The following is a 57,671-nucleotide window of genomic DNA, read 5'->3' on the forward strand; positions in this document are numbered from 1 at the left end:
GCACACTTTATATGCAATTTAGAGACCGTACAGAAATAGTAAAAGAGGGCGAAATAATTGTGGTGCCAAAAGGCGTAGAACATTGCCCTAGAACAGAAAACGATGAAGTTGTAGAGGTATTGTTGTTTGAAAAACTATCTACCTCACATACAGGCAATGTTATTGACAAAAAAACACAAACTGAATATCCAAAAATATAATAATGAAAGTATTGCATTTAGATAAAAATCATCCTTTAATAATAGAACAATTTAAAGGTTTTGGTTTTACAAACGATGTAGATTATACCGCAACTAAAGAAGAAGTAGAAGCTATAATTCATAACTATGAGGGCTTAATTATACGCAGTAGATTTCCGTTAGACAAAACATTTTTAGACAAGGCAACCAATTTAAAATTTATAGGAAGATTAGGTGCTGGTCTAGAAAATATTGATACAGATTACGCTACCCAAAAAGGCATTTTTTTAGCCTCTGCACCAGAAGGCAACCGTAATGCTGTTGGCGAACATACATTGGGGATGATTTTATCTTTGTTTAACAAACTAAACAAAGCAGACAAAGAAGTCCGTAATGGAAAATGGGACAGAGAAGGCAACCGAGGAATTGAATTAGATGGCAAAACTGTGGGTATAATAGGCTATGGTAATATGGGCAATGCATTTGCAAAAAAATTACGTGGTTTTGATGTAGATGTTATTTGCTATGACATTAAAGATGGTGTTGGAAACGAAAATGCAACACAAGTAGACTTAGAAGAATTGCAACAAAAAGCAGATATTTTAAGTTTGCATGTACCACAAACACAGCTTACAAAAAATATGATAACAGCGAATTTTATAAATGGTTTTAAAAAACCGTTTTGGTTATTTAATACTGCACGTGGCAAGTGTGTTGTAACGGCAGATTTAGTAACTGCATTAAAAGAGGGTAAAATAGTAGGCGCAGGACTAGATGTTTTAGAGTATGAGAAAGCTTCTTTTGAACATATGTTTACAGATAACGAGCTACCAGAAGATTTTGAATATTTAATAAAATCTGATAACGTATTACTTAGTCCGCACGTAGCTGGCTGGACGGTAGAAAGCAAAATTAAACTTGCGCAAACAATTGTAGACAAGGTTAAAGCTAAATTTTTGTAAATTTAAAAGTGAACCAAAAGAACAGCAGATTATGCAATCTAAAGCAACAACACCAGACCAATATATAAATGAGTTACCAGAAGAGCGCAAAGAAGCTGTATCTAAAATTAGAGAAACAATTTTAAACAATATTCCTACTGGTTTTACAGAAACTATGAGTTATGGTATGTTAGGCTATGTTGTACCACATACTTTGTATGCAGATGGCTACCATTGTGATCCTAAATTGCCGCTCCCCTTTATGAATGTGGCATCGCAAAAAAACTTTATAGCATTGTACCATTCTGGTATTTATGCAGACCCAGACTTGTTAAATTGGTTTACTACAGAATATCCTAAGCATTGCAAACGCAAGTTAGATATGGGCAAGAGTTGTATCAGGTTTAAAAAGTTAGATGATATCCCATACGAGTTAATTGGCGAACTGGCTACAAAAATGAAAGTACAACAATGGATAGATTTATACGAGAAAAACACTAAAAAATAAAACCAATATGAAGAATAGAGTTACAGGTTTAGGAGGTTTCTTTTTTAAAACAGAAGACCCAGATAAAATAAAGCAATGGTACAAAGAAAGGTTAGGTCTGGATACAGACCGCTATGGTTGCACTTTTTGGTGGAAAGATAAAGAAGGAAAAGACTGTAGTACACAATGGAGCCCTATGAAAAATGACACTACGTATTTTGAACCAAGCAAATCTTCTTTTATGATGAATTTTAGGGTAGAAAACTTAGTAGAGTTATTAGAAGTACTAAAAGCAGAAGGCGTTACAATTGTTGGTGAAATTGAAGAATATAGCTACGGTAAATTTGGATGGATACTGGACCCTGACGGAAATAAGTTAGAATTATGGGAGCCAATAGACGAAGCTTTTAAGTAATAATTAAAAAAAATTACTACATTTAACCCACAATTAAATTAAACCAACACACAAAAAATTATGTCAGAAGAAAACAAAGATTTTAACACCGAAGCAAAAGAAACTGCTAATGAATTCTCAGAAGGTCTAAACAATATGGCTAATAACGAAAATAAGAAAATGCTTGCAGGTATTTTAGCTATTGTAATTGGTTCATTAGGAATTCACAAATTTATATTGGGCTATCAAAAAGAAGGTATTATTCAAATAATAGCAACTATAGTAACTTGTGGTTTGGCTGGGATTATTGGCCTTATTGAAGGTATCATATACCTAACAAAATCTGATGAAGAATTCTACAATACATACCAAGTAGGTAGAAAGCCTTGGTTCTAAAGAGTTAAAAACACTACAATACACTAAGGCTATCTATTTTTTAGATGGCCTTTTTTATTTTACAGACTCATAGTCTAAGGGCAATGTATTTGCTATTCTAAGCAAGCCCATATCACCACCAAACAACACCACATCTACAGGAGAGTGGTTGCCGTAAGCATCTATATAAAAAGGGTTTTGAGTTACAACAACAAAAGAATTACTCCACCTATTATACAGTATATTTAATCGTTCTAAAGACTGAACTACTTTAGCGCTGCCATCTTCTATTTTTTCTACTTTGTAATAGTCATAAGGGTTTACCTCTAAGCTTTCTTTAAAAATTCTAAAATTTTCTTCTGTAAGTCTCTTTGCAGACAAAGCCCTCATAAAATGCAATGTAGATCCCAAATAAGTAATTTCTCTATTTTTTACGTACTTACGTTTTACCTTTTTGTTTATCTCTGTAAATAATGCTGTACCTGCGTAAAATACAGACCCTGTAAGTCTAAAGCCATTAACATTAGTTTTATATCGAACCTCAAAATCTTGCAAATAATACGATAACTTATACCCTAAAAACTTATTTACTACTATAATAGGTTTATTTGCATAAGCGTAAAGAACATCTTCTTTTTTACTGTAATACAAGCGTATGTCATCTTCATTTAAAATTTTACATTTTTGCGCAGGTAAAGTAGTTCCTAAAAATTGATTTCTAAAGATGCGTAACTTCTTTTCCCTACTCCAAGTATCGGGTTCTAAAACAACTTCATTTAATTGCTCTACTTCTTCTTGTAAATAAATAGTGCCAAGATCTTTTTTACCTACTGCACTTATAATTTTATTTTTAAACCCAAAGTAACTTATAACAAGTGGCGCTGTGCTATTTTTTTCTGTGGAAATACTAAAATATCCTTTTGTATTGGTAACTACACCAATTGTGGTACCATCATAAAATACAGAGGCACCAATTAGGGGTTCTTTAGTATTTGCATCTAAAACATAACCCGTAACTGTTTGCTGTGCGGTGACTTTTAAAAAAACAAATGCAAATAAAAAAAAGAGTGTTGTTTTCATTTGCATTTAATATTATTCTGCCTGTTCGTTATTGTGTAGTTTCTGCTCTAATTCTGCCTGAAATTCTTCCATAACAGGCTTTACTGTACTCTCTGGTATATCTGCAATTTTTATATACATTAAACCATCTACAGAGTTGTTAAAAAGCGGATCTACATTAAATGCTACCACTTTTGCATTTTGCTTAATATATTTTTTAATTAAAACTGGTAATCTTAAATTTCCTGGTTCTACCTCATCAATAAGTCTATCAAACTTATTTAAATCGGCTTCAGTTTCATCAAAAATAAATTCTTTATCTGCATCTTTTAATTTTACTTTAAACTCCTTTTTAGGTCTAATGTATTGCGCCACGTAAGGATCCCAGTAGTTAGACTTCATAAACTCTATCATTAAAGATTTAGAGAAATTAGAAAACTGATTACTTATACTTACACCACCAATTAAGTATTTGTACTCTGGGTGCCTAAGTGTTGTATGCACAATTCCTTTCCATAATAAAAATAAAGGCATAGGTTTTTGCTGGTATTCTTTAACAATGTATGCCCTACCCATTTCTATGGTTTGTTTCATCATACCATACAGTTCTGGTTCTAGTCTAAAAAGATCTTGCACATAAAAGCCATCTATACCGTATTTTTTAAATATTTCTCCACCAAGTCCCATACGGTAAGCACCAACTATAGCTTTACCATTGTCATCCCAAAGAAATAAATGATGGTAGTAATTGTCAAACTCATCTAAATCTATAGCCTTGTTTGTCCCCTCTCCTATTGCTCTAAAAGTAACTTCTCTTTGCCTACCAATTTCCTGTAAAATAAATGGCATATCATCTGCTGTAGCCAAAAACACTTCATACGATTTGCTTTGCAATAGCCTACAGTCTTTTTTACGAAGCTCTTCTATCTCTTGTTCTATAAGTTCTCTACTAATAGGTGTGGCTATTTTTTTAGGTGCCTTAGGTATTTTAAGTGTTGTAGGTACTTTATCTATTAACCTTTCTTTTTCAAAGGCATTAGATAACATATATGTTTTTCTACGTAATAGATCTGCAAAATCTACCAAGCTCTTTTGCTCATTTTGAGTTTTTACAGATATAGGCTGACCAATTCTAACCTTAATAACCCTGTTTTTTTGTGTAGTTACTTCAGAAGGTAATTTAGCGGTTCTAAAAACATCACTAATTTTAGACAACCTGTAAAACAACCTGCTATTTTTTGCGTGAAAATAGATAGGTACAACAGGCACCTCTGCTTTTCTAATTAATTTTAAAGCTGTTTCCTCCCAAGGTTTATCTACAATTAATTTTCCGTCTCTGTAGGTAGAAACCTCACCTGCCGGAAAAATACCTAATGGATGTCCGCCTCTAATATGAAGCATCGCATTTTTAAATCCGGCTAAACTACTTTTTACTTCCTTTCTACTCTCAAAAGGATTTACAGGTAATATGTAAGGCGACATTGGCTCTATTCTGTTTAACAGAAAATTAGCCATTATTTTAAAGTCTTCCCTGTGTTGTAATAGTAGTTTTAACAACAAAACACCATCTATACCACCCAGCGGGTGGTTAGATATAGTGATATATGCTCCGTCTTTTGGAAGTCTTCTAAAATCTTCCTCAGGAATCTCAAATTTAATTTGATAATGCTCTAAAATAGCATCTAAAAAAGCGGTCTCTGTTAGGTGTTTATGATTGTCATAAAAGGTATTGATACTAGAAATTTTAGTCACCTTCATTAACAACCAACCTATAAAAGTGCCAATAAAGCCAAACTTATCTACTTTAATGGCTTGCGCAACTTCTTTTGCTGTAACTAATCCCATACATTATATTGTGATAAACAAATATAACTTATTAGTTTTAATGTAAAACAATGTAGGTTATTATAATGCTAATAATATCTTATTTTACTACCAACTGCACCGTTTCTTTAGCTCTTTGTTCTAGCAATATTTCTTTACCGTTTTGTATACTATCTATTGCTTTTGCATTAAAATGACGAATAGTATATAACGATACTCCCTCTTGATGGTTTACCTTAAACTTTCCTTTTAGCTTGTTTAATAAGTCTGGTAACTGATCAAATTTATTATCTACACAAACAGAAAAACTAATGGCAGAATTTTGTATTAAATCTACCTTCATTTTATGGTCATGCAACAATTTAAATAACTCACTAATACTATCTTCCACAATAAAAGAAAAATCTAAAGAAGAAAGTTTCATTAAAACCAAATCTCTTTTAATAATAAAACAAGGCACTTTTGGCTCTATTCCTTCACCTTTACCAACAGTAGTTCCTGCATCTAATGGATTTAAAAAAGATTTTACACGTAGCGGAATTTCTTTACGCTGTAAAGGCTGTAATGTTTTTGGGTGAATTACAGACGCTCCGTAAAAAGCAAGTTCTATTGCTTCTCTGTATGATATTTTGTTTAACAGCTGTGTTTCTTCAAAATACCTTGGATCTGCATTTAAAACACCTGGCACATCTTTCCAAATAGTAACCTCTGTAGCATTTAAGCAATACGCTAAAATAGCAGCAGAATAATCAGACCCTTCTCTACCTAAAGTAGTGGTAAAGTTATTATCATCACTACCTAAAAAACCTTGTGTAATGTTAAGTTTGCTTTTATCTATACCTGCAGTAATTTTTTCTTGTGTTTTATCCCAATCTACAATAGCATCTCTGTAATTGTCGCTAGTTTTTATAAACTCTCTAACATCTAACCAATTGCTTTGTATGTTAACTTGGTTTAAATAAGCACTTAATATGGTAGTAGAAAGCAACTCTCCGTACCCTACAACTTGGTCATAAACAAAGCTACGTTTTGGTGATTTGTTCCATGCTAAAAAGCCTTGTACCTCATCAAACAATACTTTTACTTTACCATAAACTTCATGTTGTGTATTATCAAAAAGATCATTTAAAATATCCGTATGAAAATCTATAACCTCTTGTATTGCTGCTGGCAAAGCCGCTTTATCTTTAAAATATGCATTTACAATATCTTCCATTGCATTTGTAGTCTTGCCCATTGCAGAAACCACAACTAAAGTATTTGTATGCCCTACTTGTTGCAATACGTTTACAACATTTTTTACTCCCGTAGCATCTTTTACAGAAGCGCCACCAAACTTAAAAATCTTCATTCTATTATGTTATATTTTGTATTAGCTAACCTATTACCTACAGGTTTGCTATATAATTTTCAATTCCTTTTTCATCTAAATGCACAACGTCCCAATCTCTTTTTACGTCTGCACCTTTGCTTTGGTAAAACTTAATGGCAGGCTCGTTCCAATCTAAAACTTCCCAACATATACGTTTAACACCCTGACTATGGCCATACTTAATAACCTCATTTAACAACAAAGTTCCTAAACCAGAACCTCGCATTTTTTGGGTAACAATTAAATCCTCTAAATGCAAAACAGGACCTTTCCAGGTAGAGTATCTGTTGTAAACCAAAGCCAAACCAACAACTGTATTATTTGCTTCCGCAACAAAGCAGTGAAACAATTTATGATCACCAAAACCATCTAAAATTAAATCATCTACAGTAACCTCTACCGCTTCTGGTTCTTTTTCAAAAAGCGCCAATTCCTTAATTAAATTAAGCACTTGCGGCATATCTTCCTTAGTTGCATCTCTTGTAATAAACTCCATAATTATTCTCTAATAAACTGCAAAGTAACACGTTTAAGCGACTTTAAATAACGAAAACGTTGTAGTATCACAAAATTATCGATATTTGTACTTAAATAAAACACAGCTATTAATGGACAAAAAAAACAAGACTTTAGGAGAATTCATTATTGAAAACCAATCCTCATTTCAATATTCTTCTGGAGAACTTTCTAAACTGATTAACGCCATACGTTTAGCCGCAAAAGTGGTAAACCACGAGGTAAACAAAGCAGGATTAATAGACATTTTAGGAGCCGCTGGCGACACCAACATACAAGGTGAAGACCAACAAAAACTAGATGTTTTAGCAAATGAAAAGTTTATACAGACGTTAAAAAACAGAGAAATTGTTTGTGGTATAGCATCTGAAGAAGAAGATGATTTTATTAGCATTAATAGTCAAGATGAGCAACACCAAAACAAATATATTGTACTAATAGACCCATTAGATGGCTCATCTAACATAGACGTAAACGTATCTGTAGGTACTATTTTTTCTATATACCGCAGGGTAACACCAGTTGGTACACCGGTTACAATTGAAGATTTTTTACAACCAGGAGACAACCAAGTAGCAGCAGGTTACATTGTTTATGGTACATCTACAATGTTAGTATATACAACAGGTGACGGCGTAAATGGTTTTACATTAAACCCAGCAATTGGTACATTTTACTTGTCGCACCCAAATATGCAATTTCCAGAAACAGGTAAAATATACTCTGTAAACGAGGGGAATTACATACACTTTCCGCAAGGTGTAAAAGATTATATAAAATACTGCCAGCAAGAAGAAGGAGACAGACCATACACGTCTAGGTATATTGGCTCATTAGTATCAGATTTTCATAGAAATATGATAAAAGGTGGCATTTATATGTATCCAAAAAGCAGCAAGGCTCATGAAGGCAAACTACGCTTGTTGTATGAGTGTAACCCAATGGCATTTTTAGCAGAACAAGCTAATGGTAAAGCAAGTGATGGTAAAGGCCGTATTATGGCTTTAAAACCAACAGAATTACACCAACGTGTACCTTTCTTTTGTGGAAGTACTAAAATGGTAGAAAAAGCAGAAGAATTTATTGCAAAAGCAAACAAATAAAACCATATTAAAAATAAAAAACGAGGCAAAAGCCTCGTTTTTTATTATACTTTAAAAACACTATTTGCTTATTTTCTAACAAGCATAGCATAATCTTCAAAATCTAATTTACCACCAAAAATAACAATAGATCTAGTAATAACTTTATCTGCAGACTCATTAGAATATCCTAAACCAATAGCATATTTTTTAATAAGTACTCTTTCATCATCATCAATATCATGATCTGCAAAAATAATTTTAAACAAATCGTACATACGCTCTAAACGTCTGTCTAAACTTGTTGGCGGATCTATTGGGTAAGCCCCTGGGTTTTTCATTACCTCTTTGTACTCAGTTTCAGTAATATCTAATTTACGTGCAAAACGGTCTAAAACAACTTTTTCTGCATCGTTAACCTCACCATCTACACTTGCTAAAGAAGCAATAGATGCAAAGTGTGCAACATTTTTTCTATGTTGACTATTACCGTATAAATCTTTAAAAGACATAATTTATTATTTAATTTAGATTGCAAATATAATTTTTTGCAATAATAGAACTTCAAAATTTTAAAATTATTTTGGGCGTTCGTTAAAACAGCTGTTTTTAACGCCGTGATATACGTTACTAATCCTCGCAAAAAAGCTGCGGGTTATTCACTACTATCACTAACGCGGTAAAAAGCAACAACCTTGCTTTAAAATAAGATTTTACTTACATTTATAACAAAACAAATCCGTAAGTAATGAAGCATTTTATAATACTCATCTTTTTTAGTTTAAGCATTATTAGCGCTCAAACGCAAAAAGGAAAAGCCACCTATAAACTAAAGCACCCGCAAATAGATGTAGTAGACACAACAAAAAAACCTTCTACAATGGGCAACCAAATAACAGAGTCTATAAAAACAGCCCAAGAGCTTATAGCGTTTAATTTGGCATTTAATAATAAAGAGTCTGTTTTTTACAGAGAAGAAAAACTATACGCAAACCTAGACAAATTTACTAAGGGTATGATAGACATTTTAAGTAAGGGCACCTATTACAGTAATATAGCTACCAACGAAAAATTAAAATCTACCTCTTTTGATAACAAAAATTATATAGTAAATATTTACCAGCCACAACCTTGGAAAATTACAGACACAACCAAAACCATACTTGGTTATACTTGCCATAAAGCCACACTTACCAAAACAAATAAAAAAACAACAAAAGACTATACTGTAGAAGCTTGGTTTAGTAAAGAAATACCCTATTATTTTGGACCTTTAGAATTCAATGGCTTACCAGGGCTTATTTTAGAACTAAAACTTAATCCTAAACAAACAATATACTGTGCAAGTGTACAACTGCAGACTAAAAAAAATAAACTACTTACAAAACCTACCGAAGGAACTTATATAAATTCTAATGAAGAGTTTGAAGACATTGTAAAAACATTAGCCTCTAAAGCAAAGCAAAAACATTAATTAAGGTACACGTAAACCTTCTTTTTTATTTATTACAAAACTTTAAAAATGATATTGATTAAAGAAAGTAAGTTTCATTACCAAAAAAGATTTCTAATTATTACTATCCTCTTTTGTATATCAATTACAAATGCTCAAATACAAAAAGGTATGGCTACTTATAAGAGTAAACATCCAGAAATAGATGTAGTAGACCCAACAAAAAAACCTTCACATACTAGAGATCAGATTAAACAATCTATAAAAACAGCGGATGAACTAATTGATTTTAACTTGGTATTTAATAACAAAAAATCTCTGTTTTATAAACAAGATAAGATATACACTAATTTAGACCGTATTACCAGAACTATGATTAATGCCAGTTATAGTGGTACTTATTATTCAGATATTGAAAAAAATGAAAAATTAAGAGTTGTTACTTTTTCTGGAGAAACCTTTATAGCAAATATTAACAAAAATCTTCTATGGAAAATTACTGATACAACAAAAGTTATACTTGGCTACACCTGCTACAAAGCAACATTATTAAAAAAGAATACGAGAACTAAGGAGTACAATACCATAGAAGCTTGGTTTAGTAAAGAAATACCCTATTATTTTGGACCTTTAGAATTCAATGGCTTACCAGGACTTATTTTAGAACTAAAACTTAATCCTAAACAAACAATATACTGTACAAGTGTACAACTGCAGAGTAAAAAAAATAAACTACTTACAAAACCTACCGTTGGTAAACATATAGAATCTCTTGCAGAACTAAATAAAATAGCCCAAGAGGTAATGCATCAAAAAAGAAAAAAGCAAACAAAAAAATAAAGAAAAAGAATACAAAATATTTTTAAACTAAAAATATAGTTTTATATTAGCAAGGTCATCATCAATAAACAACAGACTATTTATGAAACATTTACTCTATATAATTTTACTACTACCTCTTATTTCTTTAGCTCAAATACATAGCGGTACCATAACCTATGGCATTACGGTAAATAAGCAAGACGATAGTAGTTACAAAGGCAAGGAAGGAGTAAAAGAAACAATGATGTTGGTAAGTAAAGCTGCTGAAAACGTAAACTACAAACTTCAGTTTAACGCAGCATATGCAAAGTTTAATGTTGACAACAGATTAGCCATAAAAGATGGTGATTTAGAAGAGTTAGCAATTATTATTTCTGGAAACAATGGAACTTATTACACATCCTTACCACAAAAAAAACAAATAATAAAAACAGATGCAGGTATACATATTGACGCTCCAATAGAAAATGAAAATTGGAAACTAACTAAAGAGACTAAAAAAATAGGAGATTTTTTATGCTATAAAGCAACGTTAGCGAAAACTGGCTCCAAGAGAAGTTTAATAGCTTGGTACACACCCGAAATACCGTTTGCTTATGGCCCTAACAATTTTATAGGAAAAATACCTGGCCTTATATTGGAGGTAAAAACTTCTATGACAACTTACAAAGCCAAGGAGATAAAACTAAACCCTAAAAAAGAAATTGTTATAAAGTGGCCTAAAGAAAAAAACAACATGACTGTTAGCGAGTATAAAAAAGCTGGTGATAAACTCTATCAAGATCTTAAAGATGAGCGTAAAAGGTAAAAATAGTATGGTTGTAAACCTTATGTTTCTAGTGTTGTGCTTAACAAGTGTAGTAGCGCAAAAAACAACATCTGGCAGCATTACGTATACAATTAATTTAGCTCCAGAATTAATTAAAAGCATTTCTAAAACAAATAACCCTAATACAAGAGCAATATTAAAAAACTCAAAAGAGGTTAGTTACGCTTTAAATTTTAATAGCAAATCATCTACCTATCAAAAAAATGAAAGCTTGTATAATGAAAGCAAACAAAAACTAAACTTAGTTGCTACTGGTGCAGGCGGAACAGGTATATTCTACTACAACACAGAAGATAACGCTTTACTTAAACAACTAACAATAGGGGGAGATATTTTTTTAATTACACAAAACGCTAAAAAATGGAAGCTTTTAAATACTTCAAAAAAAATAGGGAAGTACAATTGCTACAAGGCAACTCTTTTAGATAAAAACAATAAAGAAACCAAAGTAACGGCGTGGTATACTTTAGATATTCCTTTAGCATACGGCCCAAAAGATTATAATGGTCTACCAGGCATAATATTGGAGTTGTATGAAGGTAAATTCTTTTTTAAAGCATCTAAAATAGAGCTGTCAAATAAAAATAAAATAATAGAAAAGCCAGTAGACGGACTTAATCTAACACAAGAGGAATTTAATAACAGGTTTAAAGGTTTTTTTGATGAAAAATAGTGTTGTAAAAATTGCTCTTATAATTAGTGCTAGTTTAGGTTTTATTTCAAATAATAGCTATGCGCAAAACGCTAAATTTCTGGAGGTTATTTACAAAAAAGAGGTTAGTTTAAAAGTTGATACTGCAAAAAACAATCCTTATCAAGTAAACTTATCTGCATTTAACACCCCATTAGCAGATGCTGTAAAGGATATAAGATACAGCTTAAAAATATCAAACAATAATTCTGTTTTTAAAGTGGTAGAGAGTTTAGATAATGATTCTAAAAATAACACATTAAAAAAAGCGGCAATAAGTATTGGGGGAACAAATGGAGGCTTTTACATAAACAAACAAGACTCAATAACCATACTCAACAAAACTTTGCTAGACGCTAATTTTAGAGTTCTACTAAAACCTAAAAAATGGAAAATACATAACAAAAGCAAATACATAGGGAAATACTTATGTTATAAAGCAACAACAATTGACACTGTAAATAATAGTAAAGGGATTCATAAATTTAGGGTAAACGCTTGGTTTACAAATCAACTACCTCCCTATTTTGGGCCAGCAGCATATTATGGCTTACCTGGTTTAATTTTAGAAGTTGAAAATGGTAAAATGAGATTAACTGCCACTAAGGTATCTTTTGTAAAACCATTTAAAATTAAAAAAAACAAATCTGGCAAATTAATTACCGAAGATGAGGATAGCTTAAATCAAATTGAAGCCGAAAAAAATATAAAAGAACATTTTAATGATGTATTCAGATAAAATGGGAAGAATTAGCAGAGGCTAGTAAGCAAAACAACTAATAGAAAACTTAGACATTATATAACTATGCAAAAAATAGTATTACTACTTATATTTTTTATTTCTGTTGCCGTTTATTCTCAAAATAGCACCATTAAATACACGGTTTCTACCAATAAAGCACTTGGGGACAACAGTAAAGACAATACATTAAACGATGTTAATAACGCACTATTAAACACGACATTAGATTTTCAACTAACTTTTAGCACTAAAGAGTTTTTCTACGAGTTAGATGAGTTATTGGATGATGGTATAAACAGTAAAATAGCCAGTATATTTTTTGGAGCCTCAAAAAAATATTACACAAATGTAAATACCAAAGAATGTCTTCTTCAAGCTTTAGCATACGGAGACTTATATCTAGTTTCATTAGAAAAGCCAAATTGGGTATTGAAAAAAGAAAATAAAAAAATAGGGAAATACACCTGCTACAAGGCTGTAACAGAATACACAGTAATAAACAGCAAAGTAAATTTTATAAAAAAGGTAACCGCGTGGTATACTCCTCAAATTAAAGGAAGTTTTGGCCCTAGAGGTTATTTTGGCTTACCAGGAACAATACTAGAGCTACAGGATGATAAAATATTAATTTCTACTACAGAAATAAATTTATTATCTAAGAAAAAAAATGAAATTAAAAAGCCCATAAAAGGAAAAAAGATATCGAAAAAAGAATATGATAATTTAAATCCACCTCTTAGGAATTAAAAACTATGAAAAAAATAGCCATTTTAATTTTAACGTTGTCTCTATATAATTCATTTTCTCAATCAAAATGTGGGATAATAGAATATGATTTTTCTATAGATTCTATGGTTAATATAATGGAAAAAAAAGGAATCAGTAAACCTTTATTATTTATGAAAAATGTAAATAATGCCGCTGAAGAAATAAAGTTGCAACTTATGTTTAAGAATCAGACAGCTGTTTTTAAGAATATAAATAATATGCGCCCAGATAACATAAATAAAACTTATTTTAATTTAGCCAAAATGTTAGCCTGTAGTAACCCTCTCTATTATAAAAAAGATAGTGTTCAAAAAAAAGTGTCTCAAAATGGTAAAGCTTATGTTGTAAATGGTAAAATAGCTCCATCAAATTGGATAATAACAAAAGAAAGTAAAAAAATAATAGGCTATAATTGCATAAAAGCTACTTCTAAAAGAACCATCAAAGGTAAAAATTTAATTACAACAGCTTGGTTTGCCCCTTCTATCAAAATTCCATACGGTCCAAACGGCTATGGTGGCTTACCTGGGGTTATTTTAGAATTAAATCTAAACGCTACCTTATACAAAGCAACTAAAATAAAATTTTTAAAGCAAGTTTCTATAGAACCTATAGGACAGGGAAAACAGATCTCTGAAGAAGAGTATTCTAAACTAAATACAGAGCAATTAAATAAATTTAAAGAAGCAATAAAATAGATAATATGTTCAAAAGCACTTCTTATGTTTGATTTGCTTGAATATATTAAAATCTTTAAATCAAATAAAAAATATGGAAAAAATCACAAAAATTATTCTGATTATATTTCTTTTCTCAAAATCTATATATTCTCAAAGTTTGAGTGGTATAGTTAAATATAGTGGAACGATAAATAAAACATATGCGGATAGCATTATAAACGTAACATCTACTAAAAAAATCCCCTCTACTCACAAAGATTTCATAGTAGATATGTATAAAAATGCAAAAGAAGTAGATCTATTTTTACATTTTAGAAATAACGAGTCTTATTATTATTTGCAAGAAAGTTTAGATGAGCAGGATAAATACAATACAACAGTTGGGGCTGTAAGTGCCATACCATATTACAGAAACGTAGCTAACAATAGTACTTATGAAATTAGTAAATATGTTGGTACTGTTAAAAGAACTCCTCTTGATTGGAAAATAACTAATAAAACAAAAAAAATAGGCAAATATATTTGTAACCAAGCATTAGCAACTGAAACTTTATTTAGCAGACAAGGGTACTATTATACAGAAAAAGTAGAGGCTTGGTTTACCACAGAAATACCTGTAAGTTTTGGCCCAAAATTATATACTGGTTTACCTGGTTTAGTATTAGAGGTTAATAAAAATAAGATTTCTATTACAGCCACAGAAATAAATTTAAACCCCAAAAAAGATGTAAACATTACAGTGCCTAATTTGGATAAAATAATAACCCAAGAACAAGCTAATAAAAAATGGGAAGAATTAGCTGAGGCTAGTAAGCAAAGAAGAAAAAAATAATTAAATTAAGTATGACTAAAAAACTATTTTTTACTTTCTTCATTATTTCATTTATTGCTTACTGCCAAGAAATTACATACAAAGGCTTTGTACAAGACAGCGTGCAAAGCCCTTTACCTAATGCTAATATTTTAGCTTTTCCAGATAGTGATGATGCAGAAACGGCTTTTGCCAATACCAATGAAAAAGGTGCATATATTTTGCGTTTGCAAAAAGGCTATACCTACCAAATTAACATTAGCTACATAGGCTATAAAAAACTAGTTGTTAACACTACAGCAACAGAAAAAACCACTAAAAACTTTGTTTTACAAGAAGATGTAAACACTTTAGACGGTGTAGAGCTCACCTATAAAATACCTATAGAGGTTAAAGAAGACACTACTGTTTATGATACAGATGCCTTTACCAATGGCAAAGAACGCAAACTACGAGAAACCTTAAAAAAACTACCTGGTTTAGACGTAGACAGGGAAGGTAATGTAACCTCTAACGGTAAAAAAATTACCAATGTTTTGGTAGACAACAAACCCTTTTTTACAGGAAACACCAAAATGGCTGTAAACAACATACCCGCCAATGTTGTAGACCAAATAGAGGTTATAGATAACTATAGTGAAATTGCTATGCTTAAGGAATTGCAAGACACAGATAAAATGGCACTAAACATTAAACTTAAAAAAGATAAAAAACGCTTTTTGTTTGGAGATTTAGATGTTGCTGCGGGCCATAAAGACAGGTACGCCGTACACCCAAATGTATTTTACTACAGCCCAAAAACCAACATTAATTTTATTGGTGATGTAAACAATACTGGAGAAAAAGCATTTACGTTTAGCGACTATATGGAGTTTGAAGGCGGTTTTAGCAAAATATTGGCTGGTTCTGGCAGTATGTCTAGTTTGTTTCAGTCAGACTTTAGTCAGTTTTTAAACAACAATAATTTTAAAGAGCGTAGTCAAAAATTTGGTGCGTTTAATGTACGCCAAGCCATAAATAGCACCACAGATATTAGTGGTTATGTTATTGCTTCTAAAACAGATACCGATACAGAAAACCAAACCGAGAATATTTACCAAAACAACAACGATCCTTTTACAGAAAACAGAACCACAACTGGCAATGCCAATAACTTTTTTACCATTGGTAAAATAACACTAGATTATGACCCAACCTACAAGGAAGATTTTGCATTTAATACGTTTGTAAAACTAACCAACAACAATGGTTTAAATACCATTAATACAAACAGCCCAACAAACACTAATAGCATACATACTGCTAATGACATAGATGCACTAACGCTAAAACAAAATGTAACCTATAGTCGTAAACTAACAGACAACCATACCGGTACTTTAGAGGCCACGCACAGTTATACCATAGACAAGCCCAACACAAATTGGCAAACAGATAAAGAAATACTACAAGGATTAATTCCGTTACAGGCAGATGATGTGTATAACATACAGCAAACCAAAGAAGTAAAAACACATAGCGTAAATGCCATTGTAAAAGACTATTGGGTGTTAAACAACTACAACCACTTGTATTTTAGTTTGGGTGTAAACTCAACCTTTAACTCATTTGTAAATGAAGATGTACAGCTACTAAGTAGCGGAGAAATAAACAATTTTAATACTGCCGATTTTGGCAACAATTTACAGCATAATTTTATAGACACTTATGTAGGTTTAGAATACAAATTTAGAACTGGTATTTTTACGTTTAAACCTGCCGTATACCAACATTATTTTAACTGGTCTTTACATCAGTTACAAACAAAAACAACCAAAACAAAAACGGTACTTACACCAGAGTTTACTACAGAAATTAAATTTAAAAACGGTGCAAAAGCAACTTTTAAATACAAAGCAAATGCTCGTTTTCCTTCTGTAAACAACCTTGCAAGTAATTTTATACTCCGTAATTTTAATTCGGTTTTTAGAGGCAATGCCAACCTAGAAAATGAGTTTTTTCATACTACAAGTTTTAATTACTCTAAAAGAAGTTTATTGCGTGGTTTATTTTACAACTTAAATGTTAGATACAATAAAAAAACAGAGCAGTTAAAAGGAGAAACGCAGTTGCAAGGCATTAACCAGTTTAATTCTTTAATACTATTTACACAACCGGAGGATAGCTGGGTGTTTAGTGGTAATTTTAATAAAAGAATAAAAAAAATAAGGGCTAAATACAGAGGCTCCTACAATTACAGTAATTTTTACCAGCTTGTAAACTCAGAGACACAAAAAAACACCTCTGGGAGATTCTCAAATACCGTAAGCCTAGAGACTGTTTTTAAAAAAGGCCCAAATTTAGAGGTTGGCTATACACAAACCGATAGTGACTACAACACATCTGTAGGAAAAAACAAGTATAGAAGCACCAACTTTTTTACCTATTTAGATTATGTTTTTCTAGAAAATTTTACCTTAAAAGCAGAATATAATTTTGATAATTATGTGAATAAAGACAGAAACATAGATAATACTTTTGACAATGCTATGGTTTCTCTTTTTTACCAACAAGAAGATAGTCCTTGGGGTTTTGAAATTAAAGCTACTAACCTGTTTGATACACAGTTTAAGCAAGACAATTCTTTTAGTACATTTTTAATAAGCGATAGTAAAACCTTTATTTTACCACGCATTGTTCTTTTTAAAATTAGCTACAAACTATAATTGTTTAAAATTGTAGCTTTATATTTGCAAAAAATGTATTGACTTTTGGGAAAATCTCTCATTTTAAAATCGTTGGCACAGCTTCCGCAAATGCAGAAACTGCAAACTACTATTGCCAAAAATGAAAAAAACACAACACTTACAGGTTTAACAGGCTCTGCCCTATCCTTTGTAATATCTGAAACTTTTAAAGAAGCAGACACCCCTTTTCTGGTTGTTTTTAGCGACAAAGAAGAGGCTGCTTACCATTTAAATGATTTGGAGCAATTGGTAGGCGAAAAAGATGTACTGTTTTATCCTGGTAGTTACCGTAGACCTTACCAAATAGACGAGGTAGATAATGCTAATGTGCTGCTACGTGCAGAGGTTTTAAACCGAATTAATTCGCGTAAAAAACCAGCATTACTAGTTACGTATCCAGATGCGCTGTTTGAGAAAGTGGTAACCCGTAAAGAACTAGATAAAAACACACTAAAAATTAAGGTTGATGACACCATTACCCTAGACTTTTTAAACGAAGTGTTGTTTGAGTATAAGTTTAAACGTGTAGACTTTGTTACCGAACCTGGAGAATTTTCGGTTCGTGGTGGTATTGTAGATGTTTTTTCGTTTTCTAATGATGTACCTTACAGAATAGAATTTTTTGGTGATGAGGTAGATAGCATTAGAACTTTTGATGTAGAAACACAATTATCTACAGACAAAGTCACTAAAATTACCATTGTACCCAATGTAGAAAATAAATTTTTAGACGAAACCAGGGAGAGCTTTTTAAAATATATTGCCTCTAAAACTGTCATTTTTTCTAAAAATACAGAACTTTTACATGATAGGTTAGACTCGCTTTTTGCAAAAGCAGAAGAAGCTTTTACAAAACTTACAGGCGAGCTAAAACACGCTCAGCCTAAGGAGTTGTTTGTAGACTCTAATCAGTTAAAAAAAGAGTTTGATGGGTTTAATGTTGTAAGCATTCATCAAACAGCAACAAATGCAGATAAATCTATTGTTTTTCATTCTAAACCACAGCCGTCTTTTAATAAAAAGTTCGACTTACTAATTGAAAACTTAGATCAAAATCACGCTAATAAGTATACCAATTATATTTTTTGCGCTACAGAGCAACAAGCAAAACGCTTTCATGATATTTTTGATGAAGTAGAACAAGATGTACATTACAAAACAGTTGTAATGCCTCTTTTTCAAGGTTTTATTTTAGACGATATAAAAGTTGCATGCTACACAGATCATCAAGTTTTTGAGCGTTACCATAAATTCAACCTTAAAAATGGCTATGCAAAAAAGCAAGCCATTACACTTAAAGAACTTACCAAGTTAGATATTGGAGATTATGTAACACACATAGATCATGGCGTTGGTAAATTTGGCGGTTTACAAAAAATAGATGTAGAAGGTAAAAAACAAGAGGCCATAAAATTAATGTATAGTGAGCGCGATGTATTGTACGTTAGCATACACTCCCTACACAAAATATCTAAATTTGCGGGCAAAGACGGTAAGCCTCCAAAAATATTTAAACTAGGTTCTGGTGCTTGGAAAAAACTGAAGCAGAAAACCAAAACCAGAGTTAAACAAATTGCGTTTGACCTTATTAAAGTATACGCCAACCGTAGGCTTAAAAAAGGATTTAAATACGCTCCAGATAGTTATTTACAGCACGAGTTAGAGGCTTCTTTTATTTATGAAGATACCCCAGACCAAAGTAAAGCCACCGAAGATCTTAAGAAAGATATGGAGAGTGATAGGCCAATGGATCGTCTTATTTGTGGCGATGTTGGTTTTGGTAAAACAGAGGTTGCTATACGTGCCGCCTTTAAAGCGGTAGATAACGGCAAACAAGTAGCTGTTTTAGTGCCAACAACTATATTGGCTTTTCAGCACCATAAAACATTTGCAGAGCGTTTAAAAGATATGCCTGTAACGGTAGATTATGTAAACCGTTTTAGAACTGCAAAAGAAAAAAGAGAAACCTTAGAACGTTTGGCAGAAGGCAAAGTAGATATTATAATTGGCACACACCAATTGGTAAATAAAAACGTAGTTTTTAAAGATCTAGGTTTGCTAATTGTAGATGAGGAACAAAAATTTGGTGTTGCTGTAAAAGACAAGTTAAAGTCTATTAAAGAAAATGTAGATGTACTTACATTAACTGCTACGCCAATACCAAGAACGCTGCAATTTAGTTTAATGGCAGCCAGAGATTTATCTACAATAAACACAGCTCCTCCAAATAGGTACCCAATAGACAGCCACGTTGTGCGCTTTACAGAAGACACCATTAGAGATGCAGTTTCTTACGAGATACAAAGAGGCGGACAAGTATTTTTTATACACAACCGTATAGAAAATATTAAAGAGGTTGCTGGTATGTTGCAACGTTTGGTTCCTGATGCTAAAATTGGCATTGGCCACGGACAAATGGATGGTAAAAAACTAGAGACTTTAATGCTTGCTTTTATGAATGGCGAGTTTGATGTTTTAGTGTCTACCACCATTATAGAAAGTGGTTTAGATGTTCCTAACGCCAATACTATTTTTATAAACAACGCCAATAATTTTGGTTTAAGTGATTTGCACCAAATGCGTGGCCGTGTAGGGCGTAGCAATAAAAAAGCATTCTGTTATTTTATTACACCACCTTATGACTCTATGAGTAACGATGCTCGCAAGCGTATACAAGCATTAGAACAATTTACAGAGTTGGGTAGTGGTTTTAATATTGCAATGAAAGATTTAGAAATACGTGGTGCAGGTGATATTTTAGGTGGTGAGCAAAGCGGATTTATTAATGAAATTGGTTTTGATGCCTATCAAAAAATATTAGCAGAAACTGTAGAAGAATTAAAAGAAAACGAGTTTAAAGATTTATACGAAGAGGTAGAAGGTAAAGACAAAGTGTTTGTAAAAGAAACTCAGATAGACTCTGATTTTGAACTTTTATTTCCTGATGATTATGTAAATAATGTTACAGAACGATTAAACTTATACACCCAATTAAACCAAATTACCACAGAAGAAGGTTTAGCTAAGTATGAAAAAGAATTGGTAGACCGTTTTGGGGAAATACCTAGTCCGGTTGAAGATTTACTAAACTCGGTTCGTATAAAATGGATTGCAAATAGCCTAGGTTTAGAAAAAATTGTACTTAAAAAAGGTAAAATGATTGGCTATTTTATTGCAGACCAACAATCTGGTTTTTACCAAAGCCCTAAATTCACTAAAGTTTTACAATTTGTACAAGCCAATACCGCTATTTGTAAAATGAAAGAAAAACAAACTAGAGCTGGCTTACGTTTACTTTTGGTTTTTGATAAAATTACTACTGTAGAAAAAGCATTAAAGAGCTTGGCTCCTTTTAATACGCATTAAAATGATTAAAAATATTTAGTTTGGTTCGGTTTTTGAAAATAAGCTATATAACTAAGCATTAACCATTGCTAAAAAAAGCATACTATGAAAAAAACGCTAACATTATTATTTGCTCTTATTGCTATGTCATTAACTGCACAGCACACCATATCTGGCACGTTTTCGCCAGCCAAAGAGTATACTTGGCTTATTGCATACCAACTTAAACCTGGTACACAAGTTTATGTTGCAGATACTAAAATAGAAGACGGTAAATTTAAACTAGAATTACCTGCCAATGCAGCAGCCGGAACTTACAGGCTGGTATATGCCGTACCACAAGAAGAGTTTAATTTTGATGTTTTGTACAATGGCAAGGAAGACATTGTTCTTAATTTTAATGCACAAGATGGGGCCACCTATGCAACATCAACAGAAAACAAAATAGTAAACAGTTATTTTTTAGAAATTAATGCGTTGCAAAAGCAGGTTATAGACTTTTACACATCTAACAGCACTAATAAAAAAGAGTTAGCAAAACTTTACAATAAAATAAATAGCACACAAGCTAAGTATGAAGCTGATGCTAAAGATTTAATAGCTCTTAATTTTATTAAAGCAAATAAGCCATACGTAGCAAGTAGTTTTGAGTCTATCTACGAATTTGTAGAACATAAAAAGCAAAATTATTTTTCAGCAATAGATTTTAAAAATGAGCAATTACAGGCTTCATCATTCTTAACAGATAAAACATTAAATTATGTGTACACATCTTTGCCGTTAAATAAAATTACAAAAGATGCTACAGAAACAGTTTTACAGCAAAACATACAAACTGTTGCTAGCAAGTTAGAGGGTGTTAATAATACTTTTAAGTTTAGCTTGTTTTATGACTTATGGATTTATGCGGCAAGCGCAAAGTATAATAAAACATCAGATTTTATATACAGCAACTACCTAAAAGAAATTGGCGCTGTAACTAATAATCAAGAATTAATAAAAGGTATAGAAGCGCATACAAGGTTAAGAATTGGTGCAAAAGCACCAGAAATTACTTGGAATGATGGTAAAGATAGTCTTAGTAAATTATCTGGAGCTGAAAACTACGTTGTTGTTTTCTGGAGTAGCACATGCTCTCATTGTTTAAAAGAATTGCCACAACTAAACAAAGCAATACAACAATACAGCAACGTAAAAGTACTTGCTGTTGGTTTAGAGGACGAGTACAATTATTGGGACACAGAGTCTGCTAAACTTAAAAGTTTTACACACGCATTAGCCCTAGGCAAGTGGGATAACAAATATGCAGAATTGTATAACATTTCTGCCACACCTACCTACTTTATTTTAGACAAAGACAAAAGAATTGTAAACAAGCCAGAAACCTACAAAGAGGTCCTAGAATATTTAAATAAAAAATAGTACAAATAGACTTATAAAGCCTTTAGATCTTTTATAGTTTTAAAGGCTACATCTACCTGCTCATCATTTACTAAAATAGTAAACTCATTGGTTGTAGAAATCACCTCAAAAAGTACAATACCTTCCCAAGCTAAACGCTGAAAAATAAAATAATAAATACCAGGAACTGATACATTCTCTGCTGGTAATTTTACAGTAATAGAAGATAAATTTTCTGCTTTTTGGGTACATCTTTCGTGCTTAAACAACTCTTCTACTGTATTATCTAAAGTATTATTTACCACAATATTAAGCTCATTTACTCCTCTAGAAGAAGTATAAAAAACATCTTTATTTTTGTTAACTTCTCTAATTAGCTTTGTTTGGTTATCTAAGATAGAATCAGACAATAAAAAAGTGAAATCTGTTAAAGAAGACCTCACCGTAATTTCTCCTATATTTTTAAGGACTTTTACAATTTTGTGCGTAGCTCTAAACTCTAAATCGTCAGATAACCTTTTTAAAGCCATAACAATAGCTCCGTTTCTAATATCTTTACCTAATTCAGATTCTATTTCTGGCTTAATTATTCTAGATAACGACGTTAAATTAATAATGCTTTGTGCCAAAGCACTTTGTAAAAAAGGTTTCTTTTTAATGTACTCCTCTACTACGGATGATATTGTTTTCATCTTGCTGTTAGTTTAAATTAATTTTTGGTTGTTTGTTTTGCGTGTATTAGAAAAATATTTTTCAGTATAAACGAAAAAAATCATCTTTACATTACAAAATTAACAAATTGTTTTAAATGTAACAATTGTAATATGATAAAAATATGTAGGTTCAATTTTAAAAATGATAAAATGCATCCTTTAAATGCTCAATTTTTAAATTATCTGCATTTTTTAAAATTGTAATAATATCAAATCTAACATCTACATCTAAATCATTATCAGACACATAATGATCTGCAGCCATAACAAGAAGTTTAATTTTTTTAGCGGTTACCGTATCTGCAATATTCTGTAAAGCGTCACTACTTCTAGACTTTACCTCTATAATGGCTAGTGTGCTTTTTTGCTGTGCAATAATATCTACCTCAGCTTTTAGATAACGGTAATTAAGGTGCTTAATAACGTAACCATTGTCCTTTAAAAACTCTACTGCTAGTTTTTCTCCTTCTTTACCAAACTGATTGTGAATACCCATAAAAAAAATTTAACACACAAATTACAGCATTTCATCGAAAAAAAAAGCTTTTCATCATCTAAAACCGCTTAATTTACGTAGGTAATAAAGTTGCTTTGTTAAAATTTTTAACCATTCATATACGGTAATGTATATTTTAACGTTAAAAATAAACACACAACCTAATAACCGATCAATACTAATGCAATAATTATTATGGAATATTTTGTGAATTGCAATTCTGCATCGCTAAACCCCATAGCTGGCTCACTAGACAAACAAAAAGCTGAACATCTTTACAGAAGATTAGGTTTTAGTGCCTCTGCAGACACTATTACAAACGCTGTAGGACAAAATGTGTCTGCATATGTAGATAATTTAATAGCAGAAGCTATTAGTATGCCAGAAATTGCAGCACCTATATGGGCAAATTGGACAGGTGCAGATTATCCTGAGGATGATGACGCTAGAAACCAATTAAGAAATCAACAAAAACAAGAGTTTATAAGTCTATACATAAATGGTTTAGTTACAAATAATTTAAAAGATAGGTTAAGTTTCTTTTGGAGCAACCATTTTGTAACGGAATACAGAAACTATATGGCTCCGCCTCTATTGTATAGGTATGTAGATTGTTTACAACGTAATGCAATAGGCAATTTTAAAGATTTTGTAAGTGAAATTGGCCTTAATGACGCTATGTTATTTTATTTAGATGGTGTATACAATAATGGTAACAACCCTAATGAAAACTATGCGCGTGAGTTGTATGAATTATTTACATTAGGTGAAGGTAACGGCTACACAGAAGAAGATATTATAGAAACAGCTAGAGCCTTAACTGGTTGGGTAGAACGTGGTGAAGAAAGTTATACTCCAATTACTTTTGACCCAACAAAGCATGACACAGGTAGTAAAACCATTTTTGGCCAAACAGACACCTTTGATTATGATGGTGTTATAACTAATTTATTTGACCAAAGAGAAGAAAAAATAAGCTGGTTTATTTGTAAAAAATTATACGAGTTTTTTGTTCACCCAGATTCTGATGACGAAGAAAACAACGGTAATGCAAAACAAATTGTTGACGAATTAGCGGCAGTATTTAGAGGTAGTGGTTTTGAAATAGCAGAAGTGTTAAGAGTGCTATTTAAAAGTGAACATTTTTATGATGACGAAGCTGTTGGTGTAATAATTAAGAGTCCGTTTGATATTTATATAAACCTAATAAACGAAACTAATTTTACGTTTGATGAAGATACAATTGCAAGTGTAGAAAACACATGCAGACTTCTTGGACAAGAAATTTTTAACCCACCAGGAGTAGAAGGTTGGTACAGAGATAGGTATTGGATAAATACTAATTTTATGATTGGCCGCTGGCTATCTGCAGAACTTTATTTGCAAACAGCATACAATGTAAGTTCTGAGCAATTTAGAGATTTTGCTATTTCTGTGACACCTAATGCATCTACAGAAAGTAATCCAGACAGGGTTACCGATGCCATTTTAGATAAATTATTACCAAAAGGTATTGCTGCAGACGAGCTACAAAATGCATATGATGTATTTAGAGACGATGCACTGGTGCAATATTACGCTCCTCCAGAAGGAGACGGTACCTGGAGCTTATATTACCCAGGTGCAGAAGTATTAGTTTTTCAGCTTATGATGCATATTATTAGACAACCAGAATTCCAATTAAAATAACCATTTATTATGTGCAATACAAATTCTAAAGTACAACATGCAGACAAAGAGGCTCATGACTTAGAGCATAAAAAATGGAACAGACGTTCTTTTTTACAAGCAATGGGGATGGTTGGTTCTGGATCTATGCTACTAGGTAGCAATGTACTTAACGCTTCGGCTACGTCACCTTTATCTACTGCAATTGCAGATGCAGAGTCAGACGGTAAAGTTTTAGTTTTAATAAGACTTGCAGGTGGTAATGACGGTTTAAGTACTGTTATACCAATAGAGCAATATGATACTTATGCAAATGCAAGACCTAATATATACATACCAGAAAGTAAGGTTTTAAAATTAACCGATAATTTTGGTGTTCCATCATACATGACCTCTTTAGAGCGTATGTGGGGAGAAGGTCAGTTTAAAGCAGTTCATGGCGTAGGTTATGAAGGTCAGAGTTTATCTCATTTTACAGGATCAGATATTTTTGCAAATACCGATTTAACAACCACTGGTTTTTCTGGTGAAAAAACAGGTTGGATGGGTAGACATTTTGAAGAATTATATCAAGATTATTTAATTAACCCGCCAGAAGCTCCTGCCGCTATCCAAATAGGACAATATGGTAGCTTGGTTTTTCAGGGAGAAGAAACAAATTATGCATTTGTAACAAGTAACATTAACCAACTAGAGCGTATTGCAGAAACAGGTAACCAATATGAAATAGCTGACGAAACTATTTTTGGCGATTGTATGTATGGTGACCAAATTAAGTTTTTAAGAGGTGTTGCTAATACTACTTATGAGTATTCTGGTAAAATACATGAGGCTTATGAACGTGGTGAAGCTTTAGGTTGCGGTATTGAATACCAAGACAATAGTTTTGCACGACAATTAGCTGTATTAGCCAAGCTAATAAAAGGTGGCTTAGGCACAAAAGTATATATGATTTCTATGGGTGGTTTTGACACGCACGGAAATCAGCCATTAGTACATGAACGCTTAATGACAAATTTATCTGTTGCCGTAAGCGATTTTTACCAAGACTTAGCCTGTACAGAGCAAGATGACAAGGTTTTAAGTATGACCTTTTCTGAGTTTGGACGTAGAATATACGAAAACGGATCTAACGGTACAGATCATGGTAAAGCAAGTCCTACACTATTCTTTGGTTCTGCGTTAAATGGTAGTGCATTTGTTGGTGATCATCCATCATTAGAGGATCCTAATGAAAGAGGTAACCTAGAGTATACAATGGATTTTAGAGATTTATACGGCACTGTTTTAGCAGAATGGTTATGTGTACCTAGAGAAGCTGTAGAAAGACATTTATTAGGGCGCACTTATGTGCCAGTAGATTTAGGTTTTAGTTGTAGTGGAGAAGATTTTCCAGATATTGCTATTGATGATGAAACTCCTGTTTTACCTGGACCACCAGACGGAGGAACAGATCCTACAGAACCAGACCCTGTAATAGAAAATATGGTAGTTCACAAACCATATTACCCTACAAAAGGAAACCCAACAATACATTTAGAAATGCCATTTACGGCACACGTAGATATTCAAATTTATAACATTTTAGGACAAAACATAGGCACAGTATACAATGCTATGACTACAGAAGGCTCTCAAGAAATTAACATTAGAGAACGCCTACCTGTAAACCTTGCCACAGGTAAATACATTTACAGAATAAGTGTTCAAGATCAAAAAATGAGCAAATCTGTAATGGTATCTTAATCAGTTTACATTACAATTAATATTACATTAAAGCACCTATTATTTAATTTAGGTGCTTTTTTTATGTCAATTTAGTATTGTTCTTTTTTGTTTTAAAATCTAACTCCTTTTTAACTCTAGAATTTTTGTTTTTATACACACGTGTAATATCATCTTCAGACTTAGGAGTATCTTTTATAGCATCTAAATCTACAGATTTTAAAACATCTTTACGTACTGGCTTACCACTCATAACTTTATCTTTTTTATACAATTACAACTAAAAAATACAGCTTATATTTTAAATAATCGTTGTATTGCGCTAGTTTTTAAAAGTAGCTAGTGGTTGTAACACGCATTTATTTCTATCTTTTCTTTAGTACTGCTTGCTAAAAATGTATTTTTGCAGCTTAATTCAATTTTAATGGCACAACAAACAAAAACACCAAGTAGATATACAATTACAGCAGCGTTACCTTACACAAACGGACCAATACATATTGGCCATTTGGCAGGTGTATATGTTCCTGCAGATATTTATGCACGTTATTTAAGAGGCATCAATAAAGATGTTGCCTTTGTTTGTGGTAGTGATGAGCACGGTGTTGCTATTTCTATGAAAGCCAAAAAGGAAGGCATTACACCTAAACAGGTTATAGATAAATACCACGCAATCATTAAAAAATCTTTTTTAGATTTTGGAATTACTTTTGATAATTACTCGCGCACATCTGCACAAGTACACCATGATACAGCTTCTGAGTTTTTTAAGAATTTGTATGACAAAGGTGATTTTATAGAAGAAACTACAGAACAATTATATGATGCAGAAGCTAAACAGTTTTTGGCAGATAGGTTTGTAATTGGTACGTGTCCAAAATGTGGCCATGAAGAAGCTTATGGAGACCAATGTGAAAACTGTGGATCTACATTAAGTGCTACCGAATTAATAAATCCTAAATCTACAGTATCTGGTGCTGTACCTACTTTAAAAGAAACAAAACACTGGTTTTTACCGTTAGATAGGTATGAGGACTTTTTAAAAGAATGGATTTTAGAAGGCCATAAAAACGATTGGAAACCTAATGTTTACGGACAATGTAAATCTTGGATAGATGATGGTTTAAAACCACGTGCTGTAACCAGAGATTTAGACTGGGGAATTCCTGTTCCGGTACCAGGTGGTGAGGGCAAAGTACTTTATGTTTGGTTTGATGCGCCTATTGGTTACATCTCATCTACCAAAGAATGGGCTGCACGCGAGGGCAAAGATTGGGAGCCATATTGGAAAGATGAAAACACAAAAATGCTTCACTTTATAGGTAAAGATAATATTGTTTTTCACTGTATTATTTTCCCTAGTATGCTAAAAGCACACGGAGATTTTATTCTACCTGAAAACGTACCTGCAAATGAATTTTTAAATTTAGAAGGCAATAAGTTATCAACCTCTAAAAACTGGGCCGTTTGGTTGCATGAGTATTTAGAAGATTTCCCAGATATGCAAGATGTTTTGCGTTACACACTAACTGCAAACGCTCCAGAAACTAAGGATAACGATTTTACTTGGAAAGATTTTCAGGCACGTAATAATAACGAGTTGGTAGCCATTTTTGGTAATTTTATAAACAGAGTTGTGGTATTAACAAACAAATACTATAATGGTGTTTTACCTACTCCTGCTACATTTTCTGAAATAGATAAAGCTACTTTAGAAGAAGTAAAAAAATACCCAGAAATAATTTCTAGTTCTTTAGAGCGCTATAGATTTAGAGAAGCCGGACAAGAATTAATGAATTTAGCTAGACTTGGTAACAAGTACTTAGCAGATGAAGAACCTTGGAAAGTTATTAAGCAAGATGAGGAACGTGTAAAAACCATAATGTATGTTGCTTTACAAATAGCATCTGCATTGGCTGTACTAAGTGAGCCATTTTTACCTTTTACATCGGCTAAACTTAAAAACATTTTAAATGTAAGTGCTGCAAATAATAACGTAGAATGGAATACTATTGCTACCCAAGACGTATTATTACCAGCCGGACATACAATTAACAAAGCAGAATTGTTGTTTAGAAAAGTAGAAGACAAAGAAATTGAAGCTCAACTAGCAAAGCTAGAAGCAACAAAAAAAGCAAACTTACAAATGAGCAAAGAAGTAGCTGCACAAAAAGACACCATTACTTTTGACGATTTTACAAAGTTAGATATGCGTGTTGGTACCATTATAGAAGCAGAAAAAATGGCTAAAGCAAAAAAGCTATTGGTTTTAAAGGTAGATACTGGTTTAGATACCCGCACCATAGTTTCTGGTATTGCAGAAAGCTTTACTCCTGAAGAAATTGTAGGCAAAAAAGTTACTGTTTTAGTAAACCTAGCTCCAAGAGCTTTACGCGGTGTAGAGAGTGAAGGAATGATTTTAATGACAGAAAATGCAGACGGAAAATTAGTTTTTGTGAACCCAGATGAAGATGGTGTAAATAGTGGCGAAACAATAAATTAATTTTGTAATTTTATAAAAAGAAGAAAATTATGTTATCAAAAAATATAGAAAAAGCACTTAACAATCAGATAAAAATAGAAGCAGAATCTTCTCAGATTTATTTAGCTATGGCTTGTTGGGCAGAGGTAAAAGGTCTTGAGGGTGTTGCTGGTTTTATGTACGACCAGTCTAATGAAGAGCGAGACCATATGCTAAAACTTGTTAAATTTGTTAATGAACGTGGCGGACACGCACAAATTTCTGAGCTTGCCGCACCTAACGTAACCTTTAATTCTTTTAAAGAAATGTTCGAAAAATTATTTGAACATGAAGTGTTTGTTTCTAATAGTATTAATGAGCTAGTACACATTACCTTACAAGAAAAAGATTATGCTACACATAACTTTTTACAATGGTACGTATCAGAACAAATAGAGGAAGAAGCTATGGCACGTACTATTTTAGACAAAATAAACCTTATTGGAGATGATAAAGGTGGTTTGTATTTGTTTGATAGAGATATACAGCAACTAACAGTGTCTACAGCCTCTACAGAAGATCCACAATAAGTTTAACAAAATAATTTTATTTAGATTAATTTAAAATAACTACTTTTGCCGTACTATTTTTAGGCATAAGTAGTTATGGGCAAAAAAAAGGATAAGAAAAAAGAAAAAAAAGCATTAAAAAAATTGCTAAAAGCAACTCCTAAAGTTGCAGATAAGGTAAAAAGCAAATGCTGTAAAAAATATAAGAAATCTGAAAACAAGCGTTGTAAAAAATGTCCTTGTTTTGATTTGCTTAAAAAAGTAGCCTAAGACTACGCACTTCATCTAATTTACAGTTTTTTTCACACCTAGTTAATACAACATCTAGTATCTTTACATAGTATTTGGACTACAAATTTATTGCATTATCATTTTATGCAAATGAGTTACTGTGTGGTCTAAAAAAACAGTTATTTCGTATATACATAAATCAAAATAAATTATGAAACAGTTAATAGTACTACTACTTGCAGTAAGTTTAGTTTCTTGCGGAGCATCAAAAACCGTTAGAACATCAAAAAAAGTAATTAAAGGAGAATGGACACTTAGCAACATATCTTATAGTGAAGCTGGTGAATACAATGTTACGCTTTTAAACGATGTATCTAAGGAATGCTTTCAAGGTAGTTCTTGGTCTTTTATACCTAACAACAATACTGGTAAGTATAGCATAAACAATGCAAATTGTGCTACAGGAGAACGTAACTTTATTTTTACAATTCAAGAAATTGATGAAACTACTGGCTTGTACGACTTTTTAATTAAGCCTACAGACGCAAAAGGTAAAAGTCAAAACAACGTAGGGTTTAGGTTATCACTTGCATTGTTAACAGAGTCTAACATGACCTGGACACAAACTTTATCTGTAGATGGCAAACCATTTACAATTACAATGAACTTTACCAAAGCAGATTGGTAAAAAAAACACAACCCATTAATTATTAAATAATTTAAAATTAACACATGAAAACAACAATAAAAAAAATAACAATAGGTGTATTTGCATTACTATTAATGGTAAATTTTACAAGTTGTGATGCTGTACAAAACGCAAACAACAAACAAAAAGGTGGTGCAATTGGTGCTGCTGGTGGTGCAATTTTAGGTGCTATAATTGGTAACAATGTAGGCAAAGGAGGCAATGGCGAGCTAGGTGCAGTTATTGGTGGTGTTGTTGGTGGTGGTGCTGGTGTGCTTATTGGTAATAGAATGGATAAGCAAGCACAAAAAATTGAAGAAGAAATTCCGGGTGCACAAGTAGAGCGTGTAGATGATGGTATTGTTGTAACTTTTGATGAAAACAGTGGTGTATTTTTTGACACAGCTAAATACAACATTAACGGTGCTTCTAAAACATCTTTAGATAAATTAGCTAATGTATTTATAGAGTATCCAGATACCAATATTTTGGTTGTAGGCCATACAGATAGTTCTGGTGCTGCAGATTACAACATGACGTTATCTAAAAACAGAGCAAACGCAGTAACATCATACTTAACAGCTAAAGGAATTGCTGCTAGTAGATTTACTACAGAGTGGTTTGGAGAAGAAAAACCAACACATGATAACAGTACACCAGAAGGTAGAGCAAAAAACAGAAGAGTAAACGTTGCTATTTTACCTAACGAGAAAATGATAAATGATGCTAAAATGCAGTCTGGCGAAAACTAGAAAAATTATAGCACAGAAATTCGATTAAATCAATTGAGTTAAATATATTAGAGACCTTATAAAACTAAATTTATAAGGTCTTTTTTAATGATAAAATATATACTTAAACACACGCAGTTACCAGAACTAAGTGTAAAAAATACTATAGAGCTTTTAAATCAAGATTGTACCATACCGTTTATATCTAGATACCGTAAAGAAAAAACAGGAAATTTAGACGAGGTACAAATTGGTGCTATTGTTACCTACAAAGCTCAGTTTGAAGCCTTAGAAAAAAGAAAAGCAGCAATACTAAAAGCGTTGCAAGAACAAGATGTTTTAACGCCAGAACTACAAACAAAAATTGCTGCCACAGACAACCTTACTACTTTAGAAGATATTTACCTTCCGTTTAAGAAAAAGCGTAAGACAAAAGCTGAAACCGCTATTAAAAACGGTTTAGAGCCTTTGGCTAAAATAATAATGGCACAGCGTAATGATGAAATTGAATATACAGCCTCTAGATACCTAAATGATGTTATTATTAATGAAGATTTGGCGTTAGAAGGAGCCAGACATATTATATCTGAATGGATTAATGAGCGTACAGATATTAGAAACGGCATACGCCACCAGCTTGAAAACTACGCCCTAATTACAACCAAAGTTATTGGCACTAAAAAAGATGACGAAAAAGCCCAGAAGTTTAGAGATTATTTTGATTGGAGCGAGGCTTTAAAACGTTGCCCATCACACAGGTTACTTGCCATTTTAAGAGCAGAAAAAGAAGGTTTTATTAGGGTTAAAATAGAAATAGACAATGATAGAGCTTTAGATAAAATTGAAAACCGAATTATAAAAAGTAACAATGCCTGTGCACAGCAAATAGAGCTTGCTATACAAGATGCTTACAAAAGACTACTTCTCCCCTCTTTGTCTAACGAGCTTTTAAAAAATGCGAAAGAAAAAGCAGATGCAGATGCAATAGCTGTTTTCTCTAAAAATTTAAAACAATTACTATTAGGTTCTCCTTTAGGCGAAAAAAGAATATTAGCCTTAGATCCTGGTTTTAGAACCGGTTGCAAATTGGTGTGTTTAGATGCCCAAGGAGATTTGTTGCATAATGAAACCATTTATCCGCATGCACCACAAAACAAAAGCACAGAAGCAATTAAAAAAATTAGTTCTTTAGCAGATGCATATAAAATTGAAGCCATAGCAATAGGTAACGGTACAGCCTCTAGAGAAACAGAGCAATTGGTTAAACGCATACAATTTAAAAACCCATTAGAAGTTTTTGTGGTTAGCGAAGCAGGCGCATCTATATACTCGGCTTCTAAAATTGCTAGAGATGAGTTTCCTAATTATGATGTTACTGTGCGTGGCGCAGTTTCTATTGGGCGTAGACTTGCAGATCCGTTAGCAGAATTGGTAAAAATAGATGCAAAATCTATAGGTGTTGGGCAATACCAACATGATGTAGACCAAAGCAAACTAAAACAATCTTTAGACACCGTTGTAGAGAGTTGTGTAAATGCGGTTGGTGTAAATATAAACACCGCAAGTACATCTTTACTAAGTTATGTATCTGGTATTGGACCAAAATTAGCCGAAAACATTGTAAACTACCGAAACGAAAATGGTGCTTTTACAAGCAGAACAGCCATAAAAAAAGTACCGCGTTTGGGCGGAAAAGCATTTGAGCAAGGTGCTGCTTTTTTACGCATAAAAAATGCCAAAAACCCGTTAGACGATTCTGCCGTACACCCAGAGAGTTACAGCATAGTACAACAAATAACTAAAGATACCAAAGTACCTATTGAAGAGTTAATTGGCAATAAAGAGGTTTTGCAAAAAATAGACCTACAAAAATACTGTACAGACACTGTTGGTTTACCAACATTGCAAGACATTGTTAAGGAGCTAGAAAAGCCTGGTTTGGATATTAGAGAAAAAGCCAAAGTATTTTCTTTTAACCAAAACATACGGTCTATAACAGACCTTGTTGCTGGACAGTTATTACCAGGTATAGTTAACAATATTACCAATTTTGGTTGTTTTGTAGATGTTGGTATTAAGGAAAGTGGCTTAATACACATATCTAACCTGGCAGACACTTTTGTAAAAGACGTAAATGAGCACGTAAGCCTACACCAACAAATAGTGGTAAAAGTATTAGAGGTAGACGTTGCCCGTAAGCGCATACAACTAGCTTTTCATAAAAATATGTAATACTAAAAAAGGCTTTCTAAACCAGTATAGAAAGCCTTTTTAGTTTATGGTTAGTGTTTAGGTTACATTACCCTTTACCAAGCATTAAAATCTCGTTACAATTCACCTCTGTACTATATCTTTTTTCGCCTTCTTTGGTCTCGTAAGACCTGTTAACCAATTTGCCCTCTAAAGCAATTTCTTTTCCTTTGGTTAAATAGTTTTCTACAATTTCTGCAGTTTTTCCCCAAGCAACAACATTGTGCCATTGGGTATCTGTTATTTTTTCGCCAGCAGCGTTTTTGTACGTCTCATTAGTAGCTATAGAAAAGCGTGCAAGCTTTTTACCGCCATCTAAGTTTATAATTTCTGGATCGTTACCTAAGTTACCAATTAACTGTACTCTGTTTTTAAGTGCGTTCATAATTTGTGTGTTTTAATGTTTAACAGTTACTACTACCAAAGCACTATTGCAATGGCACTGCAAACCTAAAACCGTAACCAAACTTTATACGGTTACAAAGCGCTTACTTTCGGTTGTAAATATTTGTAGTCGTTTAAAAATGATTAAAAAGTTCCTAAATAAAAATACAAAACGGAGTATAATTAATGCATTTTACACACAAAATTGGGCTAATTACACATTTCCGTAATTGTAGTACAGAAAATAATTATAAATTGTGGGAAAAATAACAGCCAAAAATGTAAAATGTGCGTTTATTCACCCATATTGGCGGAATAAACGCAATACATTGCGTTTACTAACTAGTTATGTGTGATTAAAAAACCAAACTATGAGAAAACTAATTTATATTCTGACATTATTTACTTTTGGTAATATTTACGCCCAATCCAATATAAAAGTCAACGAAAAAGCACCAAAAATAAATATTACGAATTGGATTGAGAATATTCCAAATGACAAAAATTTGAATGATAAATACATAGTTCTCGAATTTTGGGCAACTTGGTGTGGACCTTGTATAGCAGCGGTTCCACATATGAATGAAATCCAAAAGGAGTTTAATCAAAAAGACCTTTATTACATTTCAATAACAGACGAATCAGTTGCAAAAGTTGAAAGAAGCCTAAAGCGAATCGAATTTAAGTCAATCGTGGTTACGGATTTGACGAAGGAAACTCAAATTAGCTTTGGAGATGGCATCAAAGGATTAGAAGAATATCCTTTAACAGTTTTAATAGATAAAAGTGGTACTATAAAATGGATAGGAGAGCCAAAAAATCTAAATTCTGCGATTATGTCAAAATTCCTTTCTAACGGGAATACAGAAAATACAGATTTCGATTTAAAGAAAAATGTAAGTTTCAAAGAACAAAAACAAACATTTGACTTTAAAGAATTGATGAGTAATAAAGAAGTTAAGTATTATTTTGAACTTCAAGAAACAGAAAGTACAGAAACATCTAAACAAGCAATCGGAACAAGCATTATAACATTGAAATCCTATAAATTGGCAGATATTTATAATGATATTTTAAATATTAAAAATGACCAATTAGAATTACCTGAGACAATAAAAGATAAACGTTTCGACCTAATTTATAAAAATACAGAAGAACCTAAAAATCTGAATTTTTTAGAAAATGACATTTTAAAAAAACTGAATTTAAAAAAGCAAACGGTCTTTAAAACTACAAAAGTAAATCTTGTTTCAATTCAAGACAAATCGCTTTTAGAAGAAACTTTCGAAAAAAGATTTTCAGCTAAATCTGACGCAGATGACAAAATAGTATTTACTGCATATACAATAAATAATACACTTGTTGAATTATCAAATGTTTCTTCTGTATCGTTTAAATTCAATGGTAAAAATGAAACAAAGTATGATTTTATAATCGGCATTAAATCTAAAAATGACATTATTAGCAGTCTGAAATCTTATGGATTAACCGTAGAAGAAAAAGATATAAAAATTGAACATATAAAATTGATTAGCGAAAAATAACCACACATAACACCGTGTATAATTAATTGCTATATTCTTCCCTACTTGTGAATATTCCGCCGGAATATTCACGGGTTCGTAAATGTTTATTAACTTAGTTGCTTAACCACGCAACTAACCATACACGTATTCCAAGATCAAATCCTAGTAATTTCTCATTAAATTTTAAGCTGCATATTGATTTAGGGCAACATATGGAGTGCCTCTTTTTACAACTGAAAACACTCTCGCTAATAATTTGTTCCTAACATTGTTTAGTGCTATCATTTTTGGTTTTCCTTCCTTTACTTTCCGTTTATAATATAATCTTAATTCTGGGTCATGTTGTATTGCTGATATACTTGCCATACTCAGTAAACTTTTCATTTTCCTATCTCCTAAATAATGACATTTTTTACGTCTATGAATACTTGTTCCTGAACTATATTCGTATGGAGCTAAACCGCAATAGCTTGAGAATTTTCGCCAGCTAGAAAAGCGTTTGAAGTTTTCAGTATGATATAATAATTGACACGCAACAACAAAACCTATTCCTCTTATAGAGAGTAACAATTTATAGTTTGAAGAAAGTGACTCATCTTCTTTTAATAGAGAATCCATTCTAGATTCAATGCTCTTAATTTGTTTGCTTAAATTTTCTATACTCCTTCTTAAAACAATACAGCTAGTATCTGTAGATGGACTGCTTAAAAGCTGCTCTATCTCTTTTAAAGTGCCTAACAATCCTGCTCTATTTCTAACTAATTGATCTCGCAAGCCTATAAGTCTACCTAACTCTTGATAAACAACACTTTTTAATTCACTAGAAACCAATTCTTCTCGATGGATCCAAGCATATCTAGCTATAATCTCGGAATCAATCTTATCTGTTTTTTCTCTAACTAAACCTGATGAACGTTTAATTTTAATAGGGCTTTCTTCCACATATGCAATTCCTTTATAACTTAGGTAACTTGCGAGTTTTAAAGAATAATTTCCTGTATTCTCAAAACAGTAAAAAACAGAAACGCCTTTGGTTTGCTTTGTTACCCAATTTAACATAGATTGAAACCCCTTAACATCATTAGTGAAAACACGGTGTTTCATTGATAAGTGGCAACTTGCATCTATTGTTTTTTTTGATACATCGATACCTACTACTTCTTCATAATTTTTCATACTTTTATATTTAGCTATTAAAATTATGTCGCATAAACTATTTCCTTTAACGGGTTCTGGTAACCTAGTATTCCAATTGGTTCTATGCAACAGTTAAGAAGAAAGAGGACTAGTACGTGTAATAAGTCGTTAACTTGAAGACCGTTTTAGTTCTCCTCTTTTCTTCTATTAAATTAATAAATCAAAATAAAGAAAACCGTTGTGGGTAATTTGACAAAACCGAAATGCAAGAATCAAAAAGACTGAATTTTTTAAAATCTTACCTCAAGCTATACGGAGTTGAGAAAATTAAATTGACAAACGAAACGGTTGACTCAATAAGCGGAATTGCAATCTATGATGAAAATGACCCAGAAGAACGACAGGAATTTATTTGGCATAAATCTGAAATGGAAATTCCTTCACCTGAATTGAACATTCTGATTGAAAAAATTGTAGCGGAAAAATGGCATAACGGAGATAAAATTTCAGAACATATTGAGGAATTGGAATTTGAAGAATTTGACAACTCGACTAAAGAAAAAATTTTGACGGAACTTTTTGATGTCCGAATTAGAATGGTTGACGACGGAGAGGAAACTGACTCTTATTGGGTTCATTACTGATTGAAAAGCTGGATAAGAAAAATAAAAAACTACCCACAACAATGTATAACCGCAATTACGGCGGATTCGACTACGTCCGAATCCACTCACAATTGCTAAAGCCTGTGATAAGCCGAAAAACATTAACTTTAATCCCGTAACTTCGGTTATACCTACCGTTAGCTACAATTAAAAAAACAAAATCAACCTTTGGAATATACTTACAAAAACCCACTAAGTATTACTAGTCAATTTAGTTTCTGTGGATTACCATTTCGATTAGACACTTATGCTGGCTGTGCTATTGGTTGTAGATATTGTTTCGCTAGAATTAGAGGCGGAAATATTGAATCTAAAAAAATCAAAACAGCAAATCCTGAATCGATAATTACACGTTTTAAAAATGGAATAAAAAATGAAAATTCTGGAATTATTTCAGAGTTTATAAAAAACAGAAAACCTGTACATTTTGGAGGAATGAGTGACCCATTCCAATCTATAGAAAAGACTTACGGTTCTTCTTACAAAGTCCTTGAATATTTAAAAACTATTGACTATCCTGTAGTTATTAGTACTAAGTCTGATTTAATTGGAACTGATAAATATTTAGAATTATTTAAAAATTATAAAAGTCTAGTAATCCAAATTTCAATTTCTACACTAAACCCTACTAACTCTAAAATCTTAGAACCTAATTCTCCTAATCCTAAAAAACTTCTTGATTGTATTAGCCTTTTGCAACAAAATCAAATAAATGTTACCTTAAGATGGCAACCCTACATATTAGAAGTTAGTGATGATATCAATTATTTTGTTAAACAAATAATAAAAACTGGAATCAAACATATAGGATTTGAGCACTTAAAACTACCTATAGAAAAAAACTCGGATATTGAAGAGAAATTTAAAAGTATAACTGGGAAAAGTATTTATAAAATATATAAAGAAAAAGGAGCTATAATAAATGGGAGAGAATACATTCTACCAATTGAAGAAAAACTAAAAAATATAAATAAATTAAAAGACGCGTTAGAAGGTACAAATATTAGTTTAGGTCTTGCAGATAATGAATTTCAATATCTATCAACTTATAGTTGTTGTTGCAGTGGTGTAGACATCTTTGAAGGTTTTGAAAATTGGTATAAGCCACAAATATCTTATGCTATTCGCAAATCATATTTAAACAATGAAAGTGAAATCCGATTAGATAGTATTAAAGATGAATGGGATTCAAGTGGTTCTATTGATAAATATATGAATTCAAAAAGTAGGATTCAAAAACAAGAAAACCCTAATACTATGTTTGATTATATTAGAACAAGATGGAATGATTTAAACTCCTCTTTCAATCCTTCAAAATATTATAATGTAGAATATGCTAATAAGATAGATTCAGATGGAAATAAAATTTTTAAATTTGTTAAAGAAAAGATATAACATAATGAAGGATAAAATATTAAACTGGCAATGGTTTAGAGACTTCTTTAATATTACAATATTCAAGTACTTTGTTACTTGGTTTGCATTGGTCCCTATTTTTGCTAAACTATCAGAATACTTGCCAAAAGAAATAAAAATACAATTAAGTCAAAGTGACTCTTATATCGTTAACCTAGAATTACCTTTTAAATGGGAAATACTTTGGGTTTCATCTCTTTCTTTTGTTATCGCTTATTTATTATATTTAATTTTTGCACCAACCTTTGTAAAAAGGTATTTTTCTTTAAAAGATTATAAAGAGTATGAACACTCACCTCGATGGATTGTTTGGGAATCTCAAAAACTTATTAAAAGCAAGTATGTAGACATAGATAAATTTGTAGGAAGAATGGCAAAAAAAGAATATGTTAAAAAGGCGAATAACATACCTGAGTTTAATGATAAAAAAGTTATTGTTGATAACAAGCAAACTTATTTGATGTTTAAATATAAAGATGAACAATACAAATTTTCGATGCCAATTTTAAGTGATAATCAAGAAAATCAGACATTAACGGAAATTGCAGTCAGAGAAATTTTTTGGGAAATTTTTGCTAGATTTTCAGCATCAAAATTTGGTGTAAGATTTGTAATTCAAGCATTATTAATAATTTCTTTAATAACATTTGCTTTTCCTTTTATAGAAAGTATAATTTCTGGATTTCAATATTTGCTAAAATAACTGTAGCTAACACCGTATATAATTTATTGCTAGTTCTAGCCTACTTACGAAAATCCTCGCGGATTTTCTATTCGGTTTGTATTTGCTAAATTTAGTGCTTAAAACACGCAACAAACCATATACAAACACGTTAGCAATAATATGAAAATAAACCTTGAAAATTGGAATTTAGACACTATTCCCACTATATTTATTTGTGTGTTTTTACCACTTTTTTATACTTTTCTTATTGGCTATTTATAACTGGAATTATAGGGACAATTAGAATGCTAAACAGTAAAAAATGGAAACCAATAATCGGAAAAATTATTGATTCTGAGATTAGGTTTAAGAAATTTGGAGGTGATTCAGAAACTCCAGTTAGCTTTAAATTTGTTATAAAAAAAACCTATTCATACACAATCAACGGAAAAGAATATGAATCAAATCAAACTCTAGCATCAGACTCATTGTACCAAAAAGAATTTAAACCAATGTCTAAATTCCCTAAACAATATGGAGATTACCAAACTAACCCTAATTATCTGAAGGTGGAAGAGAATATAAAACGTTTAATTGGGAAACCGATTACTGTCTATTTTAATCCAAAAAAACCAAAAATAGCGTGTTTAGAAAATCGATTTGGAAAAGAGATTTTTTTACCGATAATTATGGGATTATTATCTGGTGGCGGATTGACTTATCTAGCATATTATTTATTGAAAATTATAATTGAATAATACTATTGCTAACAATGGCTAAAATTAATACGGATTTTGGTGCTTAATCCAAAAGTTATTGTGTTTAATAATGCCCGCCAAATCTTTTGATTTGGCTTAATAACACAAAAAATTAAAACAAAATATAAAAATTCGGCTCTGTGTTAATCCGAAAATAATCGCTAATTTACACGCTACGATCCATATACAAATACGTTAGCTTTAATTTTGAATCATCTAAAAACAATCTGGCGAAACCCTGACAAAACTTTTGAATCTGTTCTCAACGGAGAAAACGATTTAAAATGGACAATAGGTTTCTTCGTAATAAATGGAATAGTTCCCTGCGCACTTATCTTAAGGAGTTTTGATTTATTCAAACTTGAAAACAACACGGAATTTTACCAAACATTAGGTCTAGTCTTTGTGGTCGGTTCTATTTTGGGAATTGGAATTGGATTAATACTAGCTGCCATCTTAAAGGTAGCAGACAGTGAAATCGAATGGACCGAAATCTTCAAAGTTCTGACTTGGGCTTCAGCCCCTCTACTTATAGCCGGAATTTTTATGACAATCACGATGGGACTTGGTAGGCTAGCGTTTCACTTAGGTGACTTATCTGCTCCGAGTATTTTGTTCCAATTAATTACTGGAATTTTATTATTCGGAATATTTCCTCTTTATATCTGGAGTACAATACTGATAAACAAGGGACTTAAAAAAATAGGAAATCAGAACAGGAGTTGGACAGTAACATCTTTATTGACTTCAATGATTCCCTTATTGTTAATTTCATATTTGCTAATCAGTATTTTATTAAAAAACTAAAGCTAACAATGCCCATACGCAATACCCTTTGGGATAATGCGCATAGCCAAACCGTTGTGTGTCATGCGAAAATAGGACTCTGACACTAATGACGTAAGAATGACATAATAAAGACGCTATCAAATATGACTATACTGAAATACTTTTACTTCAAATTAAAAAACATATAAAAATGAACAATTTGAATTTAGCACATAGAATAAAAGATTTAAGAAATAGAAAAGGAATATCGCAAGAAAATTTGGCAGAAGAATCTGGTTTAAGCTTAAGAACAATCCAGAGAATTGAAAATAACGAAACTGTTCCTAGAGGAGATACTTTGAAAAGACTATCTATTGCACTAGACACTTCGCCAGATGAAATAGTAGATTGGAAAATACAAGAAGACCAAAACTATTTGACTTTAATGAGTATTTCTGCACTTGGTTTTTTGTTTTTTCCTTTACTTGGAATTATTATTCCTTTGACAATGTGGATTTTTAAAAAAGACAAAGTGAAAAATGTAAATGAACTTGGAAAATCAATGTTGAATTTTCAAATATCTTGGACTTTGTTATTGTTTCTACATTACATATTTATTCTAACTAGAATGTATGTAGGAGCTTTAAGTGAAATATTACCAAATTGGAATTTTGGAATATTTACCATGTTTATTCCTTTAATAATTCTTTACATATTTAATTTTATAGTAACAGTTTATAATACAATTAGAGTTTTTAATAAAAAATCATTTAAATATATACCTGCTTTACGAATTTTAAGATAAAAGTACGCAACACAACACATTATAAAACCAATTGCGGTTTAGTGCTTAATCAAAGGTCGTTGTGTGTTTGTAAAGTCTAATTTTCTATTCGGTTTTTATTTGCTAAATTAGGTGCTTATATACGTATAAGTATTATATAAAAAACACTTAGTAAGAAATTTAAAAATAATTTACTCTATTCAATAACTCAATACAAATAATAATATCTAAATTAAAAAATACTATTTTAAAGATTATATAGGTTAAATTATGTACTTAAAATTAAAGTTCTCAATATTATTTTTGCTGTTATCCAATTTAACACAAGCCCAAAAAGCAACTTGGGATAAAACTTTACCCACAAAGGAACTAAAGGTTCAAGAAATAAAAAACCAAATCATTGATAAAGAAGAAAAATTATATCAATTAATTGAAAGTTTACATTATAATTCACCTATTTATGATTGGGAAAGCTATATAACATTTGACAGTAAAGAAAAATTACAACTACATATTAATCGTTATCAAAAAATTATAAAAAAAATTAGTCATAATCCCAATCTATTTTCAATTTGCAATGAAATTAACAATTTGAATCATAAAATAAATGCTAAAAAAGAAGATGCCTGCAAGCGTTTAAACAAGGATTTAAGTATGGCTAAAAAAAATGTTAGAAACGCCAAAACTAGATTAAAGGAATTATCTGGAATAGAAGAAAAAGAAAATAATGATGTAAATTCTCACCTAAAAGAAATGGATTTATTGGATGAAGAGATAAGGAATGAATCTGAAAAAAGCAAAACCATTTCTAATAAGCTAGATGCTTTAAATGGAAATAACAAAATTAGTTCAATTGATGACTTCTTAGCTACTACTAATAATACACCTACCGACTTTCTTTCTGAACAAGAAAATAATAATATTGATGACTTTTTAAGCGATTCTAGAGAGGACTCTAGTGACGATTTTTTAAGTGAAGCAAACAATAGTACAGATTTTAAAATCACTACAAAAAACAATTTACAAGGCGTAGTTAATACTAAAGGAGATATTTTAATCCCTTTTAAAAACTGGGAAATTTTAGAGTACAAACAAGGCATTGCTAAAGTTTCAATTGTAGTAAAAGAGAAAAATTTTGGAACAAAAGAATCTCCTTATTTGTATTTAAGTACAATCTATAAAATAGGATTTGTGGATGCATCTGGGAATTTAATTAATGAATTTACTTTAAAATCAAAAAGAATAAAAAGACGCTCTTATAAGGTTACTGGACTATACCTTCTACATGATGATTATAAGAGAGATAAAAGAAAAGAGGAATATGAAAAAAATCAAAAAAGACTTAAAGAAAAACAAGCTTTAAATAGGGCAAAAGAATGGGAATTAAATCAGATATACCAATGAAAAAAATCACAATACTTACCTTCTTTTTTCTAATTTCACAAATTAGTTTTGGACAATTAGATAATGTTACCAAGAACAAAATTAAAGCTTATTATTTTACAGCAGAAGAGCTTTACAACAATGGGGCTTACTCTAAAGCATTAGACAAGTTAGAGAGTTTAGAAGAACTGTCTAAAGGTATTAAATTAGCAACCTCTCAAAATTTAAAGGTTAAAATATTAGTAAAACAAAACGAATTAATAAAAGCTAAACAAGAGTTAGAAATTCTTTATACCTTAAACCCTTCTAAAGCCATCTTTAAAGATATTGCATCATATTCAAATAAAATTGATGAAGGTATAGAAGCAGAACAAATAATATTAGAAAAAAAACGTGAACAAGAAAGAATAGAGAGTGTTATGCTGTCTACTGGTACAACACGGTCTGAATATGATGAACTTACGAAGCTATCAATTTCTCAAGGAGGCAATGGGTTATTTAATACTGAAGATGTAAAACAACTTAGAGAAAATAAGAGAATAGCTAGGATAAAATTAGAAGATGAAGAGAAACAAAAAATAAGAGAACAAAATAAAATTGATCAAAGTAATTGGGATAAAACTCTTAGCATAAAAACTGAAGAATCTTTTAATAAATATTTAAGCAACTCCAATAACACGCTATATAGGCTTGAAGCAAAAAAATATCTGTCTCTTGGCTCTATAAAAAAAATAACTTTGTTACCCAATGGTAAGCTTCCTGAATTAGAACGATATACATATGCAAAAACAGGAAAAGTAACTGAAGAAATGCCCCCTTATTTAAATGTGGCAGACTTTGAAGAATTAAAGTTTTATTTTAATCTTACGAGTATTAAAACACATCGGTTTTACGCTTTGGAAAAATTTCATGAAAATATAAAAGACTTATCAAAGTTAAAGAGTATTACATATTCCTCACAAAAGTTAACCAAATTACCTAATATTTTTGAAAGTTTACCGAATATTACTTTTTTAAATTTCTATGACAATAAATTAACTTCCATACCTAAAAGTATGTGGAAGTTAAAAAAACTTACTAAATTAAATTTAAGTAAGAATAAATTAACTTCTATTTCTGAAAACTTAGGGTATTTAAAAAATCTAACAACTTTAGATTTAGGTCACAACAATATTAGTTCTTTACCCGACTCTTTTAGCAACCTTATTAATCTAAAATATTTACATTTAAGTAAAAACCCAATTAACTCAATACCTGATTTTATTGGAGATTTTAAAAAACTGAAAACATTATACTTAGATCGTACCAATATTCAAAATTTGCCAGAAAATCTCAGTAATATTGATGGACTAACTATCTATTTAGATAAAAACCTATTTTTAAAGTTAAAATCAGATATAAAAAAAATACAGAAGAAAAATTCCACAATAGAAATAAAAAAAATGGATTATTAATATATACATAATTAATTACCAGTCATAGCTAACTTACAAATCCTGAAGCGTATGTACTCGCGGTTTTTCTATTCGGTTTTTATTTGCTAATTAGTTTCTTAATCACGTAACTAACAATATACAAACACTTTACGCGTATTATGAAAAAATATATTCAAAACAAAAAGATTTTACTTACAACTTATAGTTTGGTCTTATTTAGTTTTTATTCTTGCATAACAGGAAAAACGTATTCAGCTAAAATAGCTAAATTTCAACCAAGTTTTTGGGGAGAAATTAAAGAGAATATTGTAAAAGAAGTTATAGATACTACGGTAGTGTTTATTAATGGAAAAGTAAGTGATTATAATAGGCCTGCAGGAGAAGGTGTTGAACTAATTTTTACTAAAAAAGAAAATAACAAGAAATTTAAAACTGTAACCGATTCTATTGGTAATTTTGAAATAGAAGTAGTAAAAGGATCATACGAATTACAGCTAATACCATACATATACGGCAGAACTCCAACCTTAACCTTTGAAAATTTAAATTTTAAATCTGGAGAAAAACGTGAATTGATAATTTATACTGAATCAAATTATGAGACTATAGCAAAAGACACCATTTTTGAGAATAAAAAAGCCTATAAAAAATATACTGAAAGGTAACCATAAATACTACTGACAACAACACCTATAAGCATTACGGATTTTAGTCCTTACTACAAAAGTTTAGTGAATATTTATTAAGTCTACCAAATAATTTTGAATTGGCTTTATTTAGCAATACTAAAATGCTCAAACTAAGTACTTAATAGTAAATTAATTGCTTATTTACTCCTGCACTAACCATATCCAAAACCGTTTTTAAAATATAAATAGTAGATTACTGCTTTTTAATGTACTTTAAAGTTTAAAAACATTTATTTCTTCTCTAAATTTTGGATTTTATAACAAGGGATAATCTCAAAATTAAACGCTTTTAAATAAATAGTAGAACACAAAAAAATGAACAAACATTCAACAGTTTTTTTCACTGAAATCAGTGAGAAATAATGATTGAAGAATATATATTTTTGTGAATGAGACAGTTCACTATGTATCCTTACCAATAATTAAATTTAATGAAAACTAAAATTACGCTTCTATTACTATTAATAACTACAATAGCTGTTGCACAAGAATATAACTCTTTTATGCTAGAACAAATTGAATCTCATGAAAAATTTTCTTACGAAGGTGTTTTTGAACTATTTAATGCACAAAAAGTTGATGCCGAAATAGATCAAAATTACAAATTACCGTGGAACTCTACATTATATACAGAGGCAGACTGTAAAGCAATTCTAGATACATTGGCAAAAAACGGAGCAATAAATATTAAAGAGGGTAGCTTTTCTAATCACGTTTTAGAATTAAATTCACATTTTCCGGAGTTTGCTAAAAATAATTTAATGGATAATTTTAAATTATCTATTAAGGAAAGTAATATTACCAATGAAGATCTAAATTTAAAAATACAAAATAGTGGAACTATTTTCTATGGCTCCAATAGTTCTTCTGTATATAAAAACGGTAGCACAAAATTACACCGTTGGCGCACACTTAATGCTACTTTTAATATTAATACAAACATAAATACAGAAATATACAAGGGCTCAGTAATATTTGAAAGCGGATTTGTTTATGGATATGATTACGTAAAAATTAAAAAATCTGATATTGGAACAAAAATGAAAATTGGCAATTACAAGTTTAAAGTTATTGATGTTATGAATAATACTGTCATATTAGATTTTAAAAACAACATTAACCTTTTAGATTTTGATTTGATTAATTTAAATGAAAATGAGGAACGACTCATTGCAACAAATGGTATGTCATCTGGTGCCAAAACACTTTATAAAGATATATACCAAAAGTTTAAAGAAAACCCAAGCCTATCATTTGACGAATACAAAAAGACATTTCATTCTAAATTTTTAGACCTAATTAAAAGTACTGACTTAAGTAAAGAAGCTAAAGAAAAGTACTTAGGTAAAGAGTATGTTGCTTTTTCGTCATCCACTAAATTAGAAAACGCCTATTTATACCTTCCCAAATATTATTCAAAAACCTTTAAAATTAATTTACCTGACAATTAAAAAGAGATAAGTATTGGCAAATGGCATCAATTATAATTGCCTATTTACATAAAGCTTAATTATTATTTTAAACACATAAACTTAACACCACTCCAAAGCAACATTTATGCATATTATAATTAATAACGCACAATTTAATAAAGAAGATTTAGTTAAATTAATAAATGAAAGTAAATAAAAAGCAATTACACATATAACATCAAAAACCAATATTAGCTTAAAAGACGCCCATAATATAGTTGAAAATTTGAATGATAATCCTAACTACTATGATAATCAGGTATTAGATATTGCAGAAAAAGATTTTTCTACAGAAGAAACCATCACTATTAACGAAGAACCAACGTTCATTATAAATAAAAATTCAACTACCAATAAAGATGCCTTCACATTTACATCTAATAATAAATTAGACCAGATAAAACAAATTAAGGAAAGTTTAAATGTCGATTTAAAAACGGCACAGAAAATTGTAGAGGAGTTACATGAGAAAATGGGTGGTGGAATTGTAAAATATGTAGAAAGCCGTATGGTCAAGGAAAATGGTGAGTATACTACCATTAAAAACGAATTTTTATTGAACGAAATAATCTCTGAAAAGGAGTTTAACACCCTTATTAAAAATGCCAAAAAACAGTAACATTTTAAAATAAAGTTAGCAAGATATTTATGATGTTGAGTTAAACCATAACATAAAACAACGCATTAAACATAGCTAACACACACTACACATTATTAAAATATGAATATAAACAAACTTTTAATAACCTCTTTACTATTAACTTTTACTGCAGGCTTAATGGTATTTATAAAACTAAGCTATTATTTTTGGAGCACACAATTTGATGCCTTAATTTATTTAGCTATAATTTTGGTTTTAATCGCTGTACTATCAGCTTTAACAGCCTTTGTACAATCATCAATACAATTTTACACGACTCAAAAATTTGAATGGAATTGGCTATTTAGTTTTATACTAGTATGTCTATATGCTATTGGGTTTACATACTATTTAATATTTAGCTAATCTTAGAACAACCATTAATTCTAAAATAAAAAAATATCTACATCTATTTTTATGAAAACACTATTTACTTGTCTATTTCTATTAACAACCATTTGCAACGCCCAAAATAGTACAATGAAAAAAACCAACATAACCGATTTAGAAAAATTGAACCTAAAAGGAAACGTAAAGAGTGTAAACGAATTTTCGCAAGTATTACACGTAGATGATGCACCATCTATTGAAAATGTTAAAACGTTTAATACAAACGGATTTTTAACAAATGAAACCATCTATTATCGGGGGAAAGCAAGAAGTACTGAAGAATATACATATTTAGACGGAAAATTAAAAACCAAAGTTGAAACACTATTAACATCCAGTGGCTACACAACTACATACAGATATGACTACAAAGAAAATGAAATTGTAGTAAAAGTTTTTGAAGATGATGAATTAGCAGAGTCGTCGATTAAAAAAATAGATAAAAACAATAACGTTATATACACTAAAGACAGTAACCTATTGTTTAATACCTACTGTGAAAAAACATACAAATACGACAAAAACGACAACCTACTGCTGGTAACCGAAGACTGCTACAATGAAGATGGTAAAAACTACAGCAACACTATAAAATATGAATATAAAGATGCATTACTTGTAAAAATGCAACACTCAAATACAATTACTAATGACAATGTAGGCTTTACAGAGCAATATTATTACAACAACTTAAATGAGTGTACAGAAATAAAAGTTTTTATAGATAACAAATTAGATAGCAAGCAAACCAAAGTATACGATAATGGTCTATTAACAGAACATCATTTTTATGAAAATGATGATGAAATAAAATTTATAAAATACGAGTACGACCAAAAAGAGAATATCACAAAAAAAACTGTTAATGAAGTATCTTCTAATGGAACTGTAACAACTATTTTTACTTTTAAAATTAGCTATCACAACAATTAACTACTGTAAATCAATTTATTGAGAATATAAAAATTGCTAATTATCAATGAAAGATTGTTAAAGCTAAAACAAAGATTCAAACTAAAAACAATTATAAAATTAAGGTGTTATTACTTTTTTTCGTAACCGTTCAATCCATAAATGCTCAAAATTATATAGATTATTATGAGAACGGGAAAAATTAGAAAATAGCCTATGGCCATAAACAAACACGCTAACTTCAATTGTCTTAAATAAATACGTATAAGCAATATACTAAAGATTCTAAATAATATTTGTAACGTTTACTACCACGAGAGTACAAATAATATAGATGTGTGTACCAATAATATATCTTGAACAGAATAGACATCAAAAAAAATAAATAATTAAAATCTTTATGAAAAAAAATAAAAAACTACCCATTGGAATTGCTATTGGAATAGGAATAGGAACCGCTGTTGGTGTTGCAACAGATAATCTGGGACTATGGCTTAGTGTTGGAATAGCTGTTGGAGTTGGAATAGGAACTACACTTGATAAAAAAAATAAATCGGAAGAAAGCAATAGACCTTAAAAACAAGTTTAGCTAATGAAAGAAATTTTAATTTGCTAAACTAGGTGCTTAACTATCTAAATAACCTAACACAACCAAAAAGTATACAACATCCGAAAATTTGTATAAGCGTTTAAGCCTATTACTACCTCATCTTTGCAATGTTATTTTAATCTATAAAAAAACAGACAGCAATGAAAGCAAATAAATTTGGCAAAAATGGTTGGACACCAGAAAGAATTGATGATTTAAGCGGTAAAACATTTGTTATAACAGGCACAACAAGCGGAACCGGATTTGAAGCAGCTAAAATATTGCTGTCTAAAAATGCTAAAGTGGTAATGCTTAACAGAAACCCTAAAAAGGCTGATGATACTATACAAACTTTAAAGCAAGAAGTTGGTAGCCATAGCAATGTTATAAATATTACTTTAGACCTATCAATACAAGCCTCTGTAAAAAAAGCTGCCCAAGAGGTGCTTAACACCGTTACTAAAATTGATGCGTTAATTTGTAATGCTGCAATTGCACAAGTACCAAAACATACGCTAACAATAGATGGTTGGGAAAGTCAAATGGGCACCAATTACTATGGAAATTGGACATTACAAGCTTTGTTGTTTCCGCTTATAGAAAAATCTAACGGGCGCATTGTAACTGTTGGTAGTATGGGGTATAATATGGGAATTAAAACCATAAAATTTAATGATTTAAATTGGAATAAAGATTATACACCTAACAATGCGTACAGTCAAAGTAAATTAGCACAAATAATGTCAATTTACGAACTACAAGATAGGTTAAAAGAAGCTGGCAAAACTAACGTTAAGGCCTATGCTTGCCACCCAGGAGCATCAAGAACAAACTTAATTAACACAAGCGGAAGCTTACTTATGCGCTTTATGTTTTTTCTAATGAAACCATTTACACAATCTGCAGAAAAAGGTGCTTACCCGCAATTAATGTGTGCTACAGAAGAAAATTTAGACCAAACTGGTTTTTACGGCCCTACAGGAAGAAGCAATTGGGTTGGCCTTGTTGGCGCACATAAGTTAGAACCACACGCTAAAGACAAAGCGGTTTCTAAAAAATTATGGGAACTTTCTGAGAAAGAGACAGGTGTAAAATGGAATATTTAAATTTGTAGTATGCAACATTTTAAAACATTATCTGCTTATTTAGATTATTTAGAGCTACCAAGTCCAGAGCATCCAATGCTTAGTGTTTTTAACTCTAAAGGAAATGGTAATTTACCGTGCCCTAAAGAGAGCTCGCCGCCAATTACAAACGATTGTTATTCTATTAGCTTTAAAAAGTTTGTAAAAGGAAAATTAAATTATGGGCGTACAAAGTATGATTTTACTAATGGTGCTTTATTTTTTATTGCTCCAAGGCAAGTTTTACAATGGGATAGTAGCGTGGTTTTTGAGCAAAAAGGTTTTTCTATAAATTTTCATGAAGATTTTATTAAAGGTACAGAGTTAGCGCAGCAAATAAAAAACTATGGTTTCTTTTCTTACTCTGTTAATGAGGCATTGCATCTTTCTCCTAAAGAAGAAAAACAAATGGAATTAATAGCTTCCGCCATAGAAATTGAATATCAAAACAACCAAGATGCGTTTAGTAAAGACATTATTATTTCTCAACTAAGCACGCTTTTAAAGTATGCTAACAGGTTTTATGAAAGACAGTTTTTAAACAGAAAAGAGTTCTCTACCTCTTTATTAGAACAATTTAACAGGCAAATATCTACCTATTTAGAAACTGGTCTACTGCAAGAGAAAGGAATACCCAGCATAGAACAAATAGCAAGTAAAATGTTAGTGTCTCAACGTTATTTAAGTGACACTCTAAAAAAAGAAACTGGCAAAACTACTACAGAACATTTACACCTGCATTTAATAGATGAGGCAAAAAATATACTATTACAACCAAATAAAAGTATTTCTGAGGTTGCTTATGAGTTAGGGTTTGAATATCCGCCTTACTTTTCTAGGTTATTTAAAAAGAAAGAAGGTATAAGTCCAACACAATACAGAGAAAAATATAAACTTAATTAAAGTATGGAACTATTAAAATTAGCAACAGAATGGGCAAAAGCAGAAGTGTTCTCTACACGTTTTTTTATTTTATTTGCCTTCTTATTTTTAATTGCAAGTATTGGTTTTTGGCAATTAGGAAAAACCGATTTAGCAAAGGCATACATTATTCCTACTTTGGTAGCCGGTGTATTGCTTATGACTATAGGACTTGGTCTATTTTTCACCAACAAATCTAGAATAACACAATTTAAAAAAGCATTTACTACAAATGCAGCTGCTTTTTATGAGTCTGAAATTGAACGTACAGAAAGCACGTTAAAAGAATATACCGTTGTATTTAAAGTTATCCCTATTTTAATAGTTGTTGCCGCATTGGTAATGTTATTTATTACAACACCTATTTGGCGTGCCATTAGCATTACTACTGTTGCTATGCTTATTGTAATTTTATTGGTAGATGGCACAGCTTATGCAAGAATTGAAACTTACCACAAAGAGCTAAAACTACTGAATAATAACAGTTGAAAACGAAAAATAAATTATTAATTTTCTAATAACTATTAATTAATCTGCCTATCATTTTTGCCAACTAACTTTGGTTTTTGTTCGTATTAACTTAAACCAAATTTTAAAATGAAAAACCTACTTACACTAAAAACAATAACTTTAATTATTGTTTTAGGCAACCTGCAATTTGTTTTAGCACAAGATGCTAACCATATGAATAAGCAAAGAAGATATGATGAAGTCTCTTGGCTTATTACCCACAATGCTAATAATAATGATACTGATGCTCCACAAGGCTTTTTTGGCTGCTTAGGAGGAAGAAACCAAAGCAAAGGCATAAAGGCTCAATTACAAAGTGGCGTTAGAAGCTTTATGGTAGACATACACAGGGTAAACGGAGAATTAAGACTAAAACATGGGTCTCCTAATATGTGTATGATGGATGCTAAGGATTTTAATAATATAATGGAAGAATGGTTAAGAAATCATCCATTGGATATAATAACACTTCACATACAAACAGGAGCTAATTTAGGAATAAGTGGTTTAGATGATATTTTTTACGGCAGAAGAACGGGTTACAAAAACATATCTAACTACATATACAACCACAGTACTTTTGTTAGCGCTAGCAGACCTGCAAATTCTGGCTCAGATACCTACCCTACAATTCAAGAAATGATTACTAAAAACAAAAGGTTAGTTATTTTTACAGAAACAAACTACAATAGTAATCTTTATAGATATGAGTTTTCACACACAGTACAAAACCCTTATAGAGCAAGTCAGGTGTCACAATTATGGGATACAAATAAATTTATAGCAGACAGAGGCGTAGACCACAAAACCATACTAACCGTAAACCATTTTGCAGGAGACGCACCAACATACAACGCAGACAAAAATAAATCTAGAGATGCCAATAAAGACGTGAGTAAAAAAGCGGTAACTGCTTGGTTTCAATTTGGTCATAGGCCTTCTATAGCCGTAGATTATTATAGTTTATCTAATGGTAACGGAACCATACCACAAATTAATGAGGTAAACACTTTTAATGAGGTAAGAGGTAAATTTACAGATCCCAGTAACACATCAAAACACATAAGAGATGTAAATGTGTACTTAGCTGAACTTGTAAACGGCCAATGGAAAAAAGTAAAAAATGTAGCATATAATGGAGTAAGAGCTAAATGGCATTTATTTTATTCTTTTCCTGCAAGACCAAACGACAATAGAGCGCTGTTTTTTGAACATCCTAACTATAATTTTTCACCAAGATTTATTAAAATTGGAGATTATGATGGTGCACAAAGCAAAACATTTACCATAAACATAACTGCCAATCAAAAAAGCGCCTCAAGATCTTTTGTACAAACTACCAAATTAGATCCACTGGCAGTATACCCAAATCCGTCAACAAATGGGACTCTAACATTTAAATACAATACAGAAAAGCCTAAAACTCTTATACTAGATTTGTATGATTTAAACGGACAACATATTAAAAACGTAACTCATAAAACAGTTACAGGAGAAAATGAATTGCAATGGAATTCTAATGGTTTAAAAGGAATTTTTATTCTTAAAGGAAAATTAGGAAAAGAAACTATTAGTAAAAAAATACTATTTAAATAGTTAAGTAAAAGCAAGTATACAGTTAGGTATAAATATTAAAATTTATGCTTAACCGTATACTTTATAATACAATCAAAAATTTATATAAACTAACACGCAACCAACTATTAAAAATGATAAAAAAAAGCATAACAACCATTTTAATTTTCACTGCATTTATAACAACTTTTTTAGGCTGTAATGAGAGTGACGATAACAATACTGAACCCAATGAAAATATAATTAAGATTGAAGATGCTAAATTATTTGATTTTCCATTATTTGGTATTACACCAATTTCTATAGAAATAATACAACCTACCATTATAGATAATAAGGAAACAGTATATGGTGAAATTAATATTGTAGTGCCAAACTCCGTTTCTTTAAGTAAAATTGCTGCTACCTTTACGTCAAATGAATTGAACTTGAGTAAATTTAATGTTTTACCTGGCAACACCTCCTCACTAAATTATGAAACACAAAATCACATATACACTGTAGTAAATGTGTTAGATGAATCAGAAGAACTCTTACATTACACTGTAAATATTAAAAAAGAAGTAATACAAACACCACCTACACTTACAGTAACAGATTTTAAGTTTGAAGCAAGTAAAAATTCGCAATTAACTAACGATGTTACCATTGAAAAACGAGTAGATGATGTAAACAGCCAAACAATTTATTTATTTGTTCCTACTGGCACAGATTTTTCTAATTTAACACCAACGGCAACATTTGATGCTGAAGATGTTTTTTATACACAAGACTCCTCTATTTCAATAACAGATGTAAATACAGCATACCCTACTACAGAAACTAGTTTTGATTTTTCTTACCCAAAAAGATTTATTATTGTATTGAGAGATGATGCAAATAATACTATAAAATGGGTAAATGTATTTGTTGATGTAAAAAACCCTGTGGCAATAGAGAATACAGATATTACTACGCCAGATATAACAACAACAGCAAGTTCAACTTCTTTTAGAGGTATTACTACATGGAAAAATGTTGGGAATCATATCTTAGAATTTAATATGGCAACTACCTATGAAAATAAAATACCTACTTCTGATATAGACTTTATTACAGCAAGAAGAAATTTTACTTCAATTGGCCTTGCTCCTAAAGAAAGTGCTGACATAAACGTGTTAGTGATAAAAGATTTACCAGTAGGTGAATACAAATCTACAGCTGTGTTCCATTCAAAATTTGTTAATCATGAAGCAACAGCAGATTTAATACAGCCAGTTAAACTTAATATTACTACAAATGTTACAAATTAAATTTTTAAAACAAACCAGTAGTAAAAATACCATTTAAATAGTTCAACAAAATTAATATAACCAAAACTGCGTGCGTAGATTCTTATAAATTGCTATATTGGAATTTTACAATAAACATTTACGCAAATGAAAAAACTAAATATATTAAATACTTTATTTTTAGTAGTGATAAGAAGAAACTAAAATGTCTATAAAAAAAACACAAATTTCAAGAGTCAAAATAAGTAACAATATGATTTTGGCTCTACTTATTTTTTTTACAACCTTAGCGAGTACTGCACAAACTATTAAAGGAACTGTTTTAAATAAAGAAACCAATAAACCGGTTGATAACGCAAGTATATCTGTCGTTAACACCAGTAATGGCACATTTACCAACGCAAGAGGTGTTTTTAAATTAAAAAATACTTCTGGTTTATCGCCATTAACAAAAATAAAGTTTTCTAGTCTTGGATATAAAACCTTAGTTACTACAGTGCAATCTATAAAAGATGCAAATTATATTGTTTACTTAGAGTCTAATGCAGAAAAATTAAAGGAGGTTGTTGTTTCATCTAACAAAAAATTAAAAAAAAATATTAGTTTTCAAATATTGGCAGAAATGCCATTTGGTGTATCAAACTTCGGATCTACAATTATTAACAATAAACTATATGTTACCGCAGGGGATTTATCTTTTATTGAAGAAAATGAAAAAAGAGCTATAGACAACTCTGAAACAATGGGAGAGCTAATTAACAATTTACGAATTAACGGCTCTTGGGTAAGTTACAGTAATAAAATACAGGTTTATAATTTTGAAAACAACTCTTGGGAAGTTTCAAAACAAAACCTGAATAAAAAAGCTTACCACAAAACAGTTGCTGTAAATGAAAGTTTATATGTTTTTGGAGGAAAAACAATATCTCCAAACAAAAAAAGAGAGTATTTAAATAATAAAATTGAAGTTTTTAATACAACTACCAATGATATTGGTATTGATGATGCATACCCACACCAAGCAGTTAATTTTACAGCTGTAACCTATAAAAATAATATAATTATTATGGGGGGCTCTACCAAGGTATTAGACAACGGAAAAAAATTGTATCGTAACAATTCTTACTTATTTAATACCAGTACTGGTCACAGGTATCAATTAACAAAAATGCTAAAGGACAAAGAGGCCAATGGCGTATTAGCAAACAATAAAGTTTTTTTAGTTGGTGGTTTTCATAACGGACCATTAAAAGATATTGAAGCTTACGATTTAGAAACCGCAGAGTGGGAAGCACAGGGAAACTTATTTGATGGAATTGAAAGACCTACTCTAGCCTCTAACAATAATATCATATATATTTTTGATTCAAAAAAAATACTTACTTACAATACCAAAACAAAACTTTTAAAAGAATACAAAATAGACATCCCTTTAAAATATGCTAATATGCATTATTTAAATGGCAAGCTATACATACTTGGTGGCTCTAACTACTTTAATTACAAATCCAAAGCATCAAAAAACCTGTATACTATTAAGTTGTCAGAATTTAAAAATACTAAGCCTCGTAAGGAAAAGTATCTAGACTAAAATTAAAAACAAGCTGTTTAAAGCTTGTTTTTAATTTTAATTACTACAAGGAATACTACTTCTAATTCAACTTAAAAATAATATCTTGTTCTTCTAATTCTGCTAATAATTGTGTGGTAATATTTATCTTTTGTTTACGACTAGACAAGTCTACCTTTATTTGCTCTTCCATTTCATAAACCTCAAATTTTAAGGGATGCTTCCCTTCTTGCTCATCAGAATTTAGAGTCTTTTTTAAATTAAAAACATCTTCTTCCTTAAGCGTATCTATATTTAGTTTTATGGTAAGCTTTTTAGCGTATTGCTCCATAACATCTTGCAATAGCATAAAGCTATTAAATTGCAATCTAGGATCTCCTTTTTTCCCGGTATCCTTATTGGTCCAACCTTCTCTAATAAACAGTTTTACGTACACAAAAGAGCTAATCATTAAAAAGTGACGAAACTTTAAGTACTCTTCTCCAAATATTCTAAAGTCGTATGAGTCTGTATAATCTTCCATAGAAAACATTGCCCAACCCTTTCCGTTTTTAGAAACTCTATGTTGCACATCTGTAATTACACCTGCAATAGAAAGCTCTTTATTTACATATTGCTCCATATTATGTACAGCAGCAATACCAGAATTACAAAACGATTTTATTTCTGATTTAAAATCATCTAGCGGATGACCAGAAATATAAATACCTACAACTTCCTTTTCTTTTCGTAGTTTTTCCATAGTCCCCCACTCTTCACAAGGTGGTACTACAGGTTCTGGAATTTGTACATCACTAGCTTCACCAAACAGACTTACTTGAGACGAGTTTTGGCTTTCTTGAAACTTAGAGCCATATTTCATTACTTTTTCTAAAAACGTAATTCCATCTCCTTCATCATGCAAATATTGTGCTCTATGGGTATCTCCAAAAGAGTCAAAACCTCCTGCTAGAGTTAAGTTTTCAAAAGCTCTTTTATTTGCAGCACGTAAATCTATACGTTTTGCCAAATCAAAAACAGATTTATACGGGCCGTCCTTTTTTCTGTTTTCTACAATA

The 57,671-nt window shown here is 31.1% G+C and carries 56 protein-coding genes (2 of these 56 cut by a window edge); 45 read left to right on the forward strand and 11 right to left on the reverse strand.

From position 1 onward, the window contains the following. The 5 genes in view from JM80_RS01735 to JM80_RS01755 are tightly spaced (at most 60 nt apart) and all read left to right on the forward strand, a layout consistent with a single transcriptional unit that may run on beyond the window. Window positions 1-200: the 3' portion of a cupin domain-containing protein gene (locus tag JM80_RS01735; protein ID WP_013621327.1), read on the forward strand. 166 nt of this gene lie to the left of the window's left edge; only the last 200 of its 366 coding nucleotides appear in the window; its start codon lies beyond the left edge, outside the window; its stop codon occupies window positions 198-200. A gap of 2 nt (window positions 201-202) precedes the next feature. Then, window positions 203-1,141, forward strand: a complete 939-nt coding sequence (locus tag JM80_RS01740; protein WP_038505794.1) for a 2-hydroxyacid dehydrogenase — start codon at window positions 203-205, stop codon at window positions 1,139-1,141. 31 nt (window positions 1,142-1,172) lie between these two features. Further along, the gene (locus tag JM80_RS01745; protein ID WP_144709055.1) at window positions 1,173-1,628 is read left to right on the forward strand and encodes a DUF1801 domain-containing protein; all 456 of its coding nucleotides are present in this window, start codon (window positions 1,173-1,175) and stop codon (window positions 1,626-1,628) included. A 7-nt stretch (window positions 1,629-1,635) separates the two neighbouring features. Continuing rightward, window positions 1,636-2,022: a VOC family protein gene (locus JM80_RS01750; RefSeq protein WP_034646572.1), complete on the forward strand. Its 387-nt coding sequence runs from the start codon at window positions 1,636-1,638 to the stop codon at window positions 2,020-2,022. Between the two features lie 60 nt (window positions 2,023-2,082). After that, on the forward strand, window positions 2,083-2,397 hold the full coding sequence (locus tag JM80_RS01755; protein ID WP_186439739.1) for a TM2 domain-containing protein: 315 nt from the start codon (window positions 2,083-2,085) through the stop codon (window positions 2,395-2,397). 54 nt (window positions 2,398-2,451) lie between these two features. Here the strand turns inward: JM80_RS01755 and JM80_RS01760 are convergent, their stop codons facing one another. The 4 genes from JM80_RS01760 to JM80_RS01775 all read right to left on the reverse strand — a co-directional run bounded on the left by JM80_RS01760 (window position 2,452) and on the right by JM80_RS01775 (window position 7,127). Then, the gene (locus tag JM80_RS01760) at window positions 2,452-3,456 is read right to left on the reverse strand and encodes a carboxypeptidase-like regulatory domain-containing protein (protein ID WP_186439740.1); all 1,005 of its coding nucleotides are present in this window, start codon (window positions 3,454-3,456) and stop codon (window positions 2,452-2,454) included. A 12-nt stretch (window positions 3,457-3,468) separates the two neighbouring features. Continuing rightward, on the reverse strand, window positions 3,469-5,280 hold the full coding sequence (locus JM80_RS01765; protein WP_144709057.1) for a lysophospholipid acyltransferase family protein: 1,812 nt from the start codon (window positions 5,278-5,280) through the stop codon (window positions 3,469-3,471). A gap of 79 nt (window positions 5,281-5,359) precedes the next feature. Further along, window positions 5,360-6,610, reverse strand: a complete 1,251-nt coding sequence (locus JM80_RS01770) for an aspartate kinase (RefSeq protein WP_038505788.1) — start codon at window positions 6,608-6,610, stop codon at window positions 5,360-5,362. A 37-nt stretch (window positions 6,611-6,647) separates the two neighbouring features. Continuing rightward, window positions 6,648-7,127 carry a GNAT family N-acetyltransferase gene (locus JM80_RS01775; RefSeq protein ID WP_034646556.1) on the reverse strand — a complete coding sequence of 160 codons (480 nt, stop codon included), beginning with the start codon at window positions 7,125-7,127 and terminating at the stop codon, window positions 6,648-6,650. A gap of 112 nt (window positions 7,128-7,239) precedes the next feature. On the opposite strand from JM80_RS01775, the gene fbp reads away from it, so the two are divergent. Continuing rightward, entirely contained in the window at window positions 7,240-8,250 is a 1,011-nt protein-coding gene (gene fbp / locus JM80_RS01780) for a class 1 fructose-bisphosphatase (protein WP_013621318.1), read from the forward strand. A gap of 68 nt (window positions 8,251-8,318) precedes the next feature. Here the strand turns inward: fbp and JM80_RS01785 are convergent, their stop codons facing one another. Next, window positions 8,319-8,741 (reverse strand): TerB family tellurite resistance protein, encoded by a 423-nt coding sequence (locus tag JM80_RS01785; protein ID WP_013621317.1) that lies wholly within the window; start codon window positions 8,739-8,741, stop codon window positions 8,319-8,321. Window positions 8,742-8,977: 236 nt separating this feature from the next. On the opposite strand from JM80_RS01785, the gene JM80_RS01790 reads away from it, so the two are divergent. The 11 genes from JM80_RS01790 to JM80_RS01840 all read left to right on the forward strand — a co-directional run bounded on the left by JM80_RS01790 (window position 8,978) and on the right by JM80_RS01840 (window position 22,518). Further along, window positions 8,978-9,703, forward strand: coding sequence for a GLPGLI family protein (locus JM80_RS01790; protein WP_144709058.1), 726 nt, complete (start codon window positions 8,978-8,980; stop codon window positions 9,701-9,703). Between the two features lie 48 nt (window positions 9,704-9,751). Continuing rightward, window positions 9,752-10,522 (forward strand): GLPGLI family protein, encoded by a 771-nt coding sequence (locus tag JM80_RS01795; RefSeq protein ID WP_144709059.1) that lies wholly within the window; start codon window positions 9,752-9,754, stop codon window positions 10,520-10,522. Window positions 10,523-10,604: 82 nt separating this feature from the next. After that, window positions 10,605-11,312, forward strand: coding sequence for a GLPGLI family protein (locus tag JM80_RS01800; protein ID WP_144709060.1), 708 nt, complete (start codon window positions 10,605-10,607; stop codon window positions 11,310-11,312). Further along, a complete protein-coding gene (locus tag JM80_RS01805) occupies window positions 11,296-12,006 on the forward strand; it encodes a GLPGLI family protein (protein WP_144709061.1) in 711 nt (236 codons plus the stop codon). The genes JM80_RS01800 and JM80_RS01805 overlap by 17 nt, the downstream gene beginning before the upstream one ends. Further along, window positions 11,996-12,763 (forward strand): GLPGLI family protein, encoded by a 768-nt coding sequence (locus tag JM80_RS01810; RefSeq protein ID WP_144709062.1) that lies wholly within the window; start codon window positions 11,996-11,998, stop codon window positions 12,761-12,763. The genes JM80_RS01805 and JM80_RS01810 overlap by 11 nt, the downstream gene beginning before the upstream one ends. Before the next feature lie 66 nt (window positions 12,764-12,829). Then, window positions 12,830-13,513, forward strand: a complete 684-nt coding sequence (locus JM80_RS01815) for a GLPGLI family protein (RefSeq protein WP_144709063.1) — start codon at window positions 12,830-12,832, stop codon at window positions 13,511-13,513. Window positions 13,514-13,518: 5 nt separating this feature from the next. Beyond that, complete coding sequence (locus JM80_RS01820) at window positions 13,519-14,232, forward strand: GLPGLI family protein (protein WP_144709064.1); 714 nt, start codon at window positions 13,519-13,521, stop codon at window positions 14,230-14,232. Window positions 14,233-14,305: 73 nt separating this feature from the next. Further along, window positions 14,306-15,046: a GLPGLI family protein gene (locus tag JM80_RS01825; RefSeq protein WP_144709065.1), complete on the forward strand. Its 741-nt coding sequence runs from the start codon at window positions 14,306-14,308 to the stop codon at window positions 15,044-15,046. 11 nt (window positions 15,047-15,057) lie between these two features. Then, window positions 15,058-17,730 carry a carboxypeptidase-like regulatory domain-containing protein gene (locus JM80_RS01830; protein WP_144709066.1) on the forward strand — a complete coding sequence of 891 codons (2,673 nt, stop codon included), beginning with the start codon at window positions 15,058-15,060 and terminating at the stop codon, window positions 17,728-17,730. A gap of 90 nt (window positions 17,731-17,820) precedes the next feature. Continuing rightward, window positions 17,821-21,117 carry a transcription-repair coupling factor gene (gene mfd, locus JM80_RS01835; RefSeq protein ID WP_255436557.1) on the forward strand — a complete coding sequence of 1,099 codons (3,297 nt, stop codon included), beginning with the start codon at window positions 17,821-17,823 and terminating at the stop codon, window positions 21,115-21,117. An 84-nt stretch (window positions 21,118-21,201) separates the two neighbouring features. After that, window positions 21,202-22,518 (forward strand): TlpA disulfide reductase family protein, encoded by a 1,317-nt coding sequence (locus JM80_RS01840; protein ID WP_144709068.1) that lies wholly within the window; start codon window positions 21,202-21,204, stop codon window positions 22,516-22,518. An 11-nt stretch (window positions 22,519-22,529) separates the two neighbouring features. Here JM80_RS01840 and JM80_RS01845 read toward each other — a convergent pair whose 3' ends face one another. Then, window positions 22,530-23,189 (reverse strand): hypothetical protein, encoded by a 660-nt coding sequence (locus JM80_RS01845; RefSeq protein ID WP_013621306.1) that lies wholly within the window; start codon window positions 23,187-23,189, stop codon window positions 22,530-22,532. Window positions 23,190-23,346: 157 nt separating this feature from the next. Then, entirely contained in the window at window positions 23,347-23,706 is a 360-nt protein-coding gene (locus JM80_RS01850) for a YraN family protein (RefSeq protein ID WP_013621305.1), read from the reverse strand. A gap of 195 nt (window positions 23,707-23,901) precedes the next feature. Here JM80_RS01850 and JM80_RS01855 point away from each other — a divergent pair, with 195 nt between their 5' ends. Both JM80_RS01855 and JM80_RS01860 read left to right on the forward strand, forming a co-directional pair. Beyond that, window positions 23,902-25,395: a DUF1800 domain-containing protein gene (locus JM80_RS01855; RefSeq protein WP_144709069.1), complete on the forward strand. Its 1,494-nt coding sequence runs from the start codon at window positions 23,902-23,904 to the stop codon at window positions 25,393-25,395. 9 nt (window positions 25,396-25,404) lie between these two features. Next, the gene (locus JM80_RS01860; protein ID WP_013621303.1) at window positions 25,405-27,120 is read left to right on the forward strand and encodes a DUF1501 domain-containing protein; all 1,716 of its coding nucleotides are present in this window, start codon (window positions 25,405-25,407) and stop codon (window positions 27,118-27,120) included. Between the two features lie 61 nt (window positions 27,121-27,181). On the opposite strand, the gene JM80_RS16385 is transcribed toward JM80_RS01860, so the two are convergent. Continuing rightward, entirely contained in the window at window positions 27,182-27,352 is a 171-nt protein-coding gene (locus tag JM80_RS16385; RefSeq protein WP_013621302.1) for a hypothetical protein, read from the reverse strand. Window positions 27,353-27,523: 171 nt separating this feature from the next. Here JM80_RS16385 and metG point away from each other — a divergent pair, with 171 nt between their 5' ends. From metG to JM80_RS01885, 6 genes are all read left to right on the forward strand, one after another. Continuing rightward, entirely contained in the window at window positions 27,524-29,602 is a 2,079-nt protein-coding gene (gene metG, locus JM80_RS01865; RefSeq protein ID WP_089118434.1) for a methionine--tRNA ligase, read from the forward strand. A gap of 29 nt (window positions 29,603-29,631) precedes the next feature. Further along, window positions 29,632-30,150, forward strand: coding sequence for a ferritin (locus JM80_RS01870; RefSeq protein ID WP_013621300.1), 519 nt, complete (start codon window positions 29,632-29,634; stop codon window positions 30,148-30,150). Between the two features lie 75 nt (window positions 30,151-30,225). Beyond that, a complete protein-coding gene (locus JM80_RS16390; protein ID WP_013621299.1) occupies window positions 30,226-30,399 on the forward strand; it encodes a hypothetical protein in 174 nt (57 codons plus the stop codon). A 172-nt stretch (window positions 30,400-30,571) separates the two neighbouring features. Further along, window positions 30,572-31,048: a lipocalin family protein gene (locus JM80_RS01875; protein WP_013621298.1), complete on the forward strand. Its 477-nt coding sequence runs from the start codon at window positions 30,572-30,574 to the stop codon at window positions 31,046-31,048. Between the two features lie 44 nt (window positions 31,049-31,092). Then, complete coding sequence (locus JM80_RS01880) at window positions 31,093-31,800, forward strand: OmpA family protein (RefSeq protein ID WP_013621297.1); 708 nt, start codon at window positions 31,093-31,095, stop codon at window positions 31,798-31,800. A gap of 87 nt (window positions 31,801-31,887) precedes the next feature. Continuing rightward, window positions 31,888-34,011: a Tex family protein gene (locus JM80_RS01885; RefSeq protein ID WP_144709070.1), complete on the forward strand. Its 2,124-nt coding sequence runs from the start codon at window positions 31,888-31,890 to the stop codon at window positions 34,009-34,011. A 67-nt stretch (window positions 34,012-34,078) separates the two neighbouring features. On the opposite strand, the gene JM80_RS01890 is transcribed toward JM80_RS01885, so the two are convergent. Then, window positions 34,079-34,414 carry a single-stranded DNA-binding protein gene (locus JM80_RS01890; protein ID WP_034646538.1) on the reverse strand — a complete coding sequence of 112 codons (336 nt, stop codon included), beginning with the start codon at window positions 34,412-34,414 and terminating at the stop codon, window positions 34,079-34,081. A 370-nt stretch (window positions 34,415-34,784) separates the two neighbouring features. Here JM80_RS01890 and JM80_RS01895 point away from each other — a divergent pair, with 370 nt between their 5' ends. Continuing rightward, entirely contained in the window at window positions 34,785-35,957 is a 1,173-nt protein-coding gene (locus JM80_RS01895; RefSeq protein ID WP_144709071.1) for a TlpA disulfide reductase family protein, read from the forward strand. 165 nt (window positions 35,958-36,122) lie between these two features. Here the strand turns inward: JM80_RS01895 and JM80_RS01900 are convergent, their stop codons facing one another. Further along, entirely contained in the window at window positions 36,123-37,115 is a 993-nt protein-coding gene (locus JM80_RS01900) for an IS110 family transposase (RefSeq protein ID WP_038505582.1), read from the reverse strand. A gap of 224 nt (window positions 37,116-37,339) precedes the next feature. On the opposite strand from JM80_RS01900, the gene JM80_RS01905 reads away from it, so the two are divergent. The 19 genes from JM80_RS01905 (at window position 37,340) to JM80_RS01995 (ending at window position 56,634) form a co-directional block, all read left to right on the forward strand. Continuing rightward, window positions 37,340-37,720: a hypothetical protein gene (locus JM80_RS01905; protein ID WP_144709072.1), complete on the forward strand. Its 381-nt coding sequence runs from the start codon at window positions 37,340-37,342 to the stop codon at window positions 37,718-37,720. Between the two features lie 189 nt (window positions 37,721-37,909). Beyond that, entirely contained in the window at window positions 37,910-39,136 is a 1,227-nt protein-coding gene (locus JM80_RS01910) for a radical SAM protein (protein WP_144709073.1), read from the forward strand. A 4-nt stretch (window positions 39,137-39,140) separates the two neighbouring features. Continuing rightward, the gene (locus JM80_RS01915; RefSeq protein ID WP_144709074.1) at window positions 39,141-39,860 is read left to right on the forward strand and encodes a hypothetical protein; all 720 of its coding nucleotides are present in this window, start codon (window positions 39,141-39,143) and stop codon (window positions 39,858-39,860) included. A 161-nt stretch (window positions 39,861-40,021) separates the two neighbouring features. Then, window positions 40,022-40,579 carry a DUF3592 domain-containing protein gene (locus JM80_RS01920; RefSeq protein ID WP_144709075.1) on the forward strand — a complete coding sequence of 186 codons (558 nt, stop codon included), beginning with the start codon at window positions 40,022-40,024 and terminating at the stop codon, window positions 40,577-40,579. Between the two features lie 207 nt (window positions 40,580-40,786). Beyond that, the gene (locus JM80_RS01925; protein ID WP_186439741.1) at window positions 40,787-41,386 is read left to right on the forward strand and encodes a YIP1 family protein; all 600 of its coding nucleotides are present in this window, start codon (window positions 40,787-40,789) and stop codon (window positions 41,384-41,386) included. 172 nt (window positions 41,387-41,558) lie between these two features. Then, window positions 41,559-42,152 (forward strand): helix-turn-helix domain-containing protein, encoded by a 594-nt coding sequence (locus JM80_RS01930; protein ID WP_144709077.1) that lies wholly within the window; start codon window positions 41,559-41,561, stop codon window positions 42,150-42,152. Between the two features lie 249 nt (window positions 42,153-42,401). After that, window positions 42,402-43,535, forward strand: coding sequence for a hypothetical protein (locus JM80_RS01935; protein ID WP_144709078.1), 1,134 nt, complete (start codon window positions 42,402-42,404; stop codon window positions 43,533-43,535). Next, the gene (locus JM80_RS01940) at window positions 43,508-44,968 is read left to right on the forward strand and encodes a leucine-rich repeat domain-containing protein (protein WP_013621289.1); all 1,461 of its coding nucleotides are present in this window, start codon (window positions 43,508-43,510) and stop codon (window positions 44,966-44,968) included. The genes JM80_RS01935 and JM80_RS01940 overlap by 28 nt, the downstream gene beginning before the upstream one ends. 140 nt (window positions 44,969-45,108) lie before the next feature. Continuing rightward, a complete protein-coding gene (locus tag JM80_RS01945) occupies window positions 45,109-45,615 on the forward strand; it encodes a carboxypeptidase regulatory-like domain-containing protein (RefSeq protein ID WP_144709079.1) in 507 nt (168 codons plus the stop codon). A 455-nt stretch (window positions 45,616-46,070) separates the two neighbouring features. Next, window positions 46,071-47,090 (forward strand): hypothetical protein, encoded by a 1,020-nt coding sequence (locus JM80_RS01950; protein WP_013621282.1) that lies wholly within the window; start codon window positions 46,071-46,073, stop codon window positions 47,088-47,090. Window positions 47,091-47,337: 247 nt separating this feature from the next. Beyond that, a complete protein-coding gene (locus JM80_RS01955; protein ID WP_144709080.1) occupies window positions 47,338-47,730 on the forward strand; it encodes a hypothetical protein in 393 nt (130 codons plus the stop codon). A 501-nt stretch (window positions 47,731-48,231) separates the two neighbouring features. Then, window positions 48,232-49,074: a hypothetical protein gene (locus JM80_RS01965; protein WP_075695001.1), complete on the forward strand. Its 843-nt coding sequence runs from the start codon at window positions 48,232-48,234 to the stop codon at window positions 49,072-49,074. A gap of 379 nt (window positions 49,075-49,453) precedes the next feature. Next, entirely contained in the window at window positions 49,454-49,630 is a 177-nt protein-coding gene (locus JM80_RS16395; RefSeq protein ID WP_186439742.1) for a hypothetical protein, read from the forward strand. Between the two features lie 173 nt (window positions 49,631-49,803). Then, complete coding sequence (locus tag JM80_RS01970) at window positions 49,804-50,748, forward strand: SDR family oxidoreductase (protein WP_144709081.1); 945 nt, start codon at window positions 49,804-49,806, stop codon at window positions 50,746-50,748. Between the two features lie 9 nt (window positions 50,749-50,757). Next, window positions 50,758-51,669: an AraC family transcriptional regulator gene (locus tag JM80_RS01975; RefSeq protein WP_013621276.1), complete on the forward strand. Its 912-nt coding sequence runs from the start codon at window positions 50,758-50,760 to the stop codon at window positions 51,667-51,669. 3 nt (window positions 51,670-51,672) lie between these two features. Next, a complete protein-coding gene (locus tag JM80_RS01980; RefSeq protein ID WP_013621275.1) occupies window positions 51,673-52,176 on the forward strand; it encodes a hypothetical protein in 504 nt (167 codons plus the stop codon). Window positions 52,177-52,284: 108 nt separating this feature from the next. Further along, complete coding sequence (locus tag JM80_RS01985) at window positions 52,285-53,793, forward strand: T9SS type A sorting domain-containing protein (RefSeq protein ID WP_144709082.1); 1,509 nt, start codon at window positions 52,285-52,287, stop codon at window positions 53,791-53,793. A 113-nt stretch (window positions 53,794-53,906) separates the two neighbouring features. Beyond that, window positions 53,907-55,064, forward strand: a complete 1,158-nt coding sequence (locus tag JM80_RS01990) for a hypothetical protein (protein WP_144709083.1) — start codon at window positions 53,907-53,909, stop codon at window positions 55,062-55,064. Between the two features lie 238 nt (window positions 55,065-55,302). Further along, window positions 55,303-56,634 (forward strand): carboxypeptidase-like regulatory domain-containing protein, encoded by a 1,332-nt coding sequence (locus JM80_RS01995; protein ID WP_186439743.1) that lies wholly within the window; start codon window positions 55,303-55,305, stop codon window positions 56,632-56,634. A gap of 61 nt (window positions 56,635-56,695) precedes the next feature. Here JM80_RS01995 and dnaE read toward each other — a convergent pair whose 3' ends face one another. Beyond that, window positions 56,696-57,671: the 3' portion of a DNA polymerase III subunit alpha gene (dnaE, locus tag JM80_RS02000; protein WP_034644823.1), read on the reverse strand. 3,464 nt of this gene lie beyond the right edge of the window; only the last 976 of its 4,440 coding nucleotides appear in the window; the start codon falls outside the window, past its right edge; the stop codon is at window positions 56,696-56,698.

Source organism: Cellulophaga sp. RHA_52, from assembly GCF_007827205.1.
GTDB classification, from domain to species: Bacteria; Bacteroidota; Bacteroidia; order Flavobacteriales; family Flavobacteriaceae; genus Cellulophaga; species Cellulophaga lytica.

Excerpts from the sequence above, each read along its gene's own strand:
- JM80_RS01740 (WP_038505794.1), top strand. The coding sequence starts at position 203 with ATGAAAGTATTGCATTTAGATAAAAATCATCCTTTAATAATAGAACAA.
- JM80_RS01745 (WP_144709055.1), top strand. The coding sequence starts at position 1,173 with ATGCAATCTAAAGCAACAACACCAGACCAATATATAAATGAGTTACCA.
- JM80_RS01750 (WP_034646572.1), top strand. The coding sequence starts at position 1,636 with ATGAAGAATAGAGTTACAGGTTTAGGAGGTTTCTTTTTTAAAACAGAA.
- JM80_RS01755 (WP_186439739.1), top strand. The coding sequence starts at position 2,083 with ATGTCAGAAGAAAACAAAGATTTTAACACCGAAGCAAAAGAAACTGCT.
- JM80_RS01760 (WP_186439740.1), bottom strand. The coding sequence starts at position 3,456 with ATGAAAACAACACTCTTTTTTTTATTTGCATTTGTTTTTTTAAAAGTC.
- JM80_RS01765 (WP_144709057.1), bottom strand. The coding sequence starts at position 5,280 with ATGGGATTAGTTACAGCAAAAGAAGTTGCGCAAGCCATTAAAGTAGAT.
- JM80_RS01770 (WP_038505788.1), bottom strand. The coding sequence starts at position 6,610 with ATGAAGATTTTTAAGTTTGGTGGCGCTTCTGTAAAAGATGCTACGGGA.
- JM80_RS01775 (WP_034646556.1), bottom strand. The coding sequence starts at position 7,127 with ATGGAGTTTATTACAAGAGATGCAACTAAGGAAGATATGCCGCAAGTG.
- fbp (WP_013621318.1), top strand. The coding sequence starts at position 7,240 with ATGGACAAAAAAAACAAGACTTTAGGAGAATTCATTATTGAAAACCAA.
- JM80_RS01785 (WP_013621317.1), bottom strand. The coding sequence starts at position 8,741 with ATGTCTTTTAAAGATTTATACGGTAATAGTCAACATAGAAAAAATGTT.
- JM80_RS01790 (WP_144709058.1), top strand. The coding sequence starts at position 8,978 with ATGAAGCATTTTATAATACTCATCTTTTTTAGTTTAAGCATTATTAGC.
- JM80_RS01795 (WP_144709059.1), top strand. The coding sequence starts at position 9,752 with ATGATATTGATTAAAGAAAGTAAGTTTCATTACCAAAAAAGATTTCTA.
- JM80_RS01800 (WP_144709060.1), top strand. The coding sequence starts at position 10,605 with ATGAAACATTTACTCTATATAATTTTACTACTACCTCTTATTTCTTTA.
- JM80_RS01805 (WP_144709061.1), top strand. The coding sequence starts at position 11,296 with ATGAGCGTAAAAGGTAAAAATAGTATGGTTGTAAACCTTATGTTTCTA.
- JM80_RS01810 (WP_144709062.1), top strand. The coding sequence starts at position 11,996 with ATGAAAAATAGTGTTGTAAAAATTGCTCTTATAATTAGTGCTAGTTTA.
- JM80_RS01815 (WP_144709063.1), top strand. The coding sequence starts at position 12,830 with ATGCAAAAAATAGTATTACTACTTATATTTTTTATTTCTGTTGCCGTT.
- JM80_RS01820 (WP_144709064.1), top strand. The coding sequence starts at position 13,519 with ATGAAAAAAATAGCCATTTTAATTTTAACGTTGTCTCTATATAATTCA.
- JM80_RS01825 (WP_144709065.1), top strand. The coding sequence starts at position 14,306 with ATGGAAAAAATCACAAAAATTATTCTGATTATATTTCTTTTCTCAAAA.
- JM80_RS01830 (WP_144709066.1), top strand. The coding sequence starts at position 15,058 with ATGACTAAAAAACTATTTTTTACTTTCTTCATTATTTCATTTATTGCT.
- mfd (WP_255436557.1), top strand. The coding sequence starts at position 17,821 with ATGCAGAAACTGCAAACTACTATTGCCAAAAATGAAAAAAACACAACA.
- JM80_RS01840 (WP_144709068.1), top strand. The coding sequence starts at position 21,202 with ATGAAAAAAACGCTAACATTATTATTTGCTCTTATTGCTATGTCATTA.
- JM80_RS01845 (WP_013621306.1), bottom strand. The coding sequence starts at position 23,189 with ATGAAAACAATATCATCCGTAGTAGAGGAGTACATTAAAAAGAAACCT.
- JM80_RS01850 (WP_013621305.1), bottom strand. The coding sequence starts at position 23,706 with ATGGGTATTCACAATCAGTTTGGTAAAGAAGGAGAAAAACTAGCAGTA.
- JM80_RS01855 (WP_144709069.1), top strand. The coding sequence starts at position 23,902 with ATGGAATATTTTGTGAATTGCAATTCTGCATCGCTAAACCCCATAGCT.
- JM80_RS01860 (WP_013621303.1), top strand. The coding sequence starts at position 25,405 with ATGTGCAATACAAATTCTAAAGTACAACATGCAGACAAAGAGGCTCAT.
- JM80_RS16385 (WP_013621302.1), bottom strand. The coding sequence starts at position 27,352 with ATGAGTGGTAAGCCAGTACGTAAAGATGTTTTAAAATCTGTAGATTTA.
- metG (WP_089118434.1), top strand. The coding sequence starts at position 27,524 with ATGGCACAACAAACAAAAACACCAAGTAGATATACAATTACAGCAGCG.
- JM80_RS01870 (WP_013621300.1), top strand. The coding sequence starts at position 29,632 with ATGTTATCAAAAAATATAGAAAAAGCACTTAACAATCAGATAAAAATA.
- JM80_RS16390 (WP_013621299.1), top strand. The coding sequence starts at position 30,226 with ATGGGCAAAAAAAAGGATAAGAAAAAAGAAAAAAAAGCATTAAAAAAA.
- JM80_RS01875 (WP_013621298.1), top strand. The coding sequence starts at position 30,572 with ATGAAACAGTTAATAGTACTACTACTTGCAGTAAGTTTAGTTTCTTGC.
- JM80_RS01880 (WP_013621297.1), top strand. The coding sequence starts at position 31,093 with ATGAAAACAACAATAAAAAAAATAACAATAGGTGTATTTGCATTACTA.
- JM80_RS01885 (WP_144709070.1), top strand. The coding sequence starts at position 31,888 with ATGATAAAATATATACTTAAACACACGCAGTTACCAGAACTAAGTGTA.
- JM80_RS01890 (WP_034646538.1), bottom strand. The coding sequence starts at position 34,414 with ATGAACGCACTTAAAAACAGAGTACAGTTAATTGGTAACTTAGGTAAC.
- JM80_RS01895 (WP_144709071.1), top strand. The coding sequence starts at position 34,785 with ATGAGAAAACTAATTTATATTCTGACATTATTTACTTTTGGTAATATT.
- JM80_RS01900 (WP_038505582.1), bottom strand. The coding sequence starts at position 37,115 with ATGAAAAATTATGAAGAAGTAGTAGGTATCGATGTATCAAAAAAAACA.
- JM80_RS01905 (WP_144709072.1), top strand. The coding sequence starts at position 37,340 with ATGCAAGAATCAAAAAGACTGAATTTTTTAAAATCTTACCTCAAGCTA.
- JM80_RS01915 (WP_144709074.1), top strand. The coding sequence starts at position 39,141 with ATGAAGGATAAAATATTAAACTGGCAATGGTTTAGAGACTTCTTTAAT.
- JM80_RS01930 (WP_144709077.1), top strand. The coding sequence starts at position 41,559 with ATGAACAATTTGAATTTAGCACATAGAATAAAAGATTTAAGAAATAGA.
- JM80_RS01935 (WP_144709078.1), top strand. The coding sequence starts at position 42,402 with ATGTACTTAAAATTAAAGTTCTCAATATTATTTTTGCTGTTATCCAAT.
- JM80_RS01940 (WP_013621289.1), top strand. The coding sequence starts at position 43,508 with ATGGGAATTAAATCAGATATACCAATGAAAAAAATCACAATACTTACC.
- JM80_RS01945 (WP_144709079.1), top strand. The coding sequence starts at position 45,109 with ATGAAAAAATATATTCAAAACAAAAAGATTTTACTTACAACTTATAGT.
- JM80_RS01950 (WP_013621282.1), top strand. The coding sequence starts at position 46,071 with ATGAAAACTAAAATTACGCTTCTATTACTATTAATAACTACAATAGCT.
- JM80_RS01965 (WP_075695001.1), top strand. The coding sequence starts at position 48,232 with ATGAAAAAAACCAACATAACCGATTTAGAAAAATTGAACCTAAAAGGA.
- JM80_RS16395 (WP_186439742.1), top strand. The coding sequence starts at position 49,454 with ATGAAAAAAAATAAAAAACTACCCATTGGAATTGCTATTGGAATAGGA.
- JM80_RS01970 (WP_144709081.1), top strand. The coding sequence starts at position 49,804 with ATGAAAGCAAATAAATTTGGCAAAAATGGTTGGACACCAGAAAGAATT.
- JM80_RS01975 (WP_013621276.1), top strand. The coding sequence starts at position 50,758 with ATGCAACATTTTAAAACATTATCTGCTTATTTAGATTATTTAGAGCTA.
- JM80_RS01980 (WP_013621275.1), top strand. The coding sequence starts at position 51,673 with ATGGAACTATTAAAATTAGCAACAGAATGGGCAAAAGCAGAAGTGTTC.
- JM80_RS01985 (WP_144709082.1), top strand. The coding sequence starts at position 52,285 with ATGAAAAACCTACTTACACTAAAAACAATAACTTTAATTATTGTTTTA.
- JM80_RS01990 (WP_144709083.1), top strand. The coding sequence starts at position 53,907 with ATGATAAAAAAAAGCATAACAACCATTTTAATTTTCACTGCATTTATA.